The following is a 57,671-nucleotide window of genomic DNA, read 5'->3' on the forward strand; positions in this document are numbered from 1 at the left end:
ATGTTCTGGACGGTTACGTCAAACCGGGACCGGCAGGACGCGATCACGCCCTGCACCAGGTCTTCCGGCGCGCTCGCTCCGGCGGTGAGGCCGAGGATGGTGACGCCATCGAACCAGTCCCAGTCGATATCGTCGGCGCTGGCGACCAGTTCGGCCCGCGCGGCGCCTGCGCGCAGGGCGACTTCGACGAGGCGTTTCGAGTTGGAGCTGGTTTCCGCGCCGATGACGAGGACGAGACCCGTGCCTTCGCCGATCACTTTCACCGCTTCCTGGCGGTTGGTGGTGGCGTAGCAGATGTCTTCCTTGTGCGGGGTCGAGATGCCCGGGAACCGCCTTTGAAGCGTCGCCACGATGTCGGCTGTGTCGTCCACGCTGAGCGTGGTCTGGGTGACGAAGGCGAGGTTTGCCGGGTCCATCGGCTGGAAGGCCTCGGCATCCTCGACCGTCTCGATCAAATGGATGCGGCCGGGCGGCAGCTGGCCCATCGTGCCGATGACTTCCGGGTGTCCGGCATGGCCGATCAGCACGATCTCGCGGCCCTCGCGGTCATGGCGTTCGGCTTCGACGTGTACCTTGGAGACCAGCGGGCAGGTCGCATCGACATAGATCATGTTGCGGGACTGGGCCTCCGCCGGCACCGATTTCGGCACGCCATGGGCGGAAAAGATGACCGGGCGGTCTTCCGGGCATTCGTCCAGTTCTTCGACGAAAATGGCGCCCATTTCCTCCAGACGGGAGACGACATGGGCATTGTGGACGATCTCGTGGCGCACATAGACCGGGGCGCCCCATTTCCCAAGCGCTTCCTCGACGATCTGGATGGCACGATCCACCCCGGCGCAGAAGCCTCTCGGGGCGGCGAGGCGGATTGTAAGCGGGCGCCTTTCCGTCATTTCATCTCGTCTCCGGTTGCCTTGGCGACCTACCTGCCTTAGCGGCGTTGCACGGGGGCGCGTAGCCCTTTAACACAGGCCGGGCAAGTTCAGATGGGGCCGCCGGGCCGCCAAGCCAAGAGATACGCCCAGAGATAAGCCCAGAGTTTCTGGCCAAGAAGGACAGCGAAACGCATGCGCATCATCCTACCGATCCTCGCCCTGGCACTGGTGGCCGGCTGCTCCAGCACCAAGGACCTGGCCGAGTCGCTCGACACCCGCCAGAACGCCGGTGCCTGTCCGCCGGTCGGATCGATCTATGATGCCTCCCGGATTGTGGAATTCCGCGACGGTTCGGACGAGCTCTACACCGATATCCGCTACACCGGCGAAATCACCGATGTGCGCAGCTTCTGCCGCTATACCGGCGACAATCCGCTGACCGCCGAGCTGGAAGTGGACTTCGCCTTCGGCAAGGGCGCCGCAGCCGAAGCGAATTCGCACGATTTTGCCTACTGGGTGGCCGTCACGCGCCGCAACGGCAAGGTGCTGGCGAAGGAATACTACACCGTCACCGCCAAGTTCGAGGGCGGCAGCAAGCTCGACGGCACGTCCGCCAGGATCGACCGGATCACCATTCCCCGCGCCGATGAGACCATCGCCGGCTCCAACTTCGAAATCGTGGTCGGCTTCGACCTGACCGAGCAGGAGCTGGAGTTCAACCGCGCGGGCAAACGCTTCCGCATGGACGCCGGGTCCTGATCCATGGCCAGCCTGATGAAAGACCTGTCGGCGGCCGCCAGCGCCGCCTTTGAGGCCATGGGCCTCGAAGCCCGCTGGGGCGATGTCCGCCGGTCCGACAAGCCAGAACTGGCAGACTTCCAGTGCAATGGTGCGATGGGCGCGGCCAAGAAGGCCGGCAAGATCCCGCGCGACGTGGCTGCCGAGGTCGCCGCCGCGCTGAAGGAACATGAGATGGTCCTGTCGGCGGAAGTTGCCGGGCCGGGCTTCATCAACATCCGCGTGTCGGACGAGGCGCTGGCCGCCCGCGCCGAAGCTGTGCGGGGCGAGAAGATGTCTGGCGCCGAAGGCGCGCCGGACCCGCAGGTCACTGTCATCGACTTCGGCGGCCCGAACGTTGCCAAGCCGATGCATGTCGGCCACCTCCGCTCGGCCGTGATCGGCGACACGCTGCGCCGCCTGCTGACCTTCCTCGGCGATGATGTGACGGGCGACGTCCACCTCGGCGACTGGGGCCTGCAGATGGGCCACCTCGTCACCGAGCTTCAGGACGAGCAGCCGGACCTCATCTATTTCGATGCCTCTTTCGAAGGGCCGTACCCGGAGGATTCGCCGGTCACGATCGACGACCTCGCCCGCATGTATCCCGCCGCCAGCGCCAAGGCGAAGGACGACCCGGCACGCCTCGAGCGCAGCCAGAAGGCTGTCGCCGAGCTGCAGGCCGGGCGCCCCGGCTACCGCGCGCTGCTGAAGCATTTCATCGATGTCTCGGTCGCCGCGCTGAAGATCGACTATGAATTCCTGAACGTCCATTTCGACCTCTGGAAGGGAGAAAGCGATGTCGACGACCTGATCCCGGAACTGGTCGAGCGGTTCAGAAATGCTGGCATTGCCGAAGAAGACGCCGGCGCCGTGATCGTGCGAATTGCGCGCGACAGCGACAAGAAAGAAATGCCGCCCGTCATGCTGATCAACAGCCGCGGCGGCACCGGCTATCACACGACCGACCTCGCCACGATCATGGACCGGATGGAGAACCTGAAGCCGGTGCCCCAGCGCATGCTGTACGTGGTGGACCAGCGTCAGGCGCTGCACTTCGAACAGGTCTTCCGCGCCGCCGAAATGGTCGGCCTGATCGATGAAGGCCGCCTCGAACATATTGGCTTCGGAACGGTCAACGGTCCGGACGGCAAACCCTTCAAGACCCGCGAAGGCGGCGTCCTGCGCCTGGCTGACCTGAACGCCATGGCGCTGGAAGAGGCGCAGAAGAAGATCGTCGAGGCGGGCAAACTGCCGGAAGACATGGGCGCAGAGGAACGCGATCAGGTCGCCGCGAACGTTGCGCTCGCCGCGCTACGCTTCTCGGACCTGATGAATACGCGGACCACGAACTATGTCTTCGACCTCGACAAGTTCACGAGCTTCGAGGGCAAGACCGGGCCGTATCTGCTATACGCCGCCGTGCGCGTGAAATCATTGCTGCGCCGCGCCGAGGCCGACGGCAACAAGGCAGGCGACATTGTTATCGGCCACGATGCCGAACGTGCGCTGGTCCTGCAGCTCGACCATTTCGCGACCGCCTGCCTTCAGGCGCGCGAAAAGCGCATGCCGCATGTCCTGTGCGAGCATCTCTACAATCTGGCGCAGGCCTTCAGCAGTTTCTATGCGGCCCTGCCGATTGCGGCGGAGTCGGATGATGCCACGCGCGCCAGCCGTCTCGGTCTTGCCTCTGCGGTGCTGAAACAGCTGGAGACGGGCCTGGACCTTCTGGGCATTCGCGTGCCGGAACGGATGTAACGGCGCACGCGCGCTCAAGACAGCAGATCTGAATGAAGGCCACGGCCTGCAGTGCGGCTAGCATCAGCGCGGGCAGGAACACGGCGTCCGTCGGCATCATGCGGCGGAAGTGGCGCGGGTCCGGGTCTCCGCTGATCCAGTAGAGCGCCGCCACGGCCGGGATCAGCAGCACGATGACGGCGTCGAATATCCGGTGCAATCTGCGCTGGTGCCTGTGGTCCGCCGCATGCCGGGGCAGCAACAGCGTGCCGAAAGACCAGGCCGCGTACCAGATCACGCCGCCGGCCAGCAGCCAGAGATTGGCGTGCAGTTTTGCGCGCTCCAACACGAAGGCGAAGCTCTGGTCCGGCTGCCGCTCCAGCAGGAAACTGCCCAGCCACAACCACGGTCCGCCAGCGAGAAAGGCGGTGGTCCAGCAGGCATGGCGGGCAGGGGCGCGCAGGCGGGTCATGGGAGGGCTCCGAAGGTCGGCTCCCGATGTGGCATGTCCCGGAAATCCGGAAAAATCACATGGGCTCACACTTGCGTGGCCGGCGGGTGATACGGGTAAGTCCGGTATAGTCCGTCATGGTCTTGGATGATCATGCCTGGTCATGGCGTAGACGGATTTGGTGCTGGTGTGATCATTCCCCACACGCGTCACGCCCGCTGGCTAACGGCCATCTGGACGCCCATCTCCGAACGCGCAGGCAAACACGTCAAGTCATGACGTTCCCGAGGTCATGTTCAGAGCTGGATCCCCAGACCGTTGCGCGGTCGGGGATGACGCAAGTGGGGCGCTATCCACCAGCCCGATGCACTGAACCTGCTGCAATCACTGCCTCAAGAACAAAACTATCCGACACCTCTGTATCCGGATGTATATTGCCCGGCATGTCGCTGTTTCGCCTTCCTCCGGGCTGCCCGCCGCAGCTTGCCTTTCTCTGGCCCCTGATCTGGGTCCAGATACTGATGCTGCGCGCGCAGATCTGGGCGGCCTATGGTCGGGGTGTGAAGTATCGTTGGAGCGTGACGGACAATCTCCGTCTACCTGGTCAGCATCGACTGGATTCCGGGGTAGAAAAGCGAACGCGGGTGGCTGAAGCCGCGTGCGCATTCCAATGACCGCCTCGCTGCGGCCTGCGACGGCCGGGCGGCGGCGCCAGAATATCTCCACCTGCAGCCCCTCATCTCAACACTTGCTCCGGCGGACGACGCGCGTCTGCGTGTCGTCGAAAGCCGAGAGGGAGCGAGGCTTTCTTCTCCCCCTGCCGGAAATCCGACGCGTTTCTGCCCTCCGAAAATCTGACCTTCCACCAAGCGCCTTCACGGGCGTCGGTCCTGCTTGTGCAAAGGCGGGGGTGTTGCGTCTGCTCCAAGGCTATCCCACCTATAAGGGGGAGTTCAGCTCAAGAGCAGGGAGGATACGCGACATGGCCAAAAAAAAGGCCAAGGCGGTACCGGGCCCGGACCAGCCCGCCAAGGACGGCATGGAGTGGGAGCTTGCGTCCCAATGGGCGCAAGGCTGGAAAATCCTCAAATGGTCGGCCACCGCCTTTCTGGTGATCGCCTTCCTCGTCGTGATCGGGCAGGGCTTCCTGTTCTATCGCATGTTCGACGATGTCCATCCGGTGCTGGGCTATGCCTATATCGTCATCCTGGCGCTGATGCTGGTGGTGCTGGTCGGCCGGCCCATCATGGGCTTTCTCGCCATGCCGGTCGCCGCGAAGCCGCCTGCCATTGCGATTGACCCGAAAGCGCCCGCCCCGAAAGCGCTGGCTGCGCGGCTGCGCTATGACCTGAAATACCTGCTGATGCTGTCTGAAAACCCGCTGGTTCAGGAGGAGCGCGGCGAACTGGAAGAAAGCATCCTGCGCGGACAGGCCCTGCTGGAGCGCGCGCGCCGCGCCACGCCGGAAGAAGCGCTGATGATCTCCGCCGACCTCGAACACTTCGAGCGCGACCATATCGAGGCGGTCCTGAAGCCGCTCGACAAGAAAGTCGACCAGCTGATCCATGCCGAAGCGGTTGCTGTCGGCGTCGCCACGGCGGTCTCTATGAATGGCACGGTGGATGCCTTCATTGTGCTGTGGCGGAACGCGAATCTCGTGGCCAAGGTCGCCCGGACCTATTTCGGCCGCCCGCACCTCTGGGGCAGTCTGCGCATCCTTCGCGATGTTGCCGCCATCGTCGTCGTCGCCCGCGCGCTGGAGGATGTGACGGATCTCACCGGCGATGTCATCGGCAGCCTGCTCGGCCGGATGGGCGGCCTCGTCGCCGGGCCGGTCATGGATGGCGGGGTGAACGCGATGATGACGCTGAAGCTCGGCTATCTCGCCAAGCGCCGCTGCCGCAGTTTCAAGGGCTGGTCGTCCGGGCAGGCAAAAGCGATTTCGGCCGAGGCGCTGAAGGATGTGAAGGAAGAATCGGGCTCGGTCATCGGCGACCTGCTGAAAGGCGTCGGCGGGCTCACCTCCACCGCGACGCGGGCGACGGAGAAGGCGCTCGCCGGCTCCCGCAGCGCCTGGGGCCTGGTGCAGAGCTGGTTCGGCGGCAACAAGCCCGCCGGAACAGGGCCGGGCAGCTGATTGGGGTGCTGGCAGCCGCCTCATTCTGAGGCAGGCCTGTGGATAGCGCCTCTGGCAAGGCGCTACGCGCTTGCTGGCGCCCGGAATCCACGCTAGCAGGGGGACAGTATAAGTCCCCCCCGGGAGAGAGCGGGTATCAAGCCCCGCCGCCGAAGGCGCAACCGCCCCGGAAACGCTCAGGCAAAAGGGCCGGGAGAGGACCAACACGCTGGAAAGAGGCGGGCCGTCTGGCGCCACCTCGCCGAAGGAGCAAGCCCGGAGTTCAAGGGCGGAATCTCTCAGGCGCCGAGACAGCGGGGGCGACGGACATGCGGCCGAGGCCGCTGACGTCTCCTGTGATGAGGGCGCCCATGGCCAACACAACGGCGGACACAACGACCGAAACCCTGAAGCGGACCCCGCTTTATGACCTGCACGCCGAGTGTGGGGCGAAACTGGTGCCGTTTGCCGGGTATGAAATGCCGGTCCAGTTCCCGGCCGGTGTCATGGAAGAGCACAACTGGACCCGCGCGCATGCCGGCCTGTTCGATGTCTCCCACATGGGGCCATGCTTTCTGACCCTCGAAGACGGGATCGGCGGCGGCGACGAAGCGCACGCCAAGATCGCGGCCATGATCGAGGAACAGGTGCCGAGCGACATCACCAGCCTGAAGCCCGGCCAGGCACGCCTCACCGTGCTGCTGAACGAAGACGGCGGCATCCTGGACGACCTGATCATCACCCGTCCCATCGGAGACGACGCGCAGGGCAGCCTTTACATCGTCGTCAACGGCGCCATGAAGGAGCAGGACTGGGGCATCTTCGAGAAGAAGCTTGCCGGCCGTGCCGTGCTGACCCGCGCCGACGACCGCATCCTGTTCGCCCTTCAAGGCCCGGAAGCGGCCGACGTGATGAAGGATTTCTTCCCCGGCTGCGAAGCGCTGAGCTTTATGCATCACATGCCCTTCGAACTGAACGGCACGCGCTGTATCGTCTCCCGTTGCGGCTACACTGGCGAGGATGGGTTCGAAGTCCTCGTGAAGCCGGAAGCCGGTATTCCGCTGGTCAAGGAAATGCTGACCGATGAGCGAGTGAAGCCCATCGGCCTCGGCGCGCGGGACTCGCTGCGCCTTGAAGCGGGCCTCTGCCTGTATGGGCATGACCTCGATCCCACGACGTCGCCGATCGAAGCCGATCTCGGCTGGGTCATCCAGAAGCGCCGCCGTGAGGCGGGCGACTTCCCCGGCGCCGAGCGCATTCTCCGGGAACGGAGCGAAGGCCCGGCCCGCAAGCGCGTCGGCATCAAGCCGCTGGAGCGCGCCCCGGCCCGCGAAGGCACGGAAATCCATATCGGTGGCGAAAAGGTCGGCGTGGTTACGTCCGGCGGGTTCGGCCCAAGCGTCGGCCATCCGGTCGCCATGGGCTATATCGCCACGGCGCACGCCGCGCCGGGCACCGAAGTCCAGTTGATGGTGCGCGGCAAGGCGCGCCCGGCGGTTGTCGCCGACCTTCCCTTTGTTCCGCATAATTATAAGCGATAGGAGCCAGACCCCATGACCCGCTACACACAGCCGACGACCTTCTACACCGAAGACCATGAATGGGTGACGGTTCACAACGACCTCGCCACGGTCGGTATCACGCACTATGCCGAGAACGCCCTCGGCGACATCGTTTTCGTTGAACTGCCAGAGGTCGGTGCCGAGTTCGCGCCGGGCGACGACATGGCCGTCGTCGAAAGCGTGAAGGCCGCGTCCGATGTCTACGCCCCGATCCACGGCAAGGTGGTGGAGGTGAATGGCGCGCTTTCCGACAAGCCGGAAACCGTCAACGAATCCCCGACGGAAAAAGGCTGGTTCTGCGTCCTCGAAATCAAGGACGGCGCCGAGATTGCCGGCCTGATGGATGAGGCCGCTTACAAGGCCTATTGCGAGACCCTTTAGGTTTCACGGACACTTACGGAGTACGGGATGCGATACCTTCCCCTGACAGCGGATGACCGCGCGGAGATGCTGAACACCATCGGCGCGAAATCGGTCGATGATTTTTACGCAGACGTTCCTGAATCTGCCCGCCTGCATGGCTCGGTGGAGGGCCTGACGGACCATCAGGGGGAACTCGCGGTCGAACGGCACATGTCGAAGCTGGCAGCGAAGAACCGCGCGGCTTCGTCTGGCCCGTTCTTTGTCGGTGCCGGTGCCTACAAGCACCATGTGCCGGCCACAGTGGACATGATTATCCAGCGCTCCGAATTCCTGACGACCTACACGCCCTATCAGCCGGAAATCGCGCAGGGCACGCTGCAGACCCTGTTCGAGTTCCAGACGCAAGTTGCGGCGCTCACCGCCATGGATGTGGCCAACGCCTCCATGTATGACGGTTCGACGGCCTGTGCCGAAGCGGCCGTGATGGCGACCCGGGCAACGCGCCGGAAAAAGGTGATCCTCTCCGGTGGCCTGCACCCGCACTACGCAGCCGCCACAAAACTTCTGTGCGAAGCGCAAGGCATCGAAGTTGTGCAGCTCGAGCATGCCATCGATGGCGAACTGGCGCTGGCTGATGCCGTGGATGATCAGACGGCCTGCGTGATCGGCCAGTCGCCGAACACATTCGGCACCGTGTCGGATCTCTCACCGGTGGCCGAAGCCGCGCACGGCAAGGGTGCGCTTCTGGTGTCGGTGTTCACCGAAGCCGTCTCCCTTGGCCTCGTCACGCCGCCTGGCGAAATGGGCGCGGACATCGCCGTTGGCGAGGGCCAGTCCATCGGAAACGGCCTGAACTTCGGCGGACCCTATGTGGGACTCTTCGCCTGCACGCAGAAACTGGTCCGCCAGATGCCGGGACGCCTCTGCGGTGAAACGACCGACGCCGAAGGCAAGCGTGGTTTCGTGCTGACGCTTTCAACACGCGAGCAGCACATCCGGCGCGATAAGGCGACGTCGAACATCTGTACGAACTCCGGCCTGTGCGCGCTGGCCTTCACGGCGCACATGACGTTGCTTGGCGGCAAGGGGCTGGAGCAGATGGCCGTGCTGAACCACGAAGCGGCCTGCGACCTTGCTGATGCGCTGGCCGCCGTGCCGGGCGTCGAGATCCTCACGCCGCGCTTCTTCAACGAGTTCGCCTTCCGTACGCCTATGAATGCCGAAGCCGTGCTCGCCATGCTGGACGAAGCCGGCATTGTTGGCGGTGTTCGCGCCAGCCGCCTGTTCCCGGGAGACCATATGGGCGACGTGATTCTTTGCGCCGCCACCGAATGTACAACGCCAGAAGACATAGCGGCTTACGCGGCTGCCCTTAAGGAGATCATCTGATGAGCATGAACACTCAGGGCCGCCCTACGTCTCCGGAGTCTGTCTCCATGTCGTCGATTGAAACCGTGTCTGGTTCTCGCGGTCTACTGCAACACGAAGATCTGCTGTTCGAGATCGGTACGTCGGAAACGACAGGCGTTGATCTGCCGGCGCCGAAAGGCACCAAGAACCGTCTCGGCGGTGTGACGCGCAAAGTGCCGACCGGATTGCCTGGCCTGTCGGAGCCGCAAGCGGTGCGCCATTACATGCGCCTCAGCCAGAAGAACTATGCCATCGACCTTGGCCTGTTCCCGCTCGGCAGTTGTACGATGAAACACAATCCGCGCCTCAACGAAAAGATGGCGCGCCTGCCGGGCTTTGGTGACATCCACCCACTGCAGCCACAGGCGACCGTGCAGGGCGCGCTGGAGCTGATCGATGAGCTGGCGACCTGGCTGAAGACGCTGACCAACATGCCCGCCGTGGCGATGAGCCCGAAAGCCGGTGCGCATGGCGAGTTCTGCGGCATGATGGCCATCCGTCAGGCGCTGATCGCGCGCGGCGAAGTCGAGACCCGCAAGCGCGTTCTGGTGCCGGAGTCTGCCCACGGAACAAACCCGGCAACGGCGGTCCAGTGCGGTTTCATCGTTGACGAGATCAAGGCCAACAAACGCGGCCGGGTCGACATGGCTGACCTGAAAGCGAAACTGGAAAAGTCTGACGACATTGCCGGCATCATGCTGACCAACCCGAACACGTGCGGCCTGTTCGAAACAGACATCAAGGAAATCGCTGACCTGATCCACGCGGCAGGCGGCTATTTCTATTGCGACGGCGCGAACTTCAACGCGATTGTCGGACGGGTGCGCCCGGGTGACCTGGGCGTCGATGCGATGCACATCAACCTGCACAAGACCTTCTCCACGCCGCATGGCGGTGGCGGTCCGGGGTCCGGCCCGACCGTTCTGTCTGAAGCGCTCGCGCCCTATGCACCTGTGCCGTTTGTCGTGAAGGATGCCGACGGCATGTATCGCCTCGTCGAGGACATCGAAGGCGTCGCGTCGGAAAGCTTTGGCCGCATGGTCGCCTTCCATGGCCAGATGGGCATGTTCGTGCGCGCGCTGACTTACATTCTGAGCCATGGTGCAGACGGGCTGAAGCAGGCCTCGGAAGATGCTGTGCTGAACGCCAACTACATTCAGGCCCGCCTGAAGAAAGTGATGACGGCGCCGTTCGAAGGCTATTGCATGCACGAGGCGCTGTTCTCGGATGCCTTCACCGCCGAAGGCATCGAGACGATCGACATTGCCAAGGCGCTGATCGACGAGGGATATCATCCGATGACGATGTATTTCCCGCTGGTCGTGCACGGCGCCATGTTGATCGAGCCGACGGAGTCGGAATCGAAGGCTGAGCTCGACCGTTTCTGCGACGCGTTGGAATCGATTGCCCGCCGGGCGGCGCAGGGCGACGAAGCGCTGAAAGGCGCGCCGTATCTTGCCCCGATGCGACGTCTTGATGAGACGAAAGCTGCGCGCAAGCCGGTCCTGAAATGGGCGGAGCCGGAAGAAGCCCCGCCGGTCGCAGCCGAGTAGAGTGATTGTTCAGGCCGGGGTCGGTTGCGGCTGGACCCGGCGGAACAATGACTTTCTAAGACGTCCGAACTGGACGGTCAGCGGTTGCTCGTACATTCGGTAGCTGAGCCACGATACCAGAAGCGTGCAGACGATGCCGCTCGTGGCAAAGGCGAGATTGTCCAGCACGCCGGGATGACCCAGCCGGAACAGGGGCGCCAGCGCATCTGACCGGCCGAGCAGGCTGAAGACCACCCGCAGGCCGCTGAGCACAATGAGGTGGCAGAGGTAGAGCGCAAAGGACCAGTCGCCGAGCTTTACCGCCCCGTCGAGCACGTGCCGGAAGAAGGCGCGTGTTCGCTGCAACAGTTCGGGTGCACCCTGGCCCAGAAGCCAGCCGAACCAGATAACGATCAGCATGGCGATGCCGCCAACGGTGACCGTCAGGATTGTGGCGCCGCGCCGGGCTGCATCGGCGCTGTCGCCGTCGAGGCCGGTCAGTTGATAAAGGCCTATCGTCACGAGCCAGCCGAACAGGGCAGGGATGAGCCAGGTATGGCGAGCCTGAAGGTCCAGCCCGGCCACCGCATAGACGAGCAATGCGGCGGGAACGCCGTACCAGAGCACGCGGGTCCACAGAAGCAGGGATTTTGATTCCTGACCCTGATAGCAAAGCCCTGCCATCAGCAGCATGCTGGCAACAAGGGTCAGCACACCGCTGCGCCAGACCAACCCGTTTGTGATGGCGAGGCCGGCAATGGCGCCAAGAATGAATTCGAGGGTCATGGGATGGACCGCCAGCGAGACCCAGCCCATCGCAACGGGATTCGACAGGCCCATCATGGCGCCACCCGTCACGAGTGCCGCCCAGACGCCGAGCAGCACGGGCAGCCATTTACGCGGCGCCAGCATGAACAGGGTGAACATGATGTAGAAATACACTTCGTGAACCAGCGTCCAGCCAACATTGAGGATCGGGAAGGCGGGCTGTGGGATCAGCAGGAAGGATTTGATCAGAAACGGAACCATGGGCTGGCCGAAGGATGCCTTCTGCCAGGCGGTATTCTGTCCCGACAGTCCGTGCGCTGCGAACATGTAGATCGTCAAACACCCGGCGAAGGCCCACCAGACCGGATAGATCCGGGTCACGCGTCCGAACAGGAAGTCTGCCGCCTGCCTGAGGCCTGACACGCTATTGCGCGTCACATAGACCATAATGAAGCCGGAGATGACGAAGAACAGATCCACCCCGGCATAGCCATTTGTGAACAGGCCACCGACCCAGGCGCGTTCCGTCAGGTTATTGTCAGCAATGGCCAGCACTTCCAGTTCATGGATATGGAAAATCAGAACCAGCATTGCCGCAAGACCCCGAAGCGCCTGGATGGACTGCAATTTCATATCGGCCTCGCTGTCCAACGCCCCCGGCGGTCAATTTCTATGCAGGGTGTAGCAACCGGGCAACGTGGTTGCCAGACTTTGGACACATGGAAGTGATTTTACTTGGCAATGAAATTGCTCTGAACCCATATCCTTTCCATGTCCTCAACTGAACCGCCAATGACTGACACACCCGCCGGCTCTTTTCGCAAACCTATCGAGTCGGCCCGTAAACATGTCGGGGTCTTTTTTCGCCAAATGCTGGCGGTCGTCGGCCTGGTGCACATTGCGGTTGCCATCCCGGTTGGCATGGCAACGCCGTTCCTTCCGATCGGTCTGCCCATCGCGATTATTGGAGTGATCCTGCTCGGCCGGAACTCTGTCTGGGGACGCCGGTGGATGGAAGGCATAATGACGCGCCATCCACGTGTAGAGCGGTTTGCGCCGAACTGGTTGATGCGGCTGGTCTTCGGGCGCGACAAGCGTGAAAACCTGAAGGTCACCCCTGACTGAATTACTGGGTGCATGCCTTGCGGTTCGACCTGATCCGCGCTCTATGAGGCTGGCACGAAACGGGAAGAACCGGGGCGAAAGAATATGACAAGACGGAACTGGGTGGCACTCGCCGCAGGGGCCATTTTTCTTGCCGCTTGTGGCGGCAGCGGAGACGGCGACGGACCGGCGATCAAGCCGTTCACACCAAATGAACCCTTCGATCCGGACCCCTATCCGTCAACCTATGTTGCGTATCCCAACGCCCCAGTCCTGATTACCAATGCGACAATCCTGGATGGAGAAGGCGCGAAGATCGAAGACGGCAGCCTGCTGCTTCAGGACGGCAAGGTCGCGGCCATTGGCGCTGACCTGGAGACCCCGGAAGGGGCGACCGTGATTGACGCGTCCGGCCGCTGGGTGACGCCGGGTATCATCGATAACCACAGCCACCTCGGGGCCTATCCGTCGCCCTCCGTTTCAGCCCATCAGGATGGCAATGAAGTCTCCGGACCGGTGACGGCGGAGGTCTGGGTGGAGCATGGCATCTGGCCGCAGGACCCGGGATTTGACCGGGCGCTCGCTGGCGGGGTCACCTCGCTGCAAGTCCTTCCGGGCAGTGCAAACCTGTTTGGCGGCCGCGGCATTACGCTGAAGAACGTGCCGGCACGCACGGTTCAGGGCATGAAATTCCCGAGCGCGCCCTACACGCTGAAAATGGCCTGCGGAGAAAACCCGAAGCGTGTCTATGGCTATGGTAATGGCAGCTTTCCGGGCGGCGCACCATTCTCCCGCATGGGGAACATGGCTGGCTACCGGGCAGCCTGGATCAAGGCAGCCGAGTACAAGCGCAAATGGGACAAGTATTCCGCTGAAGGCGGCGAAATGCCTTCGCGCGATCTGGAGCTGGATACCCTTGCCGGCGTTCTGGCGGGCGAGATCCTCGTCCACATGCACTGCTACCGCGCGGATGAAATGGCGCAGATCATGGATCTGTCGAAGGAGTTTGGATACAAGGTCACCGCATTCCACCATGCTGTGGAAAGCTATAAGATCGCCGACAAGCTGGCCGATTATGGCGCCTGTTCGTCCATGTGGGCAGACTGGTGGGGCTTCAAGATGGAAGCCTATGACGGCATCCCGGAAAACATCCCGATGGTGCACAATGCCGGGGCCTGCGCCATCGTGCATTCCGACAGCGATATCGGCATCCAGCGCCTGAACCAGGAAGCGGCCAAGGCATGGGCCGATGGCAAGCGCGTCGGCATAGACGTTCCTATTGAAGTTGCCTGGGAATGGTTGTCGCTGAACCCGGCGAAGTCGCTCGGCATTGAAGAGCGTACCGGTTCCCTAAAGCCCGGTAAAATGGCCGATGTGGTGATCTGGTCCGGCAATCCGTTCAGCGTCTACACCAAGGCCGATCAGGTCTTCATTGATGGGGCGCTCATGTATGATCGCGCCGACAATTCAGTTCGTCCTGTACGGGACTTTGAACTCGGCCAGCCTGGCGAAGGAGACATGAAATGATCCGCAAGCTGATGGCAAGTGCTGCAATTGTTGCCGTGGCCGCGCTCGGCGCCTCGGCACAAACCTATGTCGTCGAAGGCAAGAAAGTGTGGACGGGCACGGATGCCGGCACCATCGAGAATGGCGTTGTGGTCATCCGCAATGGCACGATCATGTCGGTCGGGCCAGCGTCGACGTCTAAGCCGGAAGGGGCTGAAGTGATCAGTGCCGAATGGGTGACCCCGGGTCTCATCTCGGCATTTTCCCGGACAGGCATCATCGAAGTCGATGCCGAGGACTCGACCAATGATGCCGTTGCGGCCCTGTCGGGTTTTTCAGCTTCGCTGGATGCATCGGATGGTTTTAACCCCGATGATACGGCGGTCGACGTCAGCCGGCTCGGCGGCGTGACACGCGTTGCGGTTGCACCGCAGCCTTCAACGAACCTGTTCGCCGGTCAGGGCTTTATTGCCGACACAAGTGGTGCGCAGGACACAGACCTGACATCAGATGCTTTCACCTTCATCACGCTTGGCGAAGGTGGAGCAGGGCTGGCCGGTGGGTCGCGTCCTGCAGCGTGGGCCCAGCTTCGCGCCGCCTTTGACGATGCCCGCGCCTATCCTACCCGCTACATTGCGGGCGGTGAAGGAGATGTCCTGTCCCGCCGGGATGCGGAAGCGCTTGCGCCGGCCGCACGTGGGCGACAGCTGATCGTGATCGATGCCCGCAGTGCGACCGACCTCAACGCTGTGATGGACCTCGCCGAGTCGAATCGGAACCTGAAGTTTGCGATCCTCGGCGCGGATGAAGGCTGGCGTGTGGCTGACCGGCTGGCAAAGCTGAAGATTCCGGTGATCGTGGACGGGTTCGCAAACCTGCCGGCCAGTTTTTCACAGTTGGCCGCGACGCAGGAAAATGCCGCGCGCCTCGATGAGGCCGGGGTCCAGGTGGCGATCGTGAATCTGGACGACTCTACCCATCTTGCCCGCTTGATGACGCAGATTGCGGGCAATGCCGTGGCCAATGGCATGGACTGGGATGATGCCATGAAGGCGCTGACCGTGACGCCTGCGTCCATCTACGGATTGTCTGGCTACGGTATTCTTGCACCGGGTGCGCACGCCGATGTTGTGGCGTGGGATGGAGATCCGCTGGAAGTGACCACGAATGCCGACGCTGTGTTCATCGACGGCGAACCGCAGGACATGACCTCGCGCCAGACGGAGCTTCGGGACCGCTACCTGTCGCTTGATCAGACGGATCGCCCGTACGCCTATGTGAAGCCGTAAGCCGCGTGGGTATCAGCCTGCGCTGGCGCCGGCGTTCAGAGCATCGATCAGATCGGACGTCACCGTGCCTGTCACGGGCAGGTTGTTGGCACGCTGATATTCGCGGATTGCCGTCGCCGTGCCATCGCCCATGATGCCATCCGGCGTGCCAGCTACGTAGCCAAGGCTGTTCAGGGCTTTTTGAATGGCCTGAACCTGCAGCGGGTTGCCCATGTTCCATGGCTGCGCGCCAAAGCGGCCATTGGCAATGGCGTTGGCCGTCGCAGGCTGCCAGGTTGCGGCGCGGCTGCGGGCCTGTGCGGCGGCTTCTGGTGAAACACGCTCGATCAGTTCGGAAATCTTTGCCGGTGCGCCGCCATCCCCATTGCGGTTCGCCACATCGAACCAGAACAGGGATTCGGTGAGGTTTGGGCTGATGCCGAGGCCCTGTTCGTAAAGGACGCCGAGATTGTACTGGCTGTCGACCACGCCGTACTCAGCGCCTTTGCGGAACCATTCCACGGCGCCGGCATAAGTCTGCTCGCCGCCTTCGCCTTCGGCCATGAAGACGGCAAGGTCGTGCATCGCCTTCACGTTGCCGCCTGTGGCCGCTTTCTCCGTCCACTCACGGGCGAGGGAGAGGTCTTTCGGCACGCCGGTGCCGCGCTCGTGCAGCTTTGCGAGCGCGTATTGCGCAATTGGCAGACCCTTTTGGGCCGACTTGCGCATCAGCGCCGCGCCATCGGCATAATCACCGGAAGTCAGCTTCTCCTGTGCCAGCTGATACTGGGCGATATAATTGCCCGATGCCGCGGCAGCCTGAACCGTGACGACCGGCGGAACCGGGGCATAATGGGCTGGGGCAGGCGGCGTGGCTGGCTCCCCGAACAGGTCTTCTTCGATCGCTGCTGCAGCTTGGTCTTCCGTCTCTGCCGTTTCTTCAGTGGCCGTGAGAGAGGCAGCGGTGGCGTCTGATGCACCCGGATCAACATATGTGCTGACCGGCGTGGATTGAACCGGCGCTTCCTGCTTGCCGCGAATGAAGAGATAGCCGCCTGCTGCAACACCGGCGACAGCAACAGCGGAGGCCGCCGCGATGAGGGGGAGGCGGCTCGCGCCTCCAACGGACGTCATCCGGACGACCGGGCGCCCGGAGGCGCCGACAGTTTGAGTGTTGCTCTTGCCGAAGCTCGCTGCCATCGCGGCCTTACGAGCGCGTGTCAGATAATCTGCCGTGTCGTCGTCCAGCTGCTTGTCTGCTTCTTCTGAAACTCTCAGCTCAGCCTCTTCGGGCTTTTTTTCGGCTTCTACGGAGACTTCGTCAGCTACAGGCAGATCGATCTCTTCAAATTCCTCGTCGTCGAAGATGTCGGATTCCCGAGCCTCAGTGTGCGCCTCATCGAGATCTTCCAGTCCCTCAAGTGCTTCCAGCGGGTCGATGAAGTCATCCTCATCACCCTCAACGAGCAGGTCAGATACGCTACTTTCGTCTGTAATCGTCTCATCACCTTGTGCTTCCGCTTCCTGCGTAGCGAAGCTCAATCCTTCGACAGCGGCGCGGATGGCATCGAAATCATCCTCGAAGGATTCGGCCGTCTCTGCCTGGATGTCGTCATCCGGTTCGGATGACCAGGATTCGATACCGGCTTCGAAGACTTCGGTGTCTTCTGCCACATCAGTTTCAACTTCGGCATCGGCAGTCAGTTCTTGATCATGGTCTTCGTCAGACTCGAACGCGACGCCATTATCGTCTTCGGAGGCGTCGATCTCCGGGGAGGCCTCGTCCAGCTCCGGTTCGTCAAGGGCTGGTGCCGTATCTTGGGAGTCAGGTAAGGTAACCACCGGCTCAACATCAACGCTGGCTTCATCGGTATCGAGATCAGCAAAGGCTTCGAATGTACCGAAGTCTTCGAAACTGTCGAAGTCGGATGGGTCGTCGAATGCCTCGAACTGTCTGTCTGACAGCGGATCATCATCGATGTCCATCAGGCTGGCAGGCACGCTGTCCAGCTCCGCTGGTCCGCCGGGAGGCGGAGTGTTTTCTTCGAGGTTTTCCAGACGCGCGGCCAGCATCGCGATCGCTTTTTGAACCGGCGACAGGGATTCGTTGGCCTGCGACTGCAAATGTTCCAGGCGGTCTGTCACGTTGGCGAGGGCATCAGACAAATGGGCATCGGCCTTCCGGCGGTTCTCGTCGACCTGTTCGGCCAGCGTCTTGATCGCCTCATTCTGGCGCAGCTGCAGCCGGTTGTTCGCTGCGGCGACCTGATCACCAATCTGCTCGATGGCTTCAGCGCTACGGGCTTCACTGTCATTGACCCGTTTGGTCAGGTCTTCGGCCAACTCATCGATCCGGTCGCTTACCGTTTTGCCAAGGCGCTCGATCTCATCGCGCACAGCTTCTCCAGTCGCTGCATCGCTCCGTTCTTCGACTTCACGCAGACGTGTATCGAAGGTCTCGTTCAGCGTGCTGACCTGCTCGGACACTTTCTCAATGGCGCTGGCTTGGCGCTCTTCGCTGGCATCCAACCGTTCCTGCACGTCGCCGAGCGTTTGTTTCAATTCAGTTATGGCCTCGACGTCGGATTCCGCTGCCGTACGTGCGATTTCCTCTGCCAGTTCCTGGCGTACTGCATCTACCGTTTCGCGGACAGATGACATCATCTCTTCGAAGCGGGTCTCGAATTCTGTGCGCAGGCGGCTCGCAAGATCCGGATCCATCTTGCTTGCGACATCGCCAATGCGCGCATCCAGGCTTGAGACGGTCGTTTCAAGATTCTTCAGCGCGGAATCCGTGGTGGTTTCCGCGAGCGTCAGCCTGTTCTGGATCTGATCGAAGCGCATATCCAGTGAATCAAGCGCCCCGGAGACATCGGTCTCTATGGCTTCCATACGCGTTTCTGTCGCTTCTAGGCGTTCTTCGCGATCGCTCAGCGCGGCGAGGCGTTCATGCACTTCTGTTTCCAGGCCATCCACGCGTTCGGAAACCTGACGGGCAACACCTGCTGCGCGCAGGGCGGCCTGTTCCACGCCTTGCTTGATTTGCTCGGCAGTTTCGGCGCGGCTGGTCTCAACCCGCGTCTCCATGGCCTCGACGCGTTCAATAATATCCATGAAGCCGGACTCGACCCGGCCCTTGATCGCCTGGGTTTCCTGCTCAGCCAGCTCGTTCTCTTCATAGACATGGCTGGCCAGCTTGCCGAGCGCACTTTCGAGCGCTTTCAGGGCTTCGAGGTTTTCCTGTTGGGAATCATCTTCTTCCAGCCGGCGGACTTTTTGCTTCAGGGCATCGTGAGTTTCTCGCAGCTGGTCGATAACGCCTTCAACGTGGCCAGCGATTGCAGCGGTCGTTTGCTGCGTGTCTTCAAGACGGCCAACCAGATCATGGATGGTATCGTCCATGCTGGTGATTGCCATGGCCGAGCGGGCCTCGGTGGCTTCGATCCGCCGGGTCAAGCGCTCCAGCGCCTCGTCTGTTGTGCTGGAATGCGGCCGTCGCATCCCGGCCGGGGCGGCCACTTCATTCGGCTGACGACCCTCGGCGGGAGCTTTCATCAGTCGGTCGAGGTATTCGCCCAGGGTCAGGCCTTCCGAACGGGCGGCCTCCCTTGCGGCTTCGCGGGCGCGCTGGTCGATTCCCTTCGCGGCCCCTGTGCCTGACTGACTCATCCCCATACTCCTGACAGCCAACCGGCCCGTGCCGGTTAACGAAACGGGCAGATTTGTTCATTTTCCCAATGTTTGATGGCAGGAGCCGTCTTAAGGGGAGGTTAAAGGTAAAGATTTCCGCTTAATCTGATAACAGTGGGGTAATTTCCGGTTAATTGGCTCAGAAGTGCGGAATAGCGCAAAATTTATTCGGAGCTTACGTTGACGTTCGCGTAAGGTTTGATCTAAGTTGACCTTATGTCACACAAGCACCCCTCGATTTCCGCTGCAGATTCCCGCACCTACACCATCTCTGAACTCGCCCGGGAGTTCGGAGTGACACCACGGGCCCTGCGTTTCTATGAAGACAAAGACATGCTGCACCCGGCGCGCGACGGCATGATGCGGGTTTACTCAAACCGCGACCGCGCCCGGCTGACGATCATCGTCCGCCTCAAGCGCCTCGGTTTGCCGCTGGCCGACATCCGGGAGATCCTCGATCTCTACGCGTTGAATGACGGCAAGCGGGCGCAGACGCGCATGATGCTGGAGAAATTCCGCAAGCAGGTCAAAGAGCTGGAAATCCAGCGTGAAGATATCGACACTGCGCTCGGCGAACTCCGCAAAGGCATCGTCTGGCTGGAAGGCTTGGTTGACCAGGTTGGCCCGACTGAAGAAGGCAAGCGTCAGGCCGCTGCATATGAAGCCGTGGCGCGTCGTCAGCTTGACGAAGTCTAATCGGTAAGGCGGGTTTCCGCCAAATTAGAAAGACCTTTCCAGAAGGGCGCGCTACGAAAGTGGTGGTCGCCCTTCACGCATTAAAGGACATGCACAAATGCCTCGTTACGACGCTCCCATTCGCGATATGCGCTTCATTCTTCAGGAAGTTCTCCAGATTCAGAATTATTCGAACCTGCCGGGTTTCGAGGAGGTGACACCGGATCTGGTCAACGCGATTCTCGAGGAAGGCGGCAAGTTTGCGAAGGAAGTGCTGTATCCGCTGAATGCAGTCGGAGACCGCCAGGGCTGCGTCCGCAGCGATGACGCGAGCGTCAAGACGCCGGACGGTTTCCCGGAGGCCTACAAGCAACTGGTCGAAGGCGGCTGGCCGCTTCTTTCGGTGGATCCGGAAATGGGCGGGCAGGGTCTGCCGCATGTCGTGAACATCGCCTGGACCGAAATGGTGTCGTCCTCGAACATGGCGTTCGGCATGTATCCGGGGCTGACCCATGGCGCGTTTCAGGCGTTGATGGCCGGCGGGTCTGACGAGCTGAAGGCCAAGTACGGTCCGAAAATGGCATCGGCTGAATGGGCTGGCACGATGAACCTGACCGAGCCGCAGTGCGGCACCGATCTGGGCATGATCAAGACGAAAGCCGTGCCTCAGCCGGACGGCACCTACAAGATTACCGGTCAGAAGATCTGGATTTCTGGCGGCGAGCAGGATCTGACTGACAACATCATCCACCTGGTTCTGGCCCGCATCGAAGGCGGCCCGGAAGGCATTAAGGGCATCTCGCTGTTCCTCGTGCCGAAATACATGGTGGGCGAAGATGGCGCGATCGGTGAGCGCAACGCCTGCTCCTGCGGTGGCCTCGAAGAGAAAATGGGCATTCACGGAAATGCGACCTGCGTTATGAACTATGACGGCGCGACCGGTTTCCTCGTGGGTGAGGAGCACAAAGGCATGCGCACCATGTTCGTTATGATGAACGAGGCGCGCCTAGGTGTTGGCCTGCAGGGGCTGTCTCAGGCCGAACTGGCCTACCAGAACGCCGCTGACTTTGCACGCGACCGCGTCCAGGGCCGTTCGCTGACCGGCGTGAAATCACCTGAGCAACCGGCAGATCCGATTATTGTGCACCCGGATGTGCGCCGCATGCTGATGGACCAGAAAGCCTTTATCGAGGGTGCGCGCTGCTTCACCTACTGGACGGCTTTCCAGGCTGATCTCCAGCACAAATCGCCGGATGACAGCGTGCGTGAGAAGTCTTCCGATTATATGGCGCTGCTCACGCCGGTGGTGAAAGCCTATCTGACGCACAAGGGCTACGAGTGCGCGAACTGGGCGCTGCAGCTGCATGGCGGTTCGGGCTTTACCCGCGAATGGGGCATGGAACAGATCGTCCGCGATTGCCGGATCACCACCATCTACGAGGGCACCAACGGCGTTCAGGCGCTGGACCTCGTCGGCCGCAAGCTGGCCGCCAATGGTGGGCGCGCCGTGTTCTCGTTCTTCTCCGATATCGACGAGTTCATCGCGGCGAACGAGGGCAATGAAGAAATGGCGCTGTTCGTGGAAGGCCTTCAGAAGATCAAGGCCGAGCTGCAGGAAGGCACGATGTGGCTGATGCAGAACGGGATGTCGGACTTCAATAATGCCGGTGCCTCCAGCCACGACTACCTGCACCTGTTTGGTTTGGCCGCTCTTGCTTTCATGTGGGCCCGGATGGCCAGGGTCGCGCTGGACAGCAAGGACAAGGAGCCTTTCTACGAGCAGAAACTGGCCACCGGACGTTACTTCGTCGAGCGTCTGTTGCCGGATGGCGCAGCTCATCTCGCAAAAGTGAAGACTGGCGCAGCACCTCTGATGAGCCTTCAGGCTGACGCCTTCTGAGGCGAATTTTTCCAGTTTTTGATGGTCTCGGGCTTCTCACGGGAGTGTGGTACACTCCCGGCGGCTGCCTGCGGCAAAATTTTCCCTGAAACAGCGCAGATCTGACGCCGGGGAAGGTCTGGGAAAAGCAGGATCGGGCGGCTACATGTTTACGTGAACGTAAGCGGCAATTGCCCGCTTGCTCACTATATTCAGAGGAAAGCCGGAGACCGATCATGCAACAGAGCCCGCTCAATGTACCCAAGGCCGCCTGGCGGCAGGATGAGGAGCTCGACATTTTCTCCGATGCGGTTGGCCAATTCTTTGAAAAGGAATGTGCCCCGCACGTGCCGGAATGGCGTAAGGCCGGTATCGTGCCGAAGGAGATCTGGAAGAAAGCGGGCGAAATGGGCCTGCTGGGCGCATCGGTTCCGGAAGAATACGGCGGCGCAGGCGGTGATTTCCGCCATGAGGCGATCATCATCGAACAGCAGCAGTGGAAGGGTGTCGATGGCTTCGGCATCACGCTGCACAACGCCATCATCGCGCCCTACATCACGGCCTACGGTACAGAAGAACAAAAGCGCCGCTGGCTGCCGGGCATCTGCTCTGGCGACATCGTCACCGCCATCGCGATGACCGAGCCGGGGGCTGGCTCTGACCTGCAAGGCATGAAGACGACGGCCAAGCGCGACGGCGACGAGTATGTCATCAATGGTTCGAAGACCTTCATTTCCAACGGCCAGACCGCCAACCTGATCCTGCTTTGCGTCAAGACCGACCCGAGCCTTGGCGCGAAAGGCATCTCGATCATCGGCGTTGAGACGGACAAGGTGGAAGGCTTCCGCCGTGGCCGGAACCTCGAAAAAGTCGGCCAGCACGCCGCCGACACGTCCGAGCTGTTCTTTGACGATGTGCGCGTGCCTGCCTCCAACCTGTTGGGGGAGGTCGAGGGCAAAGGCTTCATCCAGCTGATGCAAAAGCTGCCCCAAGAGCGCCATATCATCGGTCTTCAGGGCATCGGCATGATCGAGCGCGCCATCCATGAGACAGTTGAGTATGTGAAGAACCGCAAGGCATTCGGTGGCACGATTTTCGACTTCCAGAACACACAGTTCAAGCTCGCCGAGTGCAAGACCGAAGCGACCGTCGCGAAGGTGTTCGCTGATCACTGCACGGAGCTTCTCCTGAAGGAGGAACTCGACGCCGCGACCGCCTCCATGTCGAAGTACTGGATCAGTGATCTGCAGTGCAAGATCATCGACGAGTGCCTGCAGTTGCACGGAGGCTTCGGTTATATGGATGAGTACCCCATTGCACAGATGTATGCGGACGCCCGTGTCCAGCGCATCTATGGCGGTGCCAACGAAGTCATGAAAATGCTGATCGCGAGGACACTCTAGTCTCACATGCCTGACAGCCACCTCATTCGTGATGTCTTTCCGGCGCCAAGCCCGAGTTCAACCTCACTTGGCTTCGAGCTTCTTGCGCTCGACATGAAGGAATTGACGACGCGGGTGCGTTTCGAGGGCCGACCGGAATTCTGTAATCCGGCCGGTGTCATTCAGGGCGGGTATCTTGTCGCCATGATGGATGATACGATTGGCATGCTGGCGGGCATGAAAGCCGGCAAGACGAAATTGCCTTCGACGGTGGATCTGCATACCCACTTCCTCCGTCCTGTTCGTAAAGGTGCCATCGAAGTAGTGGCCCGCCTGCGCAATGTCGGCCGGGCAATGCTTTTTGCCGAAGCCGAACTTTACGACTCTCGCGGGAAGGAAGCTGCCCGCTCCGCCGCGAGCCTTACCCTGAACCCGGTTCTGAAGCCGGCCAAGGAGAGGTGAAATGGCTGTGATGCAGAACTATGCCGAACTCCTGTTTACCGATGCGGTAAAAGCCTATCAGGAGCAGGTTGGTATGCGTGAAAAATACGAAAGTATCTACGCCAACCGGCATCGAGGTCCGCTGGACGACGATACGATTGCATTCCTCTCGGGTATGACCAGCTTCTACATTGCCACAACCGGCAGCAATGGGTGGCCTTATATCCAGCATCGCGGCGGTCCTGCTGGCTTCGTGAAGATCCTCGGACCGGACACGATCGGTTTTGCGGACTATCTTGGCAACCGGCAGTTCATCACGCGCGGCAATCTCGATGGATCAGATCGGGTTTCTCTTTTTTTCATGGACTATGCCCGCCGTGCCCGGCTGAAAATGCTCGGAGAAGCCCGCATGATCGATGCCGCTTCAGACCCGGAATTGCAGGATGTTCTGGCTCAGGATGGGCAAGGGCCGGTGGAACGTCTGATGACGATCAAGATCGTCGCCCGCGATTGGAACTGCCCGAAATACATCCTGCCGCGGTATACAGAGGAACAAGTCGCTCAGTTGATCGCCCCAAGGCTCAACGAGTTGGTGGAGGAGAACCAGCAACTCAAGGCCCGGGTCGCGCAGCTGGAAAGCAGGCAATCGCCTGAAACAAAGTCAGAATAACATCCACTCCAAGGAAAGGAGTCACTTCAAATGACTGAAGCCTATATCTACGACGCGGTCCGCACGCCGCGTGGCAAGGGCAAGAAAAGTGGTTCGTTGCACGAAATCACGTCGCTTAGCCTCGCCACGCAGGTGCTGCAGGCCATCCGTGAGCGGAACGACCTCGACACGTCTAAGGTCGATGACGTTGTCCTCGGCTGCGTTTCGCCGGTGGGCGAGCAAGGCGCAGATATCGCCCGTGTTGCTGTGCTGAACGCTGATTACGCGGAAACGACCGCCGGTGTGCAGGTCGACCGCTTCTGCGCTTCCGGTCTCGAAGCCTGCAACATGGCCGCATCCAAGGTCATGACCGGCGAGGCCGACATGGCTATCGGCGGCGGTGTTGAATCCATGAGCCGCGTGCCGATGGGCGCGTCCGGCGGTGCCTGGTCGACCGATCCGCAGGTCGCCCTGAAGACCTACTTCACCCCGCAGGGTATCGGCGCCGACACGATCGCAACAAAATACGGCTTCTCGCGAGACGACGTTGACGCCTTCGCAGTCGAGAGCCAGCGCCGCGCCGCGCAGGCCTGGAAGGAAGGCCGCTTTGCCAAGTCCATCGTGCCTGTAAAGGACCAGATGGGCGGTATCCGCCTCGATCATGATGAGCACATGCGTCCTGATGCGGACATGCAGTCTCTGGCTGGCCTTCAGCCGTCCTTTGCCGGCATGGGCGCGATGGGCTTCGATGAAGTCATCAAGCAGCGCTATCCGGAACTCGAAAAGATCAACCACGTCCACCATGCCGGCAATTCGTCCGGTATCGTCGATGGTGCGTCGGCTGTCCTGTTCGGCTCGAAGGAAATGGGCGAAGCGCTTGGCCTGAAGCCGCGCGCCCGCGTCAAGGCCATGGCCTCCATTGGCTCCGAGCCTGGCATCATGCTGACCGGTCCGACCTATGTCAGCCAGAAGGTCCTGAAGAAAGCCGGCATGAACCCGGAAGATATCGATCTTTATGAGCTGAACGAGGCCTTTGCCTCGGTCGTGCTCCTGATGATGCAGAATCTCAATATTCCGCACGACAAGATGAACGTGAACGGTGGTGCCATTGCGATGGGTCACCCGCTGGGCGCTACCGGCGGCATGATTCTCGGCACGATGCTGGACGAGCTCGAGCGGGCCGACAAGGAAACGGCCCTGATCACGCTCTGCGTCGGTGCCGGCATGGGCACGGCCACAATCATCGAACGCGTCTAATCCTTACTCAGAATAATCGGAACACAGTATCATGAAACTCGAGACATTTGGTTGGGACATCGACGCAGACGGCATTGCGCACGCTGTATTCGACGTGCCGGGCCGCAGCATGAACACGCTGACGGGCAAGGCGGTCGCCGACATCATCGCAATCGCTGACGAAGTCGCTTCCAACGATGCCATCAAAGGCCTGGTCATTTCCTCCGGCAAGCCGAGCGGCTTTTGTGCCGGGGCGGACCTGGGCGAAATGGGCCAACGCGCTGGCGGCGGTGAGAAAAAAGAACTCTCCGAAGCCGAACTGAAGAAACAGCAATTTGACCAGGGCTTTGCCCTGAACGGCACGCTGCGCAAATTGGAAACCTGCGGCAAGCCGGTTGCTGTGGCGCTGAACGGGCTTGCTCTTGGTGGCGGCCTCGAAGTGGCACTCGCCTGCCACTACCGCGTTGCAGCAAATGACAATCCGAAGCTGCAGTTCGGTCTGCCGGAAGCCAAGATCGGCCTTCTGCCGGGCGCTGGTGGCACGCAGCGTCTGCCGCGCCTCGTCGGCGTTCAGGCCGCTCTGCCGCTGATCCTGCAGGGTGAAAGCTTCAATGCCGAGAAGGCGTACGCCATGGGCGTTGTTCAGGAGCTCGCACCTTCTTCAGAAACCGTCGAAAAGGCCAGGGCTTGGGTCAAAGCGAACCCGACCGCCAAGGCGCCGTGGGACGAAAAAGGCTACAAGGTTCCAGGCGGCGTGCCGCACAAATCACCAGGTGCCGGCCAGGTTGCCACGATGGCGAACATGATGCTGTCGTCGAAAACCTACGGTAACTATCCGGCCCAGAAGAACATCCTGTCCTGCATCTATGAAGGCATTCAGGTGCCGATCGATGCCGGTCTGCGTATCGAGACGCGTTACTTCATCAACACCCAGCAGCGCCCGGAAGCCAAGGCGATGATCCGTTCGCTGTTCCTGTCGATGCAGGAGCTGTCGAAAGGCGCGAACCGTCCGGCTGGACATCCGAAGACGGAGTTCAAAAAGATTGCCGTGATCGGCGCCGGCCTGATGGGCGCGGGTATTGCCTATGTTCAGGCGAAAGCTGGTATCCCTACGGTTCTGGTCGATGTCTCGAAAGAGAACGCCGAGAAGGGCAAGGATTATTCCCGCCGCCTCGTCGACAAGGATGTTTCGCGCGGCAAGTCCACGAAAGAGAAGGGCGACGCGCTGCTCGACCTGATCACCACGACCGACTCTTATGACGATGTCAAAGGGGCTGACCTGGTCATCGAAGCTGTCTTCGAAAATGTCGAACTGAAAGCGAAGATCACCGAGATGGCTGAAGCCGTTCTGGATGATGACGCAGTCTTCGGATCCAACACGTCGACTTTGCCCATCACGGGCCTCGCCAAGGCGTCCAAACGTCCGGAGAACTTTATCGGCATTCACTTCTTCTCACCGGTGGAGCGTATGGGACTGGTCGAGATTATCTCCGGCAAGGAAACCAGTGAAGCGACACTCGCCAAGGCGATCGACTATGTGCTTGCTATCCGCAAGACGCCGATTGCCGTGAACGACAGCCGTGGATTCTACACCTCGCGTTGCTTTGGCACCTATACGCGCGAAGGCATGGAAATGCTGGCCGAGGGCATCAAGCCGGCGATCATCGAGAATGTTGGCCGTCAATGCGGCATGCCGATGGGCGCGCTTGAAGTGTCCGACTCGGTCGGTCTCGACACGGCTCTGAAAGTTACACGCGCGACGGCTGAAGCTGCGGGTGTAGACCTGCAGGGCGATGACCGGACCCAGTTCCTTGCCTGGCTGGTCGAAGACCAGGGCCGTGTCGGCCGAAAGGCCGGCAAGGGCTTCTACGACTACAACGAGAAGGGTAAGCCGGAACGCCTCTGGCCGGACATCAACAAGATGATCGAAGTGAAGGTGGACGAATGCCCGCCGGACCTGAAGAAGGAGCTGACCAATCGCTTCCTCGTCCGTCAGGCTATCGAAGTGGCCCGCTGCTTCGATGAGGGCGTCATCACCGATGCGCGCGATGCCGACATCGGCTCGATCCTTGCCTGGGGCTTCGCGCCATTCACCGGCGGTTGCTGTTCTTATGTCGACCTGATCTGGGGCATCAAGGAGTTCGTCGCCGAGGCTGACCGCCTTGCCGCCAAGTATGGCGAACGCTTCGAGCCGCCAGCTGTTCTGCGCGACATGGCTGCCAAAGGCGAAGGCTTCTACGATCGGTTCCCGCCAGCCGGGACGAAGGCGAAAGTTGCCGCATAAGAGCGACATGAACTGAATAGAAAAGGCCGGAGCATCGCTCCGGCCTTTTTTGTTTGAGCGCTAATGATTTGAAGCGTTACTTGCGGGCGCGAGACCACCAGCCCGTGCGGCGGGGCGCAGACGGCTCAGACTTCTGTTTTGCCTCAGCTTCCAGTCCTGCCGCACTTTCGTCCATATGCGCGATGACCGCTTCTGCCTCGACTTCCGCTTCGATGGAATCCTGGGCTTCGGCTTCGGCCGACATGACTTCCGCCTGGGCCAGCTCATCCGGTTTGGATTCCTGCGTCTCTGCAGTCGGTTCGTTTTCGACTTCGGCTGGGCTGGTTTCAGCGACAGCCTCTTCCGCCGGCGCTTCTTCTTTCGGCTCGGTCTTGCGTGCGCGGGAACGGCGGGTGCGTTTCGGCTTCGGCTTTTCCTCGGTCTCGGTGTTAGCCTCAGCCTCCGCTTTCACTTCGGCGACAGCCTCCTCAGCGACGGATTCCGGCTCGATTTCCGGTTCAGACGCTTCCGGCTGTGCTGGCGGTTCCTCATCCAGCATGTCTGGTGCACTTGAGGCCAGGCCATCGAGATATGCGCCACCATCGGCTGGTGCGTTTTCGTTCTCGCCTTCGGTACGGTCTGCGTTGTTCCGGCGACGACGGCGGCCACCCCGGCGTCCGCGACGGCGGCGCTTGCGCGGGGCGCCATCGCCTTCGTCGCCGGATGCGTCTGCGCCTTCGCTATCGTCTTCATCGGAGTCGTCATCATTGCTGTCAGAGGTTTCATCCTCCAGCGCGACGATGGGCGCGTCGCCATCGACGACTTCCATGCCGGTTTCGCGGTCACCCTTGTTGCGGCGGCGTCCACCACGGCGGCGGCGCTTGCGGCGGGACGATTTCTGCTCGTCGTCATCGCCATCGGCTTCGGTTTCGTCGCCAGCATCATCCGAGTCTTCGTCCTCGATGCTTTCATCGTCCTCATCGGATGGGGCCGGTTTGGATGGCTTCTGCAGGGAGCGCGGCTGTTTGCGCTTCTTCGGCTTGGCGTTCTGGTCGCGCTCGGCATCTATTGTGAAGTCGCCCGGCAGCATCTCTTCGGAAGAGTGGATGGAAACGGCAAAGCCAGCTATCCGCTCGATTTCGATCAGGGCTTCGCGCTTGTTGTTCAGGATGTAGAGCGCCACATCCGTCGGTGCTTTCACCGAGATGGATTTCAGACCGCCAGTGGCCGCACGGGCCTCGATTGCCCGGATCAGCTGCAGGGCTGCCGACGAGATCGAGCGGCGACGTCCGGTGCCGTTACAGGACGGGCAGGGGTCGGACGTTGCCTGCAGCACACCCTGGCGGCGGCGCTGGCGGGAGATCTCCATCAGGCCGAATTGCGAGATCCGGCCGTGCTGGACCCTGGCCCGGTCGACCTTGAGGCATTCTTTCAGCTTCTTCTCGACGGCGCGGTTGTTCTTGTTCTCATCCATGTCGATGAAGTCGATCACGATGAGGCCGGCGAGATCGCGCAGGCGCATCTGGCGGCAGGCTTCCTCGGCGGCTTCAAGATTGGTGCGGGTCGCAGTCTGTTCGATGTTCCGTTCGCGCGTCGCCTTGCCGGAGTTCACGTCGATCGCGACCAGCGCTTCGGTCTGGTTGATGACGAGATAACCGCCGGATTTCAGCTGAACAACCGGGGAGTAGATCGAATCGAGTTGTTCTTCGACTGCTTCGGAAACGAAGAGGGGGTCCTCTTCCTTCCATTGCTGAACCTTCTTCGACTGGCTCGGCATGATCAGCTTGGCCAGATCCTTCGCTTCGCGATAGGCATCTTCGCCTTGCACAAGGACTTCTTCGATCTCCTTGTCGAACATGTCCCGCATGGCCCGGTGGACCAGCCCGCCTTCGGCATTGATCAGCATCGGGGCTTCGGAGGCCAGCGTCTTTTCGACGATCGTCTCCCAAAGCTTGGAAAGATATTCGTAGTCGCGCCGGATCTCGGCCTTGGTGCGCTTTGCACCAGCCGTGCGCACGATCAGGCCCATGCCGTCCGGCACATCCAGTTCGGACACGATGGACTTCAGGCGCTTGCGGTCGGAGCTGTTGACGATCTTGCGGGAGATGCCGCCGCCACGAGGCGTGTTCGGCATCAGGACCGAGTAACGGCCGGCGAGCGAGAGATAGGTGGTCAGCGCAGCGCCCTTGGAGCCGCGTTCTTCCTTGACCACCTGGACCAGCATCACCTGGCGGCGGCGGATGACTTCCTGGATCTTGTAGCGCTTGGAGATCGATGTCCGGCTGGATTTTCGCGCCGGGCGGCGGCCAGACGACTTGGCGGATTTGGCTTTCTTGCCACCATTGTCGCCGTTGTCGTCATTTTCATCGTCTTCGCCGTCAGAGGAAGCTTCGTCGGCCTCATCATCCGCATCCGAGTCGTCGGATGCGCTGGCTTCGTCGTCATCGCCGTTGGAGTCGTCGCCGTTCTCAGCGTCGGCCGAGGCTTCATCGTCCTCGTCATCGTCTTCGATGGCGGCGGCGGCTTCTTCGGCAGCTTCGCGAAGCAGGGCTTCGCGGTCTTCGGCCGGCAGCTGGTAATAATCCGGATGGATCTCGCTGAAGGCGAGGAAGCCATGGCGATTGCCGCCATATTCAACGAACGCCGCCTGCAGGGACGGCTCAACCCGCGTTACCTTTGCGAGGTAGATGTTGCCGCGGAGTTGTTCGTTACCGGTTGTTTCGAAGTCGAAGTCGTCGACCTGCCCGTTGTTGACGATCGCCACACGGGTCTCTTCCGGGTGGGCGGCGTCGATCAGCATGAGTTTGCTCATGTAGAGGAACCTTTTGATCCGGCGCTGCTGTAACGGGCGGTTTTCGCCTCAGGCAGTCTAGCTGGCCGGTCTGAATATTGAGGGAATGGGTGCAGGCACGACCGCCTTCATGCCGTCTTGGCGGCATCGAAAAAGCGTAATTAAGGGCGGCACCCTGGTACATTTGCTCTGCTTTCCGGAGCGCGGCGCCCGCTGACCTGTGTTGGGTGAGCCGGGATCGCTGGCGCGTCATAAGGAAACTTGCGTTGTAGCACGGTAATCCGGCTACGACCCGGATAGTGCCCAATTTTCCCGGCCAAGAAAAGAGTCAAATGGTGAATTGGCTGCTGTTCCTCGTTAGCTCTGGTCAATCGTGGGTTAATGTTCGGTTTGTTATGGAGGCAGTTCGATCAGTCATTTCGTTGTCTTCTGGTGGTAAAAGTCTCAACTGAATGTTGAAATTCCGGGTGATTTTTCTGGCGATAGCCGTCTGCTTCGGGGCCCTCCAGGCCTCGGCCGAGGTGCGCGATGTCCGTGTCGTGGGCAACGGGGCGCCAACCCGAATCACAATTTGGACAGACACACCCCAGGATCCGAGAGCCTATATGGTCGAAGGCGCCAGCGGGCGTTTCGTCATTCTGCCCCTGCACGGGGCTGCCACAGAGCAGTCCGGCAATGGTATGGGCGGCGTGCCCGCGTGGACCGTGTCAGGGTCGGAGCTGCGCTTCAGCCTCGATCGGCCGCTGATGGTGACCCGCGTCCTGACCCTGCCGCCCACCGGAACGGCGACCAATCACCGGGTGATCATCGATCTCGACACGGTTTCGGAGGCCCGCTTCGCCAGCGTGGCACGGCGCGACATGCGCCAGCTGGCCAAAGCCCTGACAGCCCTCAATGAGGCAGGCCAGCGCAGGGAAGTCGCGGCGCTGCGGCCCGGGGTCGGTCAGAAGAAATACGTAATCGTTGTCGACGCCGGACATGGCGGGAAAGACCCGGGCGCACTGGCTGTGACCGGCAAGAAGGAAAAAGACATTACGCTGGCGGCGGCGCTGCAGCTGAAGGAGCTGCTGGAGGCAGATCCGCGATACGAAGTCCGCCTGACACGCGAAACCGATACTTTCATCGAACTGGAAGACCGGGTGACGCTGGCCCGGAACTGGGGTGCGAACCTGTTCATTTCGCTGCATGCCGATGCGGCGGGCCGGGATAGCGTCTCCGGGGCGTCGGTCTACACGATTTCGGCACGCGGCGAATCCCGGATCGACAAGGAAGCCAGCAAGAACGACTGGGAAATCCCGCTTGAGGACGGCACAGCGCAGTCGATTACTGGTATTCTGAAGGACCTGGTGAAGCGCGAGACCAAGACCCATTCCGCCGAATTTGCCGAACTGCTGCTGCCGGAGCTTCAGCAGGCCGGGCCTGTGCTGCGCGATACCCACAAGAATGCCGGGTTCTACGTGCTGCTGGCGCCGGATGTACCGGCGGTCCTGCTGGAGCTTGGCTTCCTGACCAACCGGGACGATGCCAACCGGCTGCAGTCCCGTTCCGGACGTCAGAAATCGATGAATGCCGTGAAGCGTGGCATCGACCGCTTCTTTATTCAGCAGGAAAAGCTGCTGGCAGACCGTTCCGGCTGATCCTACGGGGAAATTCGCTTGCCGGGCTGGAAACGAACTGAGACACTTTCATGATGAGACGAACCGGGGCCGTTTCCGCATTTCTGCTGTCGCTGAGCTGCGCGGCGTGCGCCTCCTATCCGGGGTTCGGTCCACACGGTTTTTCCATCGACTCCCCTTATGCGCCCCCCGCCGATGCGGCCGCGCTGGGAGACTTTCTGGTCGCACGCTACGCCGCGATGACCAACGATCCGCGGGAAGCGGCCAGCCGTTATGCCGCGTCCATCGACACGGCGCCGGAATCTACCGGCATCGCCGAGCGCGCCGTATTCTCGGCGCTCCTGTCCGGGGACTACCAGCAGGCCGTACGCCTCGCAGAAAAGGCACATGGCGCAGGAAATTTCGGAACGCTGGTGCGCCTGACGCTTGGCATCGAAGCCTTTTCCGAGGGAAAGGATTCCATCTCCGCCGCTTACCTCGCCGAAGACGGGTTCGGGCCATTCAACCGGACGGTCGCCCGTGGAATCTCGGCATGGCGCATCCTCGGAACGGATGGGGCGGATGCGGCCGAGGCCTATCTGCAGGAAACCCTGACCGGTGATCCACGCCTCGACAGCGCAACGCTCTACATGATGGGCCTTATTCAGCTGTCGGCGCACAGCGATGCAGACGCACTGGCAACGTTTGAGACGCTTTGGGAGTCCGGCGCGCGTCTGGCTATCGGCCTCGATGCGCATGCCCGGCTGCTGGCGGCAAAGGGTGACCGGGCCCGTGCGCAGAGCCTGCTGAACACTTTCCACGATGAGATTGGCGAGAATTCGGCTCTGGAAAGCCTTCGCAAGGATATCCAGGCGGGGCGGGACATACACGTCACGCGTCTGACACCCCGGCAAGGCGCGGCGCTGGCCGTCTATGTGCCCGCTGCGGCGCTGATCACGCGGACGGACGACGACGTCGCCTCTGTCTATTTCGTGCTGGCCCTGGCGCTCGATCCGGACCTGCATGAGGCGCGGACTCTGTGGGCCCAGTCGCTGGAAAAGGCCGGGCGAGAGCCGGAAGCGATCGGCGTCCTCGCGGACATTCCCGAAACATCTCCCTACTACTCTCCGGCGCGCGGGCAGATCGCTTGGGCGCTCCTCCGGCTCGGCCGTGAGGACGAGGCCGTGCAGGTTGCCCGACAGGCGCTGGCGCAGGCGCCGGACCGCGGACTGCAAGTGCAGCTGGCCGAGATCTACCGCGCGCAGACGCGGTATCGGGAGGCAGATCGCCTGCTGACGCAGATCATTGAGGACGATGCCCTGAACGGGCGCGAGGATTGGCGGCTCCTGTTCTCACGCGGTGCGACCCGTCATGCGCTGGATGACTGGGAGGGTGCAGAGGCGGATCTGAAGCAGGCACTACAGATTCAGCCGCACAGCCCTCTGGTTTTGAACTATCTCGGTTATGCCTATGTGGATCAGGGAATCCATCTGGAGGAGGGGCTGAGCCTGATCCGGACGGCGCTGACCTATGACCCGGATTCCGGCTTCATCACCGACAGCCTCGGCTGGGCCTATTACCGTCTTGGCCGGTATGAGCTGGCCGTCTACTTCCTTGAAAAAGCAGTGGAATTAGAGCCCGGCGACCCGACCCTGAACGACCATCTGGGCGACGCCTACTGGCGCAGCGACCGGAAACTGGAGGCGAAATACCAGTGGGAGCGGTCGCTGAAGCTGGAGCCGGCGGAACAGGTGCGGGCGCGCATCGAGGTGAAGCTGCTGAAGGGGCCGGACGCGCCTGCCGTCGTGCAAGCCGAGTCCGACGCGCCCCTGCCGCACCGGCCTTAAGACCAATGAAATCAGGCGATTACAGCGCGCTGGCCCCGGCCAAGGTGAACCTGTTCCTGCATGTTGGGCCGCTACAGGCGAACGGCCGCCACCCGCTCGACTCGCTCGTCATGTTCGCAGGCGAGGCGGCGGCAGACCGGCTTTCCGTCATGATCAGCGATGACTTGTCCATGACCATAACCGGACCAGGCATGACCAATCCGGACTATATCGGACCAGTGGACGACAATCTCGTGCTTCGCGCGGCGCGCGCCCTGAAGGCCGAAACGGGCACCTCCAGGGGCGCCACCTTCACCCTGGAAAAACACCTCCCCATTGCCGCCGGCATCGGGGGCGGCTCTGCCGACGCCGCCGCCGCGCTGCGCCTGCTCACGGACCTTTGGGGCACAGACCCCGCCGCCGCCCGCAGGATCGCTCCGGCGCTTGGCGGCGACGTCCCGGTCGCGCTGGAGGGCCATGCGAGCCTGATGCAGGGTGAGGGCGAACGGGTGCGCCGCGCCGCGGGCCTGCCGCGCGTGCCGGCCCTCTTGGTCAATCCAAACCTTGCCTGCCCGACGGGGCCGATCTTCCGCGCCTTTGACGAGGCGGGCGGCGGGGCAGGCTTCCGCGAATTCGATACCGTGCCGCCGTTCGATCATGTCCGGGATCTCGCCGGCTGGCTGGGTGAGCAGCGCAACGATCTTGAGGCCCCGGCCATTGCCGCCGTGCCGGAGATTGCCGGTGTGCTGGAAACGCTGAAGGCATTGCCAGACGCGCTGCTGGCCCGCATGAGCGGATCGGGGGCGACCTGTTTTGCCCTGTTCGACACTGAAGAAGCCGCCCGCCGGGCCGAAGCGCAGCTCAGCGCCGACCGGCCGGACTGGTGGATCCGGGCAACCACGCTGGGAGACGCCGTGTGAGCTGGGAAGCGATGACCTTTATCCGCCTGATGGGGCCGGTCCTCCTGTCGGCGGCGCTGTGTGGTATGATGTTCCTTGTGCGGATTGATGACGCGCCGGATGGCGGCCGCAAGGTGCAGGCCGCACCGGTGCCAAGCTCCGGCGGGGTGGCCATCCTGATCACGCTGGCTGTATCGGCCTGGCTTGCGGGCGAGGCGGGGCTGATCTCGCAGAACTGGACCCGCAACGGCACACAGACCGTGCTGGCCGTGACTTTCGCGGCCGGGGCCATCGGCTTCGTGGACGATAAGTGGGGCATGAGCGCCTGGCTGAAGCTGGTGTTGACCGCCACGCTGGCCATCAGTTTTGCGGTGCTGGACCCGGGCCTGCGCCTCGCCAGCCTACCATTGCCGCTGGTCATGGCGGGCGTCGCCTTCTGGCTGCTGGTCACCATGAATGGTGTGAACTTCATGGACGGCTCCAACGGCCTCGCCATGGGATCAAGCGCGATCATGCTGCTCGGCGCGGCAGGTGTGTTCTGGCGGGTGGATCCTGCGCTGCCGTCACCGGCGCCAGACCTCGCCTTTCTCTGCGTGACAGCCGCGCTCGCCATTCTGGGCTTCCTCGCCTGGAACCTGCCGGGCAAACTCTATGCGGGCGACTCCGGCGCCTTCGGTATAGGCGCCTTCTTCGGCGGCGTGGGCATCATTGTCGGCGTCGTCTCGACCATTTGGACCGCGGCGATCCTGTTCCTGCCTTTCCTGGTGGACGTGGTGCTGACCGTCCTGTGGCGCGCAAAGAACGGCCAGTCCGTCATGACCGCCCACCGCGATCATGCCTACCAGCTGTTCCTGCGCAGCGGCTGGAAGCATATTCCCGTTGCCGTGCTCTGGTGGGTCTTCAGCTGGGCCTGCGCGCTCGCCGCGATGAACGTGCCGGATGGGCTGGCCGTGTTCGCCTTCTTTGGGCTGATAATCGTGGGGAGTGGCCTCTGGTTTCTACAGCGCCTCACGCTGGGCAGGAGGCTCGCGGCAGAGGGGCATTAAACACCTGCGCCTTGAAAGTCAGTTCAATAAAGAGCCGTCGTAAATGGCCATTATTCGCCGAAAGCTGCCGCTGCCTTTGTGGGTCAGAACACGTCTCCCAATCCTTCGCCCCAATTGGCTGAGCATCGCCGATTACAGGCCTTTGGTTCAATTTTGCAACCTGCATCATTACCGCAAGCTGGATGATCTCGGACGGCGTCTTGAAATAGGGAAATCGCTTCTGGCCTACTCCTGGAGCCCAAGTATCCAGGATGAGCCTCCTTAAGGTCGTTTTAAGAAATATTACCCCTTCTCTGATCAGCCAGCTTGTTCGGATCGTGCTTCGGAACGGGCAACCTGCTGCTTCACTTGCCAGAAGCTATCCGGGGTCACCGAAATCGAGTCTATTCCGCACTTCACAAGAAAATCTGCGAATGCCGGCTTGTTGCTGGGGGCTTGTCCGCAAAAGCCAACTTTCGCTCCCGCCGCATGCGCCTTTTCTATAACTGTTCGGATCATCCACTGAACGGCCGGGTCGCTCTCGTCGAAGATGTCAGCAAGAAGTCTCGAATCCCTATCAACGCCGAGCGTGAGTTGAGTAAGATCATTCGACCCGATGGAGAAACCGTCAAAGCGCTGAGCGAACTCCTTCGCCAGCACGACGTTCGAAGGAATTTCGCACATGACATAGATTTCAAGCCCGTTATCGCCACGTTCAAGCCCATTTTCAGCCATCACCTCCAGAACGCGATCCGCTTCAGTTAGAGTACGGCAAAAGGGGATCATGACCACCACATTTGACAAGCCGATCTCCTCTCGCAGTTTGCAGATCGCCTGGCATTCCAGAGCAAAACCGTCCCTGTAAAGCACAGAATAATAGCGGGCTGCGCCCCTGAAGCCGATCATAGGGTTTTCTTCATCAGGCTCGAACTGACGTCCGCCGATCAGGCTCGCATATTCGTTCGTTTTGAAATCGCTCATCCTGATGATCACCGGATGCGGATATTGCACTGCGGCGATCTCGGCGAGCCCCCGGGAGAGACGATCAATAAAATAGTCGCGGCCGTCGGAATAACCGCTGGTCAGATGGCTGATTACTTGCCTGGCGTCCGCGTCTGTTAACTTGTCAGGATCAAGTAGCGCCATAGGATGCACACGCACATAGTTTGAAATAACAAATTCCATACGCGCTAATCCGACACCGTCTGCAGGTAGTTGCCACCAGCGATAAGCGGCCGAAGGGTCGGCCATATTGAGCATAACCTGGGTTCGCGTATCCGGCAGGTCGACGATATCCAACTCCTCAAATTGAATTTCTGCCTGGCCGGCGTAAACGCGGCCTTCATCGCCTTCCGCGCATGAAACCGTAACCTCATCGCCTGATTTGAGTTTCGCCGTTGCGTTTTCGGCGCCGACCACTGCAGGCAGACCCAGCTCACGGCTGATAATCGCAGCATGCGAGGTGCGCCCACCGTGATCGGTCACGATGGCGGCAGCACGTTTCATGATGGGAACCCAGTCCGGATCCGTAGTGCTTGTCACCAACACTGCACCATCAATAAATGATCCAATCTGATCTGGGCTTTCCACCACCTGCACAACACCGGCAGCTGCGCGGTCTCCAACGCTGAGGCCGCGTACTAGGATGTCTCCCTTGTTCTTGAGGCTGTAATTACGAATGACGCCCGCCTTGGTCATGGCCCGGACGGTTTCAGGCCGTGCCTGGACTACATAGATGTCTCCGGTCACACCATCTTTTGCCCACTCCATATCCATCGCGCAGCCATAATGATTTTCAATGGACACGGCCCAGCGAGCCAGCTGCAAAATCTCGTCATCATCGAGAACGATCGTGCGCTGCTCTTCCGGCGATGTTTCGACTATTATGGTCGGCGCGCCAGAGCCCTCGCCGTAGACCATCTTCACAGTCTTCTCGCCACGCTTTCGCTTGAGAATGGGTTTGCATGACAGGTCGGCGAGCAGAGGTTTGAACACGTGATATTCATCTGGATCGACGACCCCCTGCACGACTGTTTCGCCCAGCCCCCAAGCTGCATTGATAAGCACGATCCGATCAAATCCTGTCTCGGTGTCAATGGAGAACATGACGCCTGATGCCCCGTGATCGGCACGAACCATACACTGTACACCAACAGAAAGTCCGACATGCATATGGTCGAAACCCTTGGTGTCGCGGTAGCTGATAGCTCGGTCCGTAAACAGCGAGGCGAAACACTTCCGGCAAGCGTCAAGGAGTGCGTCTTCGCCGGAGACATTCAGAAATGTTTCCAGCTGCCCAGCGAAACTGGCTTCGGGAAGGTCCTCCGCCGTCGCGCTTGACCTCACTGCGACAGACGGAATGTGATGAGCCGACATAGTCCCGAGTTCACGGTACGCATCCCTCACCGCCCGACAGACCTCGTCCGGCCAGTTTCCATCAAGGAACAACCTTCGGATCCTATCGCCAGCAGTCTGAAGGTCGATTTCGCGGCGCCCATAACGAGCGAGTTCCTCTTTGATGGGTGCCCTGAGATCATTCTTATCCACAAAACGCCAATAGGCGTTAGATGTGAGCGCGAATCCCGGCGGTACTCTCACCCCCGCCTGCCGGAGTTTCGAGCTGAGTTCTCCCAGGGAGGCGTTTTTACCCCCCACAAGGGGGCCATCCGCCCGCCCGATTTCGTGAAACCAGGCAATCAAATCTGAGGGACTGGACGCAGCCATAAGAAAATTCCCTGTTCTGAGCAAAGACATTCACACAAGTCTTTTACCAAGTTCGTCATAAGGTCGAAATGGGAGAAACTCGGGTTTAAACTTTGAACACCCTATCCAAATCAGGTAGGCCAGCTTTACTGCCTGAACAGCCGTAATGGGCCAGGACGCATCTCTCGAAACACCGTTGTTGATCGGCAATCACTCGCCGAAAGCAGACATATCCGGAACCGCCGGTTGCGAATCCGTGCGGGATCCGTCGAGGTGTAGGAGCAAATCAGGACCGCTATGGTCCTGGAAACGTAGAAAATGTTCTTTTGAATTGTTCCAGAAACGCTGGTAAATTCACGCGATGCGATCCGGGGACTTTCTAGATTTGACCGTGAAGTCTGGAGCCTGACTTGGACCGGGAAGTACCTCTTGATCGGCTTGTTGGTTTGTCGAACGACCAGACCAGTCTCGCCTCAAGCCAGGTCACCGAACGCCGCACACAGTATGGCGCAAACGCCATTCTCGAAGAAGCGTCGTCGAATTGGTACAATATCATTCGGAATACGATTCAGGATCCGATGATTTGGTTCCTAGTCGGAACCGCAGCCTTGTTCCTGTGGCTCGGCGAATACACAGAAGCGGCGGTGCTGGCTGCGGCGTTGGCGCCGATTATTGGCATGGATGCGTATCTTCACCGACGCACTCAGGCATCGACGGAAGGATTGTTGGCTCGGTTGGCAACCCAAACATCGGTCATTCGCAACGATGAAGAACAGTGCATTTCTTCTGATGAACTCGTGCCAGGCGACCTCGTCATCGTTCGGCCAGGAGAATATTTTCCAGCAGACGGTCTGATCGTTTCTGGCGAGGGGCTACAGGCAGAAGAATCCTCACTGACCGGTGAAGCGCTTCCTGTTCGAAAACTTTCATTTGGCTGGCCGGCAGAAGCTCCCAAAGCGCTGATGGCCGATAACCAATACTGGGGTATGGCTGGCACGCGTTTATTGACAGGGACTGCGCGCATCCGGGTTGCATTCACTGGTGCGGAAACGCTTTATGGGGAGATAGTCCGACTATCCCGCCTCTCTCAGAGAGAGCGTACGCCGCTTCAGGAAGCGATCTCGCGACTTGTTCAGTTGCTGCTGGTTGTCGCCCTTATGTTCTGCGCGGCCCTTGCGGTCATTCGCTATGTACAAGGCTATGGGATCGTTGACGCGGTTTTGAGTGCTGTAACGCTGGCCATTGCGGCATTGCCAGAAGAGTTTCCTGTCGTTCTGACATTCTTTCTTGGTCTGGGAGTATTTCGCCTGGCTCAACGGCAAGCCCTGGTTCGGCGTGCTGTTGTTGTTGAGAATATTGGCAGGGTCTCTTGCATTTGTTGTGACAAGACCGGCACGCTGACTGAAGGGCAGCTCACGCTCGATCATTCACTACCTGTTGAAGGCCTCAAGATTGACCATCTCTTGGCCATAGCTGCAACGGCGTCTCGAAGGGAGACGAGCGACCCGCTGGATTTGGTCCTTCTTCAGTCTGCGCGCGCGTTGGATGGCGAATTCGAAAAAGTCTTTCCCTTCACGGAAGATCGGCTTCGCGAAGTTTCTGTTCGGCGGGTCGCTGCAGGACACTGGGATTTTGCAATGAAAGGTGCTCCTGAGACCGTACTTGCCATGTCAAACCTAAGCGAGGCCCAGGGTGCTCACTGGAAGGCTCGCGTCAATAAGCTGGCCTCAACAGGTCACAAGGTGATTGGTGTTGCCTCGCTGGGTATCAATCACTGGAATGGAGAGGAACCGCAATCTGGGTTTGAATTTGCTGGTCTCCTTGCTTTTTCCGATCCCGTCAGGCCGGGGGTTGCTGATGCGGTAGATCGCGCCCAGAAGGCGGGCATTCGCGTTATCATGATCACAGGAGATCACGCACAGACAGCCGAGGCGATCGCACGCGATATCGGAATCGGCACGACGGAACCCAGAGCTATCGATGGCAGTGAACTGAAGGCGGCCTTGGAAAGAGACCCACACGGAATTGGATTCGATGTGGTATCAAGATGCACGCCTGCCCAGAAGCTCCTGCTTGTTCAGGCTCTGCACAATCGCGGAGAAATTGTTGCGGTGACGGGGGACGGCGTAAATGACGCGCCAGCGCTCCGGGGGGCCGATGTCGGGATTGCAATGGGCTTACGGGGGACACGTTCGGCACGAGAGGTCGCCTCTATAGTGCTTCTCGACGACGACTTCTCAACGATCGTGAGGGCAGTTTCAGAAGGTCGTCAGTTGTTCGCAAACTTGAAGTCGAGCTTTGCATATCTGCTGATGCTCCATGTCCCGCTCGTAACAACTGCTGCATTGGTTCCGCTTCTGGGTTATCCGCTCCTGTATTTGCCGATCCACATTGTCTGGCTGGAGCTCATCATTCACCCCACAGCGATGCTGGCTTTTCAGAATCGGGCACCAACTGACATTTTGCTGCCAGTCGAACATCACAAACGCGTACGCTTCTTTTCATCATCGGAATGGATCTCGATTGCTTCAGTGGGGCTTGTGACTTCATGCATCGTCCTGGGCAGTTATCTGCTCAGTTTGGGCACTGAGCCCGATATTCTCCATGCAAGAGCCATGGCGATCGCCGCACTCGTAACGGCAGGTTCAGCAATCACGTTAGGCCTTACACGACTGCATTCTCCAGTGGCTTTGATCGCAACCATTGCTCCTTTGGCATCCGCAGTTCTGGCAATTCAGATTGAACCACTCGCTCGCATCTTGCACTTGTCTCCCCTGCAGCCTGATGATTGGTTAATTATAACACTAAGTGGCATATTGACTGGTGCAGGCGCCGCCTTCGTAAGACCAAGATGATCTGTAACCTCCACATTTCATGGTGAGTTCGGAAATGTGTTGTGGTTCTGATTGTCCGATTTGGGCCAATGAACGACATTCCATGGCTTATGCTTGGATCCATCCCATACTACCAATCCTCGAAACAAATCTACCCACCTGCCGCGAGGTGAGACTTTGCGGTCCGTTGCCCGCTGAGCTGAAGCCGCGCAAAGTGGTTTCAGAGATCAAAGGCAATAGAGGAAACGGGCCATGACCGAGCTGAATACCGAGCTTTTCGACCTGACCATGTCGGAAAAGGCGAAGCCGCTCTTCGAGCGGGTGAAGAAGCACCTGCAGGAAAATGTCGCGCCCTGGCAGGAGGAGTTCGAGGCGCTGAACAAGGAGAAGGAAGACCGCTGGACCTGGCATCCGCGCCAGCTGGAGCTGCTGGATGCGGCGAAGGCCAAAGCGCGCGAAGCGGGGCTGTGGAACTTCTTCCTGCCGGACGCGGAGACCGGCGAAGGCCTCAGCAATCTCGACTATGCCTATATCGCGGCGGAGCTCGGCAAGTATCCGCAAGGCTCGGAAACGCTGAACTGTTCGGCGCCGGACACGGGCAATATGGAAGTGCTGGAGCGCGTCGGCACACCGGCGCAGAAGGAAAAATGGCTGGAACCGCTGCTGAGAGGCGAAATCCGCTCCGCCTATGCGATGACCGAGCCGAATGTCGCCTCATCGGATGCCAAGAACATCTCCACCACCGCTGTTCTGGATGGCGATGAATGGGTCATCAATGGCGAGAAATTCTACATCTCCGGCGCAGGCGATCCGCGCTGCAAGATCATGATCGTGATGGTCAAGACAGACCCAAGTGCTCCGCCGTCGAAGCAGCAGTCCCAGATCCTCGTGCCGATGGACACACCCGGCGTGGAAATACTGGGCGCCATGGAAGTGATGGGCGAGGATCACGCCCCGCGCGGGCATATGCACCTCCGGTTCGACAATGTCCGTGTACCAAAGGACAATGTGTTGCTGGGCGTCGGGCGCGGCTTTGAGATTTCACAGGTACGCCTCGGGCCGGGCCGGATTCACCATTGCATGCGCTCCATCGGCAAGGCCGAGATTGCGCTGGAACTGATGATCAAGCGCGCTGGCACGCGCGAAGCCTTCGGCAAGCCGATCGCCAAACTCGGCAAGAACCTCGAAGTGATCTCGCGCGCGCGGATCGAGATCAACGCCATGCGGCTCGCCGTGCTGCAGGCGGCGAAAGCGATGGACGTGCTCGGCAACAAGGAAGCGCGCGTCTATGTCAGCGCCGTGAAGGCGATGGTGCCGGAGAAAGTCTGCCTGATCATCGACCAGGCCATGCAGATGCATGGCGCGGCGGGCATGTCGCAATGGTTCCCGCTGGCTGGCATGTATGCCGACATGCGCCACCTGCGTTATGCCGACGGCCCGGACGAAGTGCACCATATGGTGGTCGGCCGCGCCGAAGTGCAGAAGCACGGTCTCTGGTAAGCGGCGGAATTTCCGGTATCGGAGGCGGGCGGTACCTTAGTGGAATCGTTCGTCCTTCGATGTTGGGCTTACCTCGGCCCGGGTGGCTTCGCCGTCCGGGCCGATGATCCAGCCGGGATAAACCTCGGCGAATGTCCGGAACATGTCCGTCAACGGAAGGTCCAGATGGGACCCGCGTTCGCGGACATATTCCATGTGCCGCCGGCCGGACTGGTCGAAGGGGTGCATCAGGGCGCCATCGACTGGATCGAATTCCAGCGTCTTGACGCCGAACCGGTCGCAGAGCTCCTTGTTGAACGCGGTCGACAGTTTCACCCAGCAGCCGTTCAGCCAAAGCTCGCTATAGCCATGCCAGGCGAAGAGGTCGGTGCCCATCGTCTCGGTCAGTTTCTCGCTGGTCAGGTGATTACGCACGTCCGCAAAGCCGAGGCGGGCCGGGATGCCCGAAGCACGGGCCAGCGCCGTCAGGACGATGGATTTCGGTACGCACCAGGTCGCCGTTTCATTGAGGATATTGCTTGCCTTGAACGCCTCGCGCTCGGTGGCGAGATTGTAGGGGTCATAGCGGAAGCCATCGCGGACAGCGTAAAACAGGCGCTCGGCAATCTGCACGTCATCATTGGCGCCATCGGCGAGCGCGCGGGCTCTTGCGATGATCGCTGCGTCATCGCTGTCGACGAAGTAAGTTGCCTTCAGCGCGTCTTCCTGTTCCGACATCATCCTCGCTCCGATCCGTCATGGCTGGTTTCGAAGCAGATGGTAGCGATGCGGGGGCTCGCGTAAATTATGTCCTCGCGTCACCCTTGCGGGTCACTGCGCGCCGGTGATTTCCTTCACCTTGTCCAGCGGCAGGGCCTCGACCCGTCGGGGCGACTGGGTCGAGACATCGAACCCATCGACACTCTTTGCCATGAAGAGGGAGTTGTAGATCGCCTCTTCGGTCGCTTCGATTGTGGCCTGGAACAGGGGGGACATGTTGTCATTGTCTGTCTTTGCGACGGCTGGATCTGTCTGGCGGTAGGTCGAGAAAGCGATGACATAATCGCCGGACCCGTTGGTCATGGAGGCGCCGGTCCTGGCGAGCCCGGCAATGGCACGCTTTGACAGGCGTTCGAGGTTCCGGGAGGAGAGCGGGGCGTCCGTTGCGATCACGATCATGATGGACCCATCGGCCTTGTCCGATGCGATCTCGTCCTTCAGGTAATACTGGCCGAGCCGCTCACCGACCGGCGCGCCATCCACCTGCAGGATGCCGCCGAAATTGCTCTGCACAAGAACACCAATCGTGTAGCTGCCGAGGTTTTCCGGCAGATGCCGGGAACTGGACCCGATGCCGCCTTTCCAGCCGAATGCAACGGTTCCGGCTCCGGCACCGACCGCACCTTCCTCGACCGGGCCGGTCGAGGCGGATGTGATGGCCTGCCCGATCAGGTCCGGTGTGAGGATGCGCTTGCGGATATTGTTCAGCCCACTGTCATTGGTTTCCCCGACAACCGCATTCACCGAGCGCACGCGCTCATTTCCGGGCTGGCTCAACGTCCAGTCGATGACGGCTGACATTGCCCGGTCGACGGAGAGTGTGTTCGTCAGCACGATCGGCGTTTCGATCTCGCCCAGTTCGGCAATCTGCGAGATCCCAGCCAGCTTGCCATATCCGTTGCCGACGAAGATGGCCGCAGGGACGGGGCTTTGATACAGATTGCCGTCATGCGGCAGGATAGCCGTGGCACCGGTGCGGATGTCATCGCCTTCAATCAGGGTGACGTGGCCGACGCGCACGCCGGCGACATCGGTGATGTCATTCTTCTCTCCAGTCGGCAGGACGCCGGGCGTAATGCCCAGCTCCCTCGCGCGAACGCGTTCGGTGTCTGGCTCTGCCTGCATGGGCGTAAAGGTTCCCTGTGCGATGAGAAGCAGGACCAATGCCGAAATCGGTTTCACACCCGTTGCAAACTTCACCTGCGTCTCCGTTGTTTCATGGACGCCGGTCCGGCGCCGGGACCGCCTGTTGCAGACGGTCTGTGAAAGCTCAGAGTATCGGGCGTGCGTCCGGTTCGTCCAGTGTCTGGCGATTTGCTGCAAACTGCAGCCGTTGCTGGCTAGTAAGCGCGGCTGACGCAGAAATCGGCGAGGTCGATCAGGGCGTCGCGGTATGGCGAGTCCGGCAACTGGCGCAGCGCACCCTTGGCCATGGCCGCGTAGGCTTCGGCTTCCTGCACGGTCGCTTCGGCGGCGCCGGTCGCCCGGATAAGGTGCACGGCATGGGCGAGGTCTGCGTCTTCCTGCGTATCCGGGTTCATGGCCCGGTCCCAGAAGGCGCGGTCTTCGTCAGAGCCGCGTCGCTTCGCGATGATCACCGGCAGGGTGATCTTGCACTCGCGGAAATCATCGCCGACCGACTTGCCGATGACGGAGGTCGTACCGCCATAGTCCAGAACATCGTCGATGATCTGGAAGGCGAGGCCGAGATTCTTGCCATAGGTCGCGAAGGCGTGGGCGTGCTCGTCACCGCCGGCGGACATGGCACCGGATTCGGCAGCTGCCTCGAACAGGGCGCCGGTCTTGGCCTCAACGATGGCCAGGTATTCCTCGGTCGGCAGGTCGCGCGCATTCATGGCGGCCAGTTGGCGGACTTCGCCTTCGGCAATCGTGGTGGAAGCCGTGGCCAGCTTATCCAGAATGTCCAGGCTGCGGGTTTCGACCAACAGGTTGAAGGCCCGGGCGAACAGGAAATCACCTACAAGAATGGAGGCGCTGTTGCCCCAGATCGCCTTGGCGGCAGGCTTGCCGCGGCGCAAATCGCTCTCGTCCACCACATCGTCGTGCAGCAGGGTGGCGGTGTGAATGAATTCCACAGCCGCGGCCAGGACGTGGGTCGCATTGTTCGGCTTGCCCACCGCGTGGGCGGCCATCAGGGTCAGCATCGGGCGCAGGCGCTTGCCGCCGGCCGAAACGATGTAACCCGAAAGGTCCGGAATGACGGCGACAGGGCTGGCCGCGCGGGAGGCGAGAATCTTCTCGACTTCGGCAAGGTCGTCAGCCACCAGCGCCTGCATGCGGTCCACCACCGAGCCGGAGGCAGCCTTGCCTTTCGGTTTGGGGGACAGGGTCAAGCGGAGCACTCCGGTTTAGTCGCAGACAGGTGCAATTAGGCTTAAGCGAGCGGAGAGGCAAGAACGACGTGGCACCGGGCCGCAGCAGCACGTGCACAATTTGCCGTGATCACGGAAACGCTGGCCGACCGGCAGGGTTGCAGGTTAGATTGCCGGCATGAAGCGCCTTCTGATGTGTTCCGCGTTCGTGTTGGTGGCAGCCTGCGCCAGCACCTCCGCCTACGGGCCCGCCGCCAAATCCGGCGCCATGGGCTATGAATCCCTGCAGATCGAGAATGACCGGTTCCAGGTCTCCTACACCGATACGGATGCCGCCCGGGCCCGCGACCGGGCCTTGCTGCGCGCGGCGGAAGTCACGCTGGAGCAGGGCAAGGAGTGGTTTGAAGTGACCAGTTCCTACTCGTCTGACGAATCGACACGGGACAGCGGCAGCCGGACCTCTGTCAGCATTGGCGGATCGACCGGTTCCTACGGCCGGTCCAGCGTCGGCGTGGGCGTCGGGATCGGATTTCCGATCGGCAGCTCCAGCAGCAGCGGCAAGGTCACCGAAGTTCTGGAAATCAAGGTCGGCTCCGGCGAAAAACCTGACCGCCCGAACGTCTATGACGCCCGCTCCGTGGACATAAATCTCCGGGGTTCGGCGACTTCCTGATGGAAGAGGTTTTCAGGACCAATGACCTCATCAAGCTGAGCTATGTGGAGCATCTGCTTCAGGAAGCGGGCATCGACTATTTCGTGGCCGACAAGCATATCTCTGCCGTTGAGGGCAATATCGGGGCCTTTCCGCGCCGGGTCATGGTGCAGGAAGCGGTGAAAGAGCATGCGCTTGCGGCGCTCGCCGGGGTCGAGAAGGGATGACGACCGAGGACACGGTCTATCAGGGCCGGGTACATCTGGTTCAGCCGGAGCAGGGCTTCCGGGCGGGCACGGATTCCCTGCTGTTGGCGGCGGCGTTGTCCTGCCGGCCGGGTGGGGAGGCGCTGGAAATCGGCTGCGGCTGCGGCGGGGCGCTGCTGCCTGCGGCGTATCGTATGGACGACGTTCGCCTGACCGGGCTGGACCTCGACATGACTATGACGGACTTAGCCCGGACTGGCGCGGACCGGAACGGATTTGCCGGACGGGTCACAATTGAGACGGGCGAAGCCTCCGAATGGGTCCGCGATCATGAGAACCGGTTCGACCTCGTTTTCGCCAATCCACCCTTTTTTGAGCCGGGGCGAATCTCTGCGCCGGGTGAGGGCAAGGCGGACGCCTATATCGAGACGCTGGACCTTGCCGGCTGGATCAAGGCAATGGCTTTCGCTGCCAAGCCCCGCGCGCCGCTGGTAATGATCCACCGCGCGGCGGAGCTCGCCCGCATCCTTGCGACGTTCGACCGGCAGACCGGGGAGATCACCGTCCTGCCCATTGCGTCGAAACCTGGCGAGGAGGCGCGCCGGGTGCTGGTGCGCGGCCGCAAGGGGCTGAAACGCGGACCGGTGCGGCTGCTGGCACCAATGGTGACCCACCAGCCGGACGGGTCGGCCAGTCCGGCGCTGGAGGCCATCCGCCGGGGTGAACCAATCGACTGGTAGGGCCTCGTTGCGACTTGTGCTAACGTCACCGGACCCCATCTCAGTTTGAAGGGGGCAGGAAGGAGCCCAGAAGTGTTCGGCGTCTTGTTCTGGATTTTCATGATCGGCGGCCTGATCGTCGCGGCGCTGGGTTTCACCAGCACGTACCGCCAGCGGGATGACCGTGACGGGCCCAACTGAGGAGACGCGAATTGTTTGCTGCGCTGTTCTGGCTGTTCCTTCTGACTGGCCTATTCGTCGCCATAATGGGCCATTCTGGTTTCTACCACCTCGTCACCGGCCGCGACGGCGGAAACATGGACCATCCGGACTCGCGGGGCAGTTTCTGAACGCACGCCCGCGCTTGCACCGCGGCGCCGGCAAGGCTAGTCCGGCAGGGAAATTCTCCAATGGAACAGAGCCATGTCCGCACCCAAGGCTGAAGCCAAGCCGAAATCCTTTCAGGATCTGATCCTGACGCTCCAGAATTACTGGGCGGAGCAGGGCTGTGCTGTCCTGCAGCCATATGACATGGAGGTCGGCGCCGGGACGCTGCACCCGGCCACCGTGCTGCGCGCGCTCGGTCCGAAGAACTGGCGGGCCGCTTATGTCCAGCCCTCGCGCCGCCCGAAGGATGCGCGCTATGGCGAGAACCCGAACCGGCTCGGCCACTATTACCAGTTCCAGGTGATCCTGAAGCCGAACCCGGAAAACCTTCAGGATCTGTACCTGACCAGCCTCTACAAGATCGGTATTGACCCGACGGTGCACGACATCCGCTTCGTCGAGGACGATTGGGAAAACCCCACCGTCGGCGCCTGGGGCCTTGGCTGGGAAGTCTGGTGCGACGGGATGGAAGTCAGCCAGTACACGTATTTCCAACAGGTCGGCGGCCTTGATGTGCGCCCGGTTTCGGGCGAGCTGACCTATGGGCTCGAACGTCTCGCCATGTATGTGTTCGGCGTCGATAATGTCTACGACTTGCCGTACAATGATCCGGACTCGGACGTTCCGCTGACCTATGGCGACGTGTTCCTCGAAAACGAGAAGCAGCAGTCTGCCTTCAATTTCGAATTCTCCGATGTCGAGATGCTGAAGCGCTGGTTTGCCGATTGCGAGAACCAGTCGAACGCCCTGCGCGCGGCGGGCAAGCCGCTGCCGGCCTATGACTACGCGCTGAAAGCGTCGCACACATTCAACCTGATCGACGCCCGCGGTGCGATCAGCCCAACCGAGCGGCAGGCCTATATTGGCCGCGTCCGCGACCTTGCCCGCGGTGCCGCCGAACAATGGGCGGAGCAGGAAGACGCGCGGGCCGGGGGATGAAGGCGCAGGCGCTCTTCGCGGCACTGGCCCTGATCGCTGCCTGCGGCGGGGAACGTGTTGCAGAAGACGGCCCGCCGCCGCTCTACAAATACAATGCGATGAAAGAGGCGGTTACGGACGCTCGCGACACGCTGCCTGTGTTCTGGGAAGCGCTCGAGTCCGGCAATGCCGCCTATTCGGATTTCGCGCTGAACGTCGCCACAAAGTCTGACCGGTACACGGAAGAACATGTCTGGCTGGTCGATATCCGGCATGTGGACGGCGAGCATTTTGCCGGCGCCGTTCCGAAGGATCATGAGATCCGGGACGGCCTTGCCCCCGGCGACAGGATCGCCTTTCTGCCTGAACAGATTTCAGACTGGCGGTTCCGGGAGGATGGCAAATTCCGCGGCGCCTATACGACCCGGGCCATGATGAATTTGGCGCCGGACGCCAAAATCGATAACATCCGGGCCATGTTCCACGACTCGCCGGTGCCGTGAACTCGCGTCCGGAAACGGTCTTCACCCTCTGGTCATGATTTTCTCCCAGGATTGTAATATCTGCAATCAAAGGAAGTCTCCGATGCGCCGCATTTTCGTCGCCGGACTAGCGCTGATCCCGATGGGTATGATCTTCCCGGCTGAGGCCCGGCAAGCGGTCGGGCCAGCGTTTCCATCCTATCTGGGCACGGTCGAACAGGTGCAGGATGTGATTGCGGCGCCCGGCAGGAAGATCGTCCGCCTTGATGCGGATGACATGTCAGCCGGAATCCTCACCCAGCTGATGAATGCCACACCCGGAACGCAGCTGGCCCAGGCCGTCATCGTCAGACTCGACTCCGGAGACCGGAAGGAGATCATTGTTCCTCCGGGCACTCTGCTGGCTGTGGACGACCGCGTGAATTGCCTCGCAAGGCCGGGTGGCTGGGGCGTCGAACGGGTTGAACAAGCCGGTTAAATCGGGAACCATGAACGTTGACGCGTAAGTCTGGGCCCATCCTGGACAGAACAGGAGGTGGATATGGCAGACCAACCTGAAATCGGCGGGCGCGAGCCCATCGCGGTCGAGGTCGAAGAAGGCAAGATGTACTGGTGGTGCGCGTGCGGGCGGTCGAAGAACCAGCCTTTCTGCGACGGCAGCCACAAGGGCAGCGAATTCGTGCCGCAGGGGTGGGAAGCGCCGAAAACCGGAAAGGTCTTCTTCTGTGCCTGCAAGCGCACCGGCAAGAGCCCGCTTTGCGACGGCAGCCATAACAAGCTTTGACTTGGTCTGATCCGGGCATCGGGGTAACCTCTCTTTCGTGGGAGGAATTCAGATGTTCCGGACGATCAGCCTGCTGTTGTTCCCGGTCTGCCTGTCTCTGGCGGCTGCTGCTGAAACCAACCGCGCCTTTATCGTCGGGGTGGGCGAATATGCCGAGCTGACAGACCTGCAGAAGACGGTTGGCGATGCGAACGGCTATGCTGGCGTTTTTGCCGAAGACCTGAATTTTGAAGTCACCCCCCTGATCAACCCGGACACGGATACGTTCCTGGAACAGTTCGATGCGTTCCTGCAGACGATCGAGCCGGGTGATCGGGTGGCTTTCATCTTCTCCGGCCATGGCTGGTCGGATGGTGGGCAGAATTATCTCGCCTTGTCGGATGCGCCGTATCACAGCTCCCTGCTGGGTTTGCGGAAGCGGACAATCTCGCTGAGCGAAGAAATCCTGGACGAAATCCGGGCCCGGCAGCCGGAAATGGTGTTCGCAGTGGTCGATGCCTGCCGGGATAATCCCTTCGACACTGGCACGCGCAGCATGACCAAGGGCATGGCCCGCACAGGGATCACGAGCGACACGCTGGTCGTGTATGCCGCCGGCGCAAACCAGATGGCGCTCGACCGGCTCGGTCCGGAAGATGAGGCGCCGTATTCCGTCTTTACCCGCAGCCTGTTGCCGAAACTGCGCGATCCGAATTTCCCGCTGTCTTTCGCCGTTGGCGAAGCCAGCGAGGAAGTTGCCGAACTCGCCGCCAGTGTCGAGCACTCCCAGAAGCCGGCGGTTTATTCCGATGTTGATCCCCGCTTCTGCTTCTCCGGCCAGTGCCAGTTCGGGGAGATGGACCAGGAAGAGAAAGACTGGATCTACATTTCCAGCGCCGGCTATGTGCAGATGGACGTCTGTTCCAAGTACAGCGAGCATCTGAAGAAATATCCGGACGGCAAGTTTGCCGCCGTGGCGAAGCGCTACCTGTCCAATCCGCCCTGCGCTGTGGAGCGTCTGAAGCTCAAATCGGCCTCCTGGTATGCCGACCTGCAGGGCCATACCGACGAGATATATGGCCTCGACTACAGCCCCAGCGGCCGGTTCCTGGCCAGCGCTTCGGCCGACAACACGGCGCGGATCTGGGTGGTGGGCATGTCGCCTTCCGAATTCGGGGGGCTGACCGTTCTGGAAGGTCATACCGAACCCCTCCTGTCGGTGCAGTTCAGCCCGGACGAGGAATATGTGGTCACGGCCTCTCAGGACGATACCGCCCGTATCTGGCGCGCGGTCGGCGGCCCGCCGGTGCAGGTACTGACCGGTCATACGGGCGATGTGTCTTTCGCGGATTTCAGTCCGGATGGCGAACGCGTGGTCACCGCCTCCTATGATGGCACTGTGCGGGTGTGGGAGGTGGCGACCGGCGAGGAAGCCTTCCGGATCGACACGCATTCCTCAGCCGTACGGTCCGTTCACTACAGCCCGCTGGGCAACCGCCTGCTGACCGCTTCGAACGACGGCACGGTGCGCCTCTTCAATTCCAGCAACGGATCGCTGGTGCGCACGATTGAGTCCGGCCCGGTGCCGGCGACCTATGCGGAATCCGATGATACGGCGGATCGGGTGCTGGTCGCCTCCGCCGATGGGTCGGCGCGCATCTGGAGCGATACGGGCGAGCCGATTGAGCTCGAAGGTCATGACGGCCCCTTGTGGAATGCCGCGTTCAGCCCGGATGGCGAAATGGTCGTCACCAGCGCGGATGACCTGTCGGCCCGGCTGTGGGACGCAAGGAACGGGGCCATGCTGGCCAAACTCCAGGACCTCGGCGCCTTCGGGGCGAACTGGGCGGTGTTCTCGCCGGACGGCAAGATGGTCGCCGCGGCGATGAAAGGCGCGCACCTCCAACTGTGGCAGCTGACCTTCGAGACGGAGTTCGCGCCGGAGGAAACCGGCGAGCCGGCGCCCTAGAAACCTCTCCTTATCCGGGCCCAACTACAGACCTGCCGCTTGACCCGTGTGCGGGCGCCTGTAAGCCGTGGCGGTCTTATCTTTCCTGAACACTGCAGGGCATTATGGCTGAGCTGCTTCTAGAACTCTTTTCCGAGGAAATTCCTGCGCGCATGCAGGCAAAGGCGGAGGCCGACCTGCGCGATGCCATGGAGAAGGCCCTGAAAGAGGCCGGTCTCAAATGGAAGCTGCTGGCCGCCTGTTCCGGCCCGCGCCGCCTGACCGTGTCGATCAACGGTCTCAGCGAGCGATCGGCCGATGTGAAGGAAGAGCGCAAGGGCCCGAAGGTCGGCGCGCCGGACAAGGCGGTCGAAGGCTTCCTACGCGGCGCCGGGCTCAGCGATATCAGCCAGGCCGAAGTGCACTCCGATCCGAAGAAAGGCGAATTCTATGTCGCCGTGATCGAGACGCCCGGCCGCGACGCGAAGGACATCATCGCCGAGACGGTGCCTGCGATCATCCGCGGCTTCCATTGGCCGAAGTCGATGCGCTGGGGCACCGGAGACCTGCGCTGGGTGCGCCCGCTGCAGCGGATCACCTGCGTGCTGGATGGCGAAGTCGTGCCGTTTGATGTGGACGGTATTACCAGCGGCAATGAAGTCGAGGGCCACCGAGTGCATGGCCGCGGGCCGTATAAGGTGACGGGCTGGGAGGATTATTCCAAGCAGCTGGAAGGCGCCGGCCATGTGAAGCTGACGCGGGCCGACCGCCGCGAAGTGATCCTCAAGGGGATCGAAGCCGTCTGCAAAAAGGCCGGACTCGAATGGATCGAGGACCAGGGCCTGCTGGAAGAAGTGACGGGCCTCGCCGAATGGCCGGTGGTCGTGCTGGGCGACATGGATCCGGATTTCCTGAGCCTGCCGCCGGAAGTGATCCAGCTCTCCATGCGCACGCACCAGAAATACTTCGCCGTTAACGATGCAAAGACCGGCAAGCTCGCGCCGTACTTCATAGTGGTGGCGAACATCGAGGCGACCGATGGCGGTAAGAAGCTGGCCGAGGGCAATTCCCGCGTCCTTTCCGCCCGCCTCGACGATGCCCGCTTCTTCTGGGACCTCGACAAGGCCAAGCCGCTGGAAGAGATGGCGAAGAAGCTGTCGACGATTGCGTTCAAGGCAGAGCTTGGCTCGCTGGGCGACAAGGTTGAGCGCGTCGCGGCGCTCGCCCGCGAACTCGCCCCGAAAGTGGGCGCCGATCCGGACCTCGCCGAGCGCGCCGCGCGCCTCGCTAAGGCGGACCTCGTATCAGAAATGGTCGGCGAGTTCCCGGAACTGCAGGGCGTGATGGGCCGCTACTATGCGATGGAAGCGGGTGAGCCTGCTGCTGTGGCTGACGCCATCCGCGACCATTACAAGCCGCAGGGCCCAAGTGATATCGTACCGACCGACCCGGTGGGCATCGCCGTCGCCCTCGCCGACAAGCTCGACACGCTGGTCGGCTTCTGGGCCATCGACGAGAAACCGACCGGCTCGAAAGACCCGTTTGCTCTCCGCCGTGCGGCGCTGGGCGTGGTTCGGATTGTTTTGGAAAACGGGACGCGGTTGAATCTTGCTGACATTTTGTTCTCGGCAAGAATGGCGTTCCCGAAGGGTTCGAAGAGCCCGGGGCCTTCAAAATCGGTTCGAGAGGCCGTCGAAGGTGCATTCAGAACTGAAGAAACGAATGACCTCCTCTCCTTTTTTGCTGACCGCCTGAAGCAATACCTCCGGGATCAGGGCCAGAGGCATGACCTGATCGATGCTGTTTTTGCGCTCGGCGAGGACGATCTGGTGCTCATCACCCGCAGGGTCGAGGCGCTCGGCGCCTTCCTCGGAACCGAAGACGGCGCGAACCTGCTGGCGGGTTACAAGCGCGCTGCGAACATCCTGAAGGCCGAGGAGAAGAAAGGCGCGCTGCCTGACAATCTCGTCGTCGACGGGGCGCTGATCGATGCCGGGGCGGATCAGGAGATCCACCTGCACCAGACGCTGGGCCAGGTACGCCACGACATCGAAGAGCCCCTCAAGAACGAGGATTTCGAGGCCGTCATGACCGAACTCGCCAAGCTGCGCGGGCCGGTCGATGCCTTCTTTGAGCATGTCATGGTCAATGATCAGGACGACGCCGTGCGGGCGAATCGCCTGGCGCTGCTGGCCGATATCCGTGACACGCTGCATCGCGTGGCCGATTTTTCCCAGATCGAAGGCTGAGCCGACGGGGCTGCCGTCCCGCATCGGAACAGATTTTCCCTGTCTGGTGCGGGCCAGAGCGATTTGATACAGCTATGTGACGAAAAACAACGTTGTCAGGGCATAAGCGACCTTTCGGCCGCTGGCAATTGGCGCTGCGATGCAGCATAGGGTTTGCAATCCCCTCGCGCGCGAGCGGGCATGCAGAGACGCGCGCAGATAATTGAAGAGGACACCATGGGTGAAGCAGCACTGAAGCACGCGGAAGAGACCTGGGTTTACGCATTCGGCGGGGGCACCGCCGATGGCGACGCTTCCATGAAGAATTTGCTGGGCGGCAAGGGTGCAAACCTTGCCGAAATGGCCAAGCTGGGCCTGCCGGTGCCGCCGGGCTTTACGATCTCCACCGCTGTATGCACGGCCTATTACGAGCTTGAGCGGGAATATCCCTCCACGCTCGCCCCGCAGGTCGACCAGGCGCTGGCCGATCTGGAGAAGAAATCCGGCAAGGGCTTCGGCGATCCGGAAAATCCGCTACTCGTGTCTGTGCGCTCAGGCGCCCGCGCTTCGATGCCGGGCATGATGGACACGGTTCTGAACCTGGGCCTCAATGAAGCCTCGGCCGCCGGCCTCGCCAAGAAGGCCGGTGAACGCTTCGCTTATGACAGCTATCGCCGCTTCATCCAGATGTATTCCAACGTCGTGCTGGGCATCAGCCATGACGAGTTCGAGCACCTGCTCGACGAGTACAAGGACCGTCAGGGCATCGACCTCGATACCGACATGACCGCCGATGACTGGAAGAAGATCATCGTGCACTACAAGGAAGCCGTCGAGAAAGAGCTGGGCAAGCCTTTCCCGGAAGATCCGAAGGAACAGCTGTGGGGCGCCATCTCGGCCGTGTTCGGCTCGTGGATGAACGACCGCGCGATCACCTATCGCAAGCTGAACGACATCCCGGCCGAATGGGGCACGGCGGTGAACGTGCAGGCCATGGTGTTCGGCAATCTCGGCGAAACCTCCGCCACGGGCGTGGCCTTTACGCGCGACCCGTCGAACGGCGATCCGATCTTCTATGGCGAATACCTGATCAACGCACAGGGCGAGGACGTGGTGGCGGGCATCCGCACCCCGGCCCCGATCTCGCGCGAGCGGGCTGACACGCTGGGCTCCGAAGACGCCCCGCTGGAAGAGGCCATGCCGGAAGTCTATGCCCAGCTGCGCGATGTCGCGAACACGCTGGAGCGCCACTACAAAGACATGCAGGACCTCGAATTCACGGTCGAGGACGGCAATCTCTACATGCTGCAGACGCGGAGCGGAAAACGCACCGCCGCGGCTGCTCTCAAGATTGCTGTGGACATGGCCCGCGAAGGCCTGATCAGCGAAAATGACGCCGTGCTGCGCCTGCTGCCATCGCAGCTGGACCAGCTACTGCACCCGACGATCTCTGAAGACGCCGAGCGCGATGTGCTCGTGGTCGGCCTGCCGGCCAGCCCCGGCGCGGCTGTCGGCAAGGTCGTGTTCGATTCCGATGAAGCCTTCCAGTGGGCCGAGAAGGGCGAAGATGTCATTCTCGTCCGTATCGAGACGAGCCCGGAAGACATCAAGGGCATGCACGCTGCGCGCGGCATCGTCACCGCACGTGGCGGCATGACCAGCCACGCCGCTGTTGTGGCGCGCGGCATGGGACGTCCCTGCGTTTGTGGTGCCGGCGGCCTGCAGGTTGATGGCAAGGCGGGCGTGTTCCGCGTCATGGGGCGCGAAGTGAAGAAGGGCGATGTCATCACTGTGGACGGTGCAACCGGCCAGGTGATGCTGGGCGCTGTGGACATGGTGCAGCCGGACCTCTCGGGTGACTTCGGCACACTGATGGCCTGGGCCGATGCGGCCCGCCGCCTGAAAGTGCGGGCCAATGCCGAAACACCGCTCGATACCCGCACAGCGGTTGAGTTCGGCGCGGAAGGCATTGGCCTTTGCCGCACGGAGCACATGTTCTTCGAAGAAGACCGCATCCCCGAAGTGCGTGCGATGATCCTGTCGAACGATGTGGCCGGACGGCGCGCCTCGCTGGACAAGCTTCTGCCAATGCAGCGCGGCGACTTCGAGGAGATCTTCCGCATCCTGGAAGACCGCCCGGCGACTATCCGCCTGCTCGATCCGCCGCTGCACGAATTCCTTCCGCACACCGATGAGGACATGGAAGACGTTGCCAAGGCGTCCGGCGTCAGCGTTGAAGAGCTGAAGCGCCGTGCCTCCGATCTGCATGAAAGCAACCCGATGCTCGGCCACCGGGGGTGCCGCCTGGGTATTACATACCCGGAGATCTACGAAATGCAGGCCCGCGCCATCTTCGAGGCGGCTGTGAACATCGCCAATGAAACGGGCCGCAAGCCGGTGCCGGAAGTGATGATCCCGCTGGTCGCGACACACCGCGAACTGCAGATCCTGAAAGCCGTGGTCGATGAGCAGGCCAAGGCCGTGTTCGCGGAAACCGGTGTGACGCTGGACTACCTCGTCGGCACGATGATCGAGCTGCCGCGTGCAGCCCTGCGCGCCGGCGATATCGCCCAGTCGGCCGCCTTCTTCTCATTCGGTACGAATGACCTGACCCAAACCACGCTAGGCATCTCTCGCGACGATGCCGGCCGCTTCCTGAAAATCTATGAAGACAAGGGAATCTACGAAAAAGACCCCTTCGTCACGCTGGACCAGGAAGGCGTGGGCGAATTGGTGAAAACGGCCGCTGAACGGGGCCGGAACACCCGTCCAGGCATCAAACTGGGCATCTGCGGTGAGCATGGCGGCGATCCGGCTTCCGTGGCCTTCTGCCACCGTACGGGCCTCGATTATGTGTCCTGTTCGCCTTACCGGGTGCCGATTGCGCGTCTCGCCGCGGCACACGCTGCCCTCTCGGAATCAGACAGCTGACAGTTACGGTCCCGAATCGATTGCGAGCGGCTGTGGTAATCGTGCCACAGCCGCTTTTTCGCACCGCAACATGCCTCTTGTCACAAACGTAGAAATTTTACGAAAAATCAACAAGTTGAGGGTCCGGCGTAAATTACACCGAATTAATTCGCTTGTGAGGCGAATTTCACCTGACGGAATTGTCACTCCAAACTCTGGCGAGCTTCTTGCTAGGTAGCTGTTCGGCAGCATATTCCGCTTGTGAAAGGGCGGTAAAAGCCGCCGGAAACAGTCAAACCAAGCAGTCCCGGAACTGCACAACAGGGCGGAATTATATCGCCCACCGGGACCTGGGGAGAGCGGTGATGTTAAGGAATCTTCAACCACGTCAGGCGACCCTGTCGTCAATGCGTGGGCTCCAAGGGAAGCTCAAGCGTTGGTGGATGGCTATGACGAACGAAGAACAGCGCGATATTGTCATTCGCGGCGCGACCGTAGCGGTCTGCGCG

The 57,671-nt window shown here is 61.2% G+C and carries 43 protein-coding genes and 1 riboswitch (2 of these 44 only partly in view); of the genes, 35 read left to right on the top strand and 8 right to left on the bottom strand.

Features of this window, described 5'->3' with window-relative positions:
• Window positions 1-893 carry the 5' portion of a 4-hydroxy-3-methylbut-2-enyl diphosphate reductase gene (gene ispH, locus HY17_RS09655; protein WP_034766197.1) on the bottom strand. 55 nt of this gene lie to the left of the window's left edge, so only the first 893 of its 948 coding nucleotides appear in the window; the start codon lies at window positions 891-893; its stop codon lies beyond the left edge, outside the window.
• A 174-nt stretch (window positions 894-1,067) separates the two neighbouring features.
• Between ispH and HY17_RS09660 the strand changes: the two genes are divergently transcribed.
• The 7 genes from HY17_RS09660 (at window position 1,068) to gcvPB (ending at window position 10,844) form a co-directional block, all read left to right on the top strand.
• Window positions 1,068-1,634 (top strand): hypothetical protein, encoded by a 567-nt coding sequence (locus HY17_RS09660; RefSeq protein WP_065382912.1) that lies wholly within the window; start codon window positions 1,068-1,070, stop codon window positions 1,632-1,634.
• A gap of 3 nt (window positions 1,635-1,637) precedes the next feature.
• Window positions 1,638-3,410, top strand: coding sequence for an arginine--tRNA ligase (gene argS / locus HY17_RS09665; RefSeq protein WP_034766198.1), 1,773 nt, complete (start codon window positions 1,638-1,640; stop codon window positions 3,408-3,410).
• A gap of 1,412 nt (window positions 3,411-4,822) precedes the next feature.
• Window positions 4,823-5,977: a DUF697 domain-containing protein gene (locus HY17_RS09670; protein WP_034766199.1), complete on the top strand. Its 1,155-nt coding sequence runs from the start codon at window positions 4,823-4,825 to the stop codon at window positions 5,975-5,977.
• A 110-nt stretch (window positions 5,978-6,087) separates the two neighbouring features.
• Window positions 6,088-6,179: riboswitch (glycine riboswitch) on the top strand.
• A gap of 148 nt (window positions 6,180-6,327) precedes the next feature.
• Entirely contained in the window at window positions 6,328-7,497 is a 1,170-nt protein-coding gene (gcvT, locus tag HY17_RS09675; protein WP_034766200.1) for a glycine cleavage system aminomethyltransferase GcvT, read from the top strand.
• 12 nt (window positions 7,498-7,509) lie between these two features.
• Window positions 7,510-7,899 (top strand): glycine cleavage system protein GcvH, encoded by a 390-nt coding sequence (gcvH, locus tag HY17_RS09680; protein WP_034766201.1) that lies wholly within the window; start codon window positions 7,510-7,512, stop codon window positions 7,897-7,899.
• 27 nt (window positions 7,900-7,926) lie between these two features.
• On the top strand, window positions 7,927-9,270 hold the full coding sequence (gcvPA, locus tag HY17_RS09685) for an aminomethyl-transferring glycine dehydrogenase subunit GcvPA (RefSeq protein ID WP_034766204.1): 1,344 nt from the start codon (window positions 7,927-7,929) through the stop codon (window positions 9,268-9,270).
• Window positions 9,270-10,844 carry an aminomethyl-transferring glycine dehydrogenase subunit GcvPB gene (gene gcvPB / locus HY17_RS09690; protein WP_034766205.1) on the top strand — a complete coding sequence of 525 codons (1,575 nt, stop codon included), beginning with the start codon at window positions 9,270-9,272 and terminating at the stop codon, window positions 10,842-10,844. Before gcvPA ends, gcvPB begins: the two co-directional genes overlap by 1 nt.
• 9 nt (window positions 10,845-10,853) lie before the next feature.
• On the opposite strand, the gene HY17_RS09695 is transcribed toward gcvPB, so the two are convergent.
• Window positions 10,854-12,224, bottom strand: a complete 1,371-nt coding sequence (locus HY17_RS09695) for an acyltransferase (RefSeq protein WP_139068827.1) — start codon at window positions 12,222-12,224, stop codon at window positions 10,854-10,856.
• 159 nt (window positions 12,225-12,383) lie between these two features.
• Between HY17_RS09695 and HY17_RS09700 the strand changes: the two genes are divergently transcribed.
• From HY17_RS09700 to HY17_RS09710, 3 genes are all read left to right on the top strand, one after another.
• Window positions 12,384-12,716 carry a hypothetical protein gene (locus tag HY17_RS09700; RefSeq protein ID WP_175354440.1) on the top strand — a complete coding sequence of 111 codons (333 nt, stop codon included), beginning with the start codon at window positions 12,384-12,386 and terminating at the stop codon, window positions 12,714-12,716.
• Between the two features lie 84 nt (window positions 12,717-12,800).
• On the top strand, window positions 12,801-14,222 hold the full coding sequence (locus HY17_RS09705; protein WP_034766208.1) for an amidohydrolase: 1,422 nt from the start codon (window positions 12,801-12,803) through the stop codon (window positions 14,220-14,222).
• Window positions 14,219-15,490: an amidohydrolase family protein gene (locus HY17_RS09710; protein WP_034766210.1), complete on the top strand. Its 1,272-nt coding sequence runs from the start codon at window positions 14,219-14,221 to the stop codon at window positions 15,488-15,490. Before HY17_RS09705 ends, HY17_RS09710 begins: the two co-directional genes overlap by 4 nt.
• A gap of 12 nt (window positions 15,491-15,502) precedes the next feature.
• Here the strand turns inward: HY17_RS09710 and HY17_RS09715 are convergent, their stop codons facing one another.
• A complete protein-coding gene (locus tag HY17_RS09715) occupies window positions 15,503-19,138 on the bottom strand; it encodes a peptidoglycan-binding protein (RefSeq protein ID WP_034766212.1) in 3,636 nt (1,211 codons plus the stop codon).
• A gap of 237 nt (window positions 19,139-19,375) precedes the next feature.
• Between HY17_RS09715 and HY17_RS09720 the strand changes: the two genes are divergently transcribed.
• The 7 genes from HY17_RS09720 (at window position 19,376) to HY17_RS09750 (ending at window position 27,705) form a co-directional block, all read left to right on the top strand.
• Entirely contained in the window at window positions 19,376-19,855 is a 480-nt protein-coding gene (locus tag HY17_RS09720; RefSeq protein ID WP_051596365.1) for a MerR family DNA-binding transcriptional regulator, read from the top strand.
• A gap of 97 nt (window positions 19,856-19,952) precedes the next feature.
• Window positions 19,953-21,734, top strand: coding sequence for an acyl-CoA dehydrogenase C-terminal domain-containing protein (locus tag HY17_RS09725; RefSeq protein ID WP_034766213.1), 1,782 nt, complete (start codon window positions 19,953-19,955; stop codon window positions 21,732-21,734).
• Window positions 21,735-21,949: 215 nt separating this feature from the next.
• Window positions 21,950-23,116 carry an acyl-CoA dehydrogenase family protein gene (locus HY17_RS09730; RefSeq protein WP_034766216.1) on the top strand — a complete coding sequence of 389 codons (1,167 nt, stop codon included), beginning with the start codon at window positions 21,950-21,952 and terminating at the stop codon, window positions 23,114-23,116.
• Window positions 23,117-23,122: 6 nt separating this feature from the next.
• On the top strand, window positions 23,123-23,557 hold the full coding sequence (locus HY17_RS09735; RefSeq protein ID WP_034766217.1) for a PaaI family thioesterase: 435 nt from the start codon (window positions 23,123-23,125) through the stop codon (window positions 23,555-23,557).
• A gap of 1 nt (window position 23,558) precedes the next feature.
• The gene (locus tag HY17_RS09740) at window positions 23,559-24,206 is read left to right on the top strand and encodes a pyridoxamine 5'-phosphate oxidase family protein (protein ID WP_233348735.1); all 648 of its coding nucleotides are present in this window, start codon (window positions 23,559-23,561) and stop codon (window positions 24,204-24,206) included.
• Between the two features lie 30 nt (window positions 24,207-24,236).
• Window positions 24,237-25,442 carry an acetyl-CoA C-acetyltransferase gene (locus HY17_RS09745; protein WP_034766219.1) on the top strand — a complete coding sequence of 402 codons (1,206 nt, stop codon included), beginning with the start codon at window positions 24,237-24,239 and terminating at the stop codon, window positions 25,440-25,442.
• 31 nt (window positions 25,443-25,473) lie between these two features.
• Complete coding sequence (locus HY17_RS09750) at window positions 25,474-27,705, top strand: 3-hydroxyacyl-CoA dehydrogenase NAD-binding domain-containing protein (RefSeq protein ID WP_034766220.1); 2,232 nt, start codon at window positions 25,474-25,476, stop codon at window positions 27,703-27,705.
• A gap of 76 nt (window positions 27,706-27,781) precedes the next feature.
• On the opposite strand, the gene HY17_RS09755 is transcribed toward HY17_RS09750, so the two are convergent.
• The gene (locus tag HY17_RS09755; RefSeq protein ID WP_034766222.1) at window positions 27,782-30,496 is read right to left on the bottom strand and encodes a ribonuclease E/G; all 2,715 of its coding nucleotides are present in this window, start codon (window positions 30,494-30,496) and stop codon (window positions 27,782-27,784) included.
• Window positions 30,497-30,927: 431 nt separating this feature from the next.
• Between HY17_RS09755 and HY17_RS09760 the strand changes: the two genes are divergently transcribed.
• The 4 genes from HY17_RS09760 to HY17_RS09775 are packed head-to-tail and all read left to right on the top strand — an operon-like array spanning window position 30,928 to window position 35,841.
• Window positions 30,928-32,112 (top strand): N-acetylmuramoyl-L-alanine amidase, encoded by a 1,185-nt coding sequence (locus tag HY17_RS09760; RefSeq protein ID WP_051599901.1) that lies wholly within the window; start codon window positions 30,928-30,930, stop codon window positions 32,110-32,112.
• A 50-nt stretch (window positions 32,113-32,162) separates the two neighbouring features.
• Window positions 32,163-33,917 (top strand): tetratricopeptide repeat protein, encoded by a 1,755-nt coding sequence (locus tag HY17_RS09765; RefSeq protein ID WP_034766223.1) that lies wholly within the window; start codon window positions 32,163-32,165, stop codon window positions 33,915-33,917.
• Window positions 33,918-33,922: 5 nt separating this feature from the next.
• Window positions 33,923-34,816: a 4-(cytidine 5'-diphospho)-2-C-methyl-D-erythritol kinase gene (locus tag HY17_RS09770; RefSeq protein WP_034766224.1), complete on the top strand. Its 894-nt coding sequence runs from the start codon at window positions 33,923-33,925 to the stop codon at window positions 34,814-34,816.
• Entirely contained in the window at window positions 34,813-35,841 is a 1,029-nt protein-coding gene (locus HY17_RS09775; protein WP_034766225.1) for a glycosyltransferase family 4 protein, read from the top strand. Before HY17_RS09770 ends, HY17_RS09775 begins: the two co-directional genes overlap by 4 nt.
• A 297-nt stretch (window positions 35,842-36,138) precedes the next feature.
• Here the strand turns inward: HY17_RS09775 and ppsA are convergent, their stop codons facing one another.
• Complete coding sequence (ppsA, locus tag HY17_RS09780) at window positions 36,139-38,544, bottom strand: phosphoenolpyruvate synthase (protein ID WP_034766226.1); 2,406 nt, start codon at window positions 38,542-38,544, stop codon at window positions 36,139-36,141.
• 389 nt (window positions 38,545-38,933) lie between these two features.
• On the opposite strand from ppsA, the gene HY17_RS09785 reads away from it, so the two are divergent.
• Entirely contained in the window at window positions 38,934-41,378 is a 2,445-nt protein-coding gene (locus HY17_RS09785; RefSeq protein WP_051599902.1) for a cation-transporting P-type ATPase, read from the top strand.
• Window positions 41,379-41,609: 231 nt separating this feature from the next.
• Entirely contained in the window at window positions 41,610-42,857 is a 1,248-nt protein-coding gene (locus HY17_RS09790) for an acyl-CoA dehydrogenase family protein (RefSeq protein ID WP_034766227.1), read from the top strand.
• A gap of 36 nt (window positions 42,858-42,893) precedes the next feature.
• Here the strand turns inward: HY17_RS09790 and HY17_RS09795 are convergent, their stop codons facing one another.
• From HY17_RS09795 to HY17_RS09805, 3 genes are all read right to left on the bottom strand, one after another.
• Entirely contained in the window at window positions 42,894-43,577 is a 684-nt protein-coding gene (locus HY17_RS09795; protein WP_112072973.1) for a transglutaminase family protein, read from the bottom strand.
• Window positions 43,578-43,667: 90 nt separating this feature from the next.
• The gene (locus tag HY17_RS09800; RefSeq protein ID WP_139068919.1) at window positions 43,668-44,741 is read right to left on the bottom strand and encodes a P1 family peptidase; all 1,074 of its coding nucleotides are present in this window, start codon (window positions 44,739-44,741) and stop codon (window positions 43,668-43,670) included.
• A 215-nt stretch (window positions 44,742-44,956) separates the two neighbouring features.
• Window positions 44,957-45,913: a polyprenyl synthetase family protein gene (locus HY17_RS09805; protein WP_051599936.1), complete on the bottom strand. Its 957-nt coding sequence runs from the start codon at window positions 45,911-45,913 to the stop codon at window positions 44,957-44,959.
• A 214-nt stretch (window positions 45,914-46,127) separates the two neighbouring features.
• Here HY17_RS09805 and HY17_RS09810 point away from each other — a divergent pair, with 214 nt between their 5' ends.
• The 12 genes from HY17_RS09810 to HY17_RS09860 form a co-directional block, all read left to right on the top strand.
• Window positions 46,128-46,622 carry a hypothetical protein gene (locus HY17_RS09810; protein WP_034766229.1) on the top strand — a complete coding sequence of 165 codons (495 nt, stop codon included), beginning with the start codon at window positions 46,128-46,130 and terminating at the stop codon, window positions 46,620-46,622.
• Complete coding sequence (locus HY17_RS09815) at window positions 46,622-46,828, top strand: DUF2007 domain-containing protein (protein WP_034766230.1); 207 nt, start codon at window positions 46,622-46,624, stop codon at window positions 46,826-46,828. The genes HY17_RS09810 and HY17_RS09815 overlap by 1 nt, the downstream gene beginning before the upstream one ends.
• Window positions 46,825-47,547 carry a tRNA1(Val) (adenine(37)-N6)-methyltransferase gene (locus tag HY17_RS09820; protein WP_034766231.1) on the top strand — a complete coding sequence of 241 codons (723 nt, stop codon included), beginning with the start codon at window positions 46,825-46,827 and terminating at the stop codon, window positions 47,545-47,547. The genes HY17_RS09815 and HY17_RS09820 overlap by 4 nt, the downstream gene beginning before the upstream one ends.
• Before the next feature lie 191 nt (window positions 47,548-47,738).
• A complete protein-coding gene (locus HY17_RS20240; RefSeq protein WP_155843589.1) occupies window positions 47,739-47,876 on the top strand; it encodes a hypothetical protein in 138 nt (45 codons plus the stop codon).
• A 73-nt stretch (window positions 47,877-47,949) separates the two neighbouring features.
• On the top strand, window positions 47,950-48,852 hold the full coding sequence (locus HY17_RS09825; RefSeq protein WP_034766232.1) for a glycine--tRNA ligase subunit alpha: 903 nt from the start codon (window positions 47,950-47,952) through the stop codon (window positions 48,850-48,852).
• Complete coding sequence (locus HY17_RS09830) at window positions 48,849-49,334, top strand: DUF2314 domain-containing protein (protein WP_034766233.1); 486 nt, start codon at window positions 48,849-48,851, stop codon at window positions 49,332-49,334. The genes HY17_RS09825 and HY17_RS09830 overlap by 4 nt, the downstream gene beginning before the upstream one ends.
• Window positions 49,335-49,416: 82 nt before the next feature.
• A complete protein-coding gene (locus tag HY17_RS09835; protein WP_034766235.1) occupies window positions 49,417-49,791 on the top strand; it encodes a hypothetical protein in 375 nt (124 codons plus the stop codon).
• A 63-nt stretch (window positions 49,792-49,854) separates the two neighbouring features.
• Window positions 49,855-50,097, top strand: a complete 243-nt coding sequence (locus HY17_RS09840) for a CDGSH iron-sulfur domain-containing protein (protein ID WP_034766236.1) — start codon at window positions 49,855-49,857, stop codon at window positions 50,095-50,097.
• A gap of 52 nt (window positions 50,098-50,149) precedes the next feature.
• On the top strand, window positions 50,150-52,045 hold the full coding sequence (locus HY17_RS19410) for a caspase family protein (RefSeq protein ID WP_051599903.1): 1,896 nt from the start codon (window positions 50,150-50,152) through the stop codon (window positions 52,043-52,045).
• A gap of 104 nt (window positions 52,046-52,149) precedes the next feature.
• Window positions 52,150-54,273, top strand: a complete 2,124-nt coding sequence (gene glyS, locus HY17_RS09850; RefSeq protein ID WP_034766237.1) for a glycine--tRNA ligase subunit beta — start codon at window positions 52,150-52,152, stop codon at window positions 54,271-54,273.
• Between the two features lie 216 nt (window positions 54,274-54,489).
• Window positions 54,490-57,183 carry a pyruvate, phosphate dikinase gene (gene ppdK / locus HY17_RS09855; RefSeq protein ID WP_051599904.1) on the top strand — a complete coding sequence of 898 codons (2,694 nt, stop codon included), beginning with the start codon at window positions 54,490-54,492 and terminating at the stop codon, window positions 57,181-57,183.
• 428 nt (window positions 57,184-57,611) lie between these two features.
• Window positions 57,612-57,671, top strand: partial view of a cell wall hydrolase gene (locus HY17_RS09860; protein ID WP_065382903.1) — the 5' portion only. The gene runs 1,023 nt beyond the window's last position; only the first 60 of its 1,083 coding nucleotides appear in the window; the start codon lies at window positions 57,612-57,614; the stop codon falls past the right edge of the window.

Source organism: Hyphomonas sp. CY54-11-8, assembly GCF_000682735.1.
In the GTDB taxonomy this organism is placed as follows: domain Bacteria; phylum Pseudomonadota; class Alphaproteobacteria; order Caulobacterales; family Hyphomonadaceae; genus Hyphomonas.

Bases quoted from the DNA above. Each gene is read 5' to 3' on its own strand.
- HY17_RS09660 (WP_065382912.1), top strand. From the start codon at position 1,068: ATGCGCATCATCCTACCGATCCTCGCCCTGGCACTGGTGGCCGGCTGC.
- argS (WP_034766198.1), top strand. From the start codon at position 1,638: ATGGCCAGCCTGATGAAAGACCTGTCGGCGGCCGCCAGCGCCGCCTTT.
- HY17_RS09670 (WP_034766199.1), top strand. From the start codon at position 4,823: ATGGCCAAAAAAAAGGCCAAGGCGGTACCGGGCCCGGACCAGCCCGCC.
- gcvT (WP_034766200.1), top strand. From the start codon at position 6,328: ATGGCCAACACAACGGCGGACACAACGACCGAAACCCTGAAGCGGACC.
- gcvH (WP_034766201.1), top strand. From the start codon at position 7,510: ATGACCCGCTACACACAGCCGACGACCTTCTACACCGAAGACCATGAA.
- gcvPA (WP_034766204.1), top strand. From the start codon at position 7,927: ATGCGATACCTTCCCCTGACAGCGGATGACCGCGCGGAGATGCTGAAC.
- gcvPB (WP_034766205.1), top strand. From the start codon at position 9,270: ATGAGCATGAACACTCAGGGCCGCCCTACGTCTCCGGAGTCTGTCTCC.
- HY17_RS09695 (WP_139068827.1), bottom strand. From the start codon at position 12,224: ATGAAATTGCAGTCCATCCAGGCGCTTCGGGGTCTTGCGGCAATGCTG.
- HY17_RS09700 (WP_175354440.1), top strand. From the start codon at position 12,384: ATGACTGACACACCCGCCGGCTCTTTTCGCAAACCTATCGAGTCGGCC.
- HY17_RS09705 (WP_034766208.1), top strand. From the start codon at position 12,801: ATGACAAGACGGAACTGGGTGGCACTCGCCGCAGGGGCCATTTTTCTT.
- HY17_RS09710 (WP_034766210.1), top strand. From the start codon at position 14,219: ATGATCCGCAAGCTGATGGCAAGTGCTGCAATTGTTGCCGTGGCCGCG.
- HY17_RS09715 (WP_034766212.1), bottom strand. From the start codon at position 19,138: ATGAGTCAGTCAGGCACAGGGGCCGCGAAGGGAATCGACCAGCGCGCC.
- HY17_RS09720 (WP_051596365.1), top strand. From the start codon at position 19,376: ATGTCACACAAGCACCCCTCGATTTCCGCTGCAGATTCCCGCACCTAC.
- HY17_RS09725 (WP_034766213.1), top strand. From the start codon at position 19,953: ATGCCTCGTTACGACGCTCCCATTCGCGATATGCGCTTCATTCTTCAG.
- HY17_RS09730 (WP_034766216.1), top strand. From the start codon at position 21,950: ATGCAACAGAGCCCGCTCAATGTACCCAAGGCCGCCTGGCGGCAGGAT.
- HY17_RS09735 (WP_034766217.1), top strand. From the start codon at position 23,123: ATGCCTGACAGCCACCTCATTCGTGATGTCTTTCCGGCGCCAAGCCCG.
- HY17_RS09740 (WP_233348735.1), top strand. From the start codon at position 23,559: ATGGCTGTGATGCAGAACTATGCCGAACTCCTGTTTACCGATGCGGTA.
- HY17_RS09745 (WP_034766219.1), top strand. From the start codon at position 24,237: ATGACTGAAGCCTATATCTACGACGCGGTCCGCACGCCGCGTGGCAAG.
- HY17_RS09750 (WP_034766220.1), top strand. From the start codon at position 25,474: ATGAAACTCGAGACATTTGGTTGGGACATCGACGCAGACGGCATTGCG.
- HY17_RS09755 (WP_034766222.1), bottom strand. From the start codon at position 30,496: ATGAGCAAACTCATGCTGATCGACGCCGCCCACCCGGAAGAGACCCGT.
- HY17_RS09760 (WP_051599901.1), top strand. From the start codon at position 30,928: ATGTTGAAATTCCGGGTGATTTTTCTGGCGATAGCCGTCTGCTTCGGG.
- HY17_RS09765 (WP_034766223.1), top strand. From the start codon at position 32,163: ATGATGAGACGAACCGGGGCCGTTTCCGCATTTCTGCTGTCGCTGAGC.
- HY17_RS09770 (WP_034766224.1), top strand. From the start codon at position 33,923: ATGAAATCAGGCGATTACAGCGCGCTGGCCCCGGCCAAGGTGAACCTG.
- ppsA (WP_034766226.1), bottom strand. From the start codon at position 38,544: ATGGCTGCGTCCAGTCCCTCAGATTTGATTGCCTGGTTTCACGAAATC.
- HY17_RS09790 (WP_034766227.1), top strand. From the start codon at position 41,610: ATGACCGAGCTGAATACCGAGCTTTTCGACCTGACCATGTCGGAAAAG.
- HY17_RS09795 (WP_112072973.1), bottom strand. From the start codon at position 43,577: ATGATGTCGGAACAGGAAGACGCGCTGAAGGCAACTTACTTCGTCGAC.
- HY17_RS09800 (WP_139068919.1), bottom strand. From the start codon at position 44,741: ATGCAGGCAGAGCCAGACACCGAACGCGTTCGCGCGAGGGAGCTGGGC.
- HY17_RS09805 (WP_051599936.1), bottom strand. From the start codon at position 45,913: ATGCAGGCGCTGGTGGCTGACGACCTTGCCGAAGTCGAGAAGATTCTC.
- HY17_RS09810 (WP_034766229.1), top strand. From the start codon at position 46,128: ATGAAGCGCCTTCTGATGTGTTCCGCGTTCGTGTTGGTGGCAGCCTGC.
- HY17_RS09815 (WP_034766230.1), top strand. From the start codon at position 46,622: ATGGAAGAGGTTTTCAGGACCAATGACCTCATCAAGCTGAGCTATGTG.
- HY17_RS09820 (WP_034766231.1), top strand. From the start codon at position 46,825: ATGACGACCGAGGACACGGTCTATCAGGGCCGGGTACATCTGGTTCAG.
- HY17_RS09825 (WP_034766232.1), top strand. From the start codon at position 47,950: ATGTCCGCACCCAAGGCTGAAGCCAAGCCGAAATCCTTTCAGGATCTG.
- HY17_RS09830 (WP_034766233.1), top strand. From the start codon at position 48,849: ATGAAGGCGCAGGCGCTCTTCGCGGCACTGGCCCTGATCGCTGCCTGC.
- HY17_RS09835 (WP_034766235.1), top strand. From the start codon at position 49,417: ATGCGCCGCATTTTCGTCGCCGGACTAGCGCTGATCCCGATGGGTATG.
- HY17_RS09840 (WP_034766236.1), top strand. From the start codon at position 49,855: ATGGCAGACCAACCTGAAATCGGCGGGCGCGAGCCCATCGCGGTCGAG.
- HY17_RS19410 (WP_051599903.1), top strand. From the start codon at position 50,150: ATGTTCCGGACGATCAGCCTGCTGTTGTTCCCGGTCTGCCTGTCTCTG.
- glyS (WP_034766237.1), top strand. From the start codon at position 52,150: ATGGCTGAGCTGCTTCTAGAACTCTTTTCCGAGGAAATTCCTGCGCGC.
- ppdK (WP_051599904.1), top strand. From the start codon at position 54,490: ATGGGTGAAGCAGCACTGAAGCACGCGGAAGAGACCTGGGTTTACGCA.